At 62.3% G+C, this 56,330-nt stretch carries 57 protein-coding genes (1 of these 57 cut by a window edge); 19 read left to right on the top strand and 38 right to left on the bottom strand.

The features are described from left to right. Positions 1–647: 647 nt before the first annotated feature. From LVD11_RS13655 to LVD11_RS13640, 4 genes are read right to left on the bottom strand one after another with little or no spacing between them, the layout of a single operon-like run. A complete protein-coding gene (locus tag LVD11_RS13655) occupies positions 648–2,489 on the bottom strand; it encodes an adenosylcobalamin-dependent ribonucleoside-diphosphate reductase (protein WP_237059929.1) in 1,842 nt (613 codons plus the stop codon). A gap of 1 nt (position 2,490) precedes the next feature. Then, positions 2,491–3,468 carry a ribose-phosphate diphosphokinase gene (locus tag LVD11_RS13650; protein WP_237059928.1) on the bottom strand — a complete coding sequence of 326 codons (978 nt, stop codon included), beginning with the start codon at positions 3,466–3,468 and terminating at the stop codon, positions 2,491–2,493. Further along, a complete protein-coding gene (locus tag LVD11_RS13645; RefSeq protein WP_237059926.1) occupies positions 3,455–4,123 on the bottom strand; it encodes a dienelactone hydrolase family protein in 669 nt (222 codons plus the stop codon). Before LVD11_RS13645 ends, LVD11_RS13650 begins: the two co-directional genes overlap by 14 nt. Then, a complete protein-coding gene (locus LVD11_RS13640; RefSeq protein ID WP_237059924.1) occupies positions 4,120–4,797 on the bottom strand; it encodes a phosphoribosyltransferase in 678 nt (225 codons plus the stop codon). The genes LVD11_RS13645 and LVD11_RS13640 overlap by 4 nt, the downstream gene beginning before the upstream one ends. Positions 4,798–4,862: 65 nt before the next feature. Here LVD11_RS13640 and LVD11_RS13635 point away from each other — a divergent pair, with 65 nt between their 5' ends. After that, a complete protein-coding gene (locus LVD11_RS13635; protein WP_237059922.1) occupies positions 4,863–5,912 on the top strand; it encodes a hypothetical protein in 1,050 nt (349 codons plus the stop codon). Between the two features lie 175 nt (positions 5,913–6,087). Here LVD11_RS13635 and LVD11_RS13630 read toward each other — a convergent pair whose 3' ends face one another. Continuing rightward, on the bottom strand, positions 6,088–6,333 hold the full coding sequence (locus LVD11_RS13630; protein WP_237059920.1) for a hypothetical protein: 246 nt from the start codon (positions 6,331–6,333) through the stop codon (positions 6,088–6,090). 48 nt (positions 6,334–6,381) lie between these two features. Beyond that, entirely contained in the window at positions 6,382–9,123 is a 2,742-nt protein-coding gene (gene polA / locus LVD11_RS13625; RefSeq protein ID WP_237059918.1) for a DNA polymerase I, read from the bottom strand. A gap of 219 nt (positions 9,124–9,342) precedes the next feature. Here polA and LVD11_RS13620 point away from each other — a divergent pair, with 219 nt between their 5' ends. Next, positions 9,343–9,726, top strand: a complete 384-nt coding sequence (locus LVD11_RS13620; RefSeq protein ID WP_237059916.1) for a hypothetical protein — start codon at positions 9,343–9,345, stop codon at positions 9,724–9,726. Between the two features lie 10 nt (positions 9,727–9,736). Here LVD11_RS13620 and LVD11_RS13615 read toward each other — a convergent pair whose 3' ends face one another. Beyond that, complete coding sequence (locus LVD11_RS13615; RefSeq protein WP_237059914.1) at positions 9,737–10,687, bottom strand: metal ABC transporter solute-binding protein, Zn/Mn family; 951 nt, start codon at positions 10,685–10,687, stop codon at positions 9,737–9,739. Positions 10,688–10,850: 163 nt separating this feature from the next. On the opposite strand from LVD11_RS13615, the gene LVD11_RS13610 reads away from it, so the two are divergent. Continuing rightward, positions 10,851–11,585 carry an ATP-binding cassette domain-containing protein gene (locus LVD11_RS13610; protein ID WP_237059912.1) on the top strand — a complete coding sequence of 245 codons (735 nt, stop codon included), beginning with the start codon at positions 10,851–10,853 and terminating at the stop codon, positions 11,583–11,585. After that, a complete protein-coding gene (locus LVD11_RS13605) occupies positions 11,585–12,391 on the top strand; it encodes an iron chelate uptake ABC transporter family permease subunit (RefSeq protein ID WP_237059910.1) in 807 nt (268 codons plus the stop codon). Before LVD11_RS13610 ends, LVD11_RS13605 begins: the two co-directional genes overlap by 1 nt. Here the strand turns inward: LVD11_RS13605 and LVD11_RS13600 are convergent, their stop codons facing one another. The 5 genes from LVD11_RS13600 to LVD11_RS13580 all read right to left on the bottom strand — a co-directional run bounded on the left by LVD11_RS13600 (position 12,392) and on the right by LVD11_RS13580 (position 14,935). After that, a complete protein-coding gene (locus LVD11_RS13600; RefSeq protein WP_237059908.1) occupies positions 12,392–12,535 on the bottom strand; it encodes a hypothetical protein in 144 nt (47 codons plus the stop codon). 2 nt (positions 12,536–12,537) lie between these two features. Further along, entirely contained in the window at positions 12,538–12,717 is a 180-nt protein-coding gene (locus LVD11_RS13595) for a hypothetical protein (RefSeq protein ID WP_237059906.1), read from the bottom strand. 38 nt (positions 12,718–12,755) lie between these two features. Then, positions 12,756–12,983: a hypothetical protein gene (locus LVD11_RS13590; protein WP_237059904.1), complete on the bottom strand. Its 228-nt coding sequence runs from the start codon at positions 12,981–12,983 to the stop codon at positions 12,756–12,758. 133 nt (positions 12,984–13,116) lie between these two features. Further along, positions 13,117–13,482 carry an EamA family transporter gene (locus LVD11_RS13585; RefSeq protein ID WP_237059902.1) on the bottom strand — a complete coding sequence of 122 codons (366 nt, stop codon included), beginning with the start codon at positions 13,480–13,482 and terminating at the stop codon, positions 13,117–13,119. Positions 13,483–13,492: 10 nt separating this feature from the next. Next, positions 13,493–14,935, bottom strand: a complete 1,443-nt coding sequence (locus tag LVD11_RS13580) for a UbiA family prenyltransferase (RefSeq protein ID WP_237059900.1) — start codon at positions 14,933–14,935, stop codon at positions 13,493–13,495. Between the two features lie 380 nt (positions 14,936–15,315). Between LVD11_RS13580 and LVD11_RS13575 the strand changes: the two genes are divergently transcribed. After that, positions 15,316–16,593 carry an ArnT family glycosyltransferase gene (locus LVD11_RS13575; protein ID WP_237059898.1) on the top strand — a complete coding sequence of 426 codons (1,278 nt, stop codon included), beginning with the start codon at positions 15,316–15,318 and terminating at the stop codon, positions 16,591–16,593. Between the two features lie 4 nt (positions 16,594–16,597). On the opposite strand, the gene LVD11_RS13570 is transcribed toward LVD11_RS13575, so the two are convergent. The 8 genes from LVD11_RS13570 to LVD11_RS13535 form a co-directional block, all read right to left on the bottom strand. Next, the gene (locus LVD11_RS13570) at positions 16,598–16,927 is read right to left on the bottom strand and encodes a hypothetical protein (protein ID WP_237059896.1); all 330 of its coding nucleotides are present in this window, start codon (positions 16,925–16,927) and stop codon (positions 16,598–16,600) included. A gap of 29 nt (positions 16,928–16,956) precedes the next feature. Beyond that, entirely contained in the window at positions 16,957–17,961 is a 1,005-nt protein-coding gene (locus LVD11_RS13565; protein WP_237059894.1) for a hypothetical protein, read from the bottom strand. Positions 17,962–18,003: 42 nt separating this feature from the next. Next, complete coding sequence (locus LVD11_RS13560; protein WP_237059892.1) at positions 18,004–18,795, bottom strand: CPBP family intramembrane glutamic endopeptidase; 792 nt, start codon at positions 18,793–18,795, stop codon at positions 18,004–18,006. 61 nt (positions 18,796–18,856) lie between these two features. Then, complete coding sequence (locus LVD11_RS13555) at positions 18,857–19,564, bottom strand: SCO family protein (protein ID WP_237059890.1); 708 nt, start codon at positions 19,562–19,564, stop codon at positions 18,857–18,859. An 18-nt stretch (positions 19,565–19,582) separates the two neighbouring features. Beyond that, complete coding sequence (gene cyoE / locus LVD11_RS13550) at positions 19,583–20,476, bottom strand: heme o synthase (protein ID WP_237059888.1); 894 nt, start codon at positions 20,474–20,476, stop codon at positions 19,583–19,585. A 25-nt stretch (positions 20,477–20,501) separates the two neighbouring features. Further along, entirely contained in the window at positions 20,502–21,542 is a 1,041-nt protein-coding gene (locus tag LVD11_RS13545; protein ID WP_237059886.1) for a COX15/CtaA family protein, read from the bottom strand. Between the two features lie 14 nt (positions 21,543–21,556). After that, positions 21,557–22,195 carry an SCO family protein gene (locus tag LVD11_RS13540; protein WP_237059885.1) on the bottom strand — a complete coding sequence of 213 codons (639 nt, stop codon included), beginning with the start codon at positions 22,193–22,195 and terminating at the stop codon, positions 21,557–21,559. Positions 22,196–22,237: 42 nt separating this feature from the next. Further along, positions 22,238–23,011 carry an SURF1 family protein gene (locus tag LVD11_RS13535; protein WP_237059884.1) on the bottom strand — a complete coding sequence of 258 codons (774 nt, stop codon included), beginning with the start codon at positions 23,009–23,011 and terminating at the stop codon, positions 22,238–22,240. Positions 23,012–23,060: 49 nt separating this feature from the next. On the opposite strand from LVD11_RS13535, the gene LVD11_RS13530 reads away from it, so the two are divergent. After that, positions 23,061–23,285: a DUF2909 domain-containing protein gene (locus tag LVD11_RS13530; RefSeq protein ID WP_237059883.1), complete on the top strand. Its 225-nt coding sequence runs from the start codon at positions 23,061–23,063 to the stop codon at positions 23,283–23,285. A gap of 37 nt (positions 23,286–23,322) precedes the next feature. Here the strand turns inward: LVD11_RS13530 and LVD11_RS13525 are convergent, their stop codons facing one another. The 4 genes from LVD11_RS13525 to coxB are packed head-to-tail and all read right to left on the bottom strand — an operon-like array spanning position 23,323 to position 27,531. Next, positions 23,323–24,213 (bottom strand): cytochrome c oxidase subunit 3, encoded by an 891-nt coding sequence (locus tag LVD11_RS13525; RefSeq protein WP_237059882.1) that lies wholly within the window; start codon positions 24,211–24,213, stop codon positions 23,323–23,325. 5 nt (positions 24,214–24,218) lie between these two features. Further along, positions 24,219–24,791: a cytochrome c oxidase assembly protein gene (locus tag LVD11_RS13520; RefSeq protein WP_237059881.1), complete on the bottom strand. Its 573-nt coding sequence runs from the start codon at positions 24,789–24,791 to the stop codon at positions 24,219–24,221. 19 nt (positions 24,792–24,810) lie between these two features. Continuing rightward, the gene (gene ctaD, locus LVD11_RS13515; RefSeq protein ID WP_237059880.1) at positions 24,811–26,361 is read right to left on the bottom strand and encodes a cytochrome c oxidase subunit I; all 1,551 of its coding nucleotides are present in this window, start codon (positions 26,359–26,361) and stop codon (positions 24,811–24,813) included. A gap of 24 nt (positions 26,362–26,385) precedes the next feature. Then, on the bottom strand, positions 26,386–27,531 hold the full coding sequence (gene coxB / locus LVD11_RS13510) for a cytochrome c oxidase subunit II (protein WP_237059879.1): 1,146 nt from the start codon (positions 27,529–27,531) through the stop codon (positions 26,386–26,388). Between the two features lie 507 nt (positions 27,532–28,038). Between coxB and LVD11_RS13505 the strand changes: the two genes are divergently transcribed. Then, positions 28,039–29,337: an MATE family efflux transporter gene (locus LVD11_RS13505; protein ID WP_237059877.1), complete on the top strand. Its 1,299-nt coding sequence runs from the start codon at positions 28,039–28,041 to the stop codon at positions 29,335–29,337. Between the two features lie 85 nt (positions 29,338–29,422). Beyond that, positions 29,423–30,082 carry a hypothetical protein gene (locus LVD11_RS13500; RefSeq protein ID WP_237059875.1) on the top strand — a complete coding sequence of 220 codons (660 nt, stop codon included), beginning with the start codon at positions 29,423–29,425 and terminating at the stop codon, positions 30,080–30,082. Positions 30,083–30,189: 107 nt separating this feature from the next. On the opposite strand, the gene LVD11_RS13495 is transcribed toward LVD11_RS13500, so the two are convergent. From LVD11_RS13495 to LVD11_RS13485, 3 genes are read right to left on the bottom strand one after another with little or no spacing between them, the layout of a single operon-like run. Then, the gene (locus LVD11_RS13495; protein ID WP_237059873.1) at positions 30,190–30,969 is read right to left on the bottom strand and encodes a hypothetical protein; all 780 of its coding nucleotides are present in this window, start codon (positions 30,967–30,969) and stop codon (positions 30,190–30,192) included. Positions 30,970–31,020: 51 nt separating this feature from the next. Further along, a complete protein-coding gene (locus LVD11_RS13490) occupies positions 31,021–31,281 on the bottom strand; it encodes a YheV family putative zinc ribbon protein (protein ID WP_237059871.1) in 261 nt (86 codons plus the stop codon). A 54-nt stretch (positions 31,282–31,335) separates the two neighbouring features. Continuing rightward, complete coding sequence (locus tag LVD11_RS13485) at positions 31,336–33,375, bottom strand: M3 family metallopeptidase (protein ID WP_237059869.1); 2,040 nt, start codon at positions 33,373–33,375, stop codon at positions 31,336–31,338. 124 nt (positions 33,376–33,499) lie between these two features. On the opposite strand from LVD11_RS13485, the gene LVD11_RS13480 reads away from it, so the two are divergent. Further along, entirely contained in the window at positions 33,500–34,057 is a 558-nt protein-coding gene (locus LVD11_RS13480; protein ID WP_237059868.1) for a gamma carbonic anhydrase family protein, read from the top strand. Positions 34,058–34,402: 345 nt separating this feature from the next. On the opposite strand, the gene LVD11_RS13475 is transcribed toward LVD11_RS13480, so the two are convergent. Next, positions 34,403–35,374 carry a LysR substrate-binding domain-containing protein gene (locus LVD11_RS13475; protein ID WP_237059867.1) on the bottom strand — a complete coding sequence of 324 codons (972 nt, stop codon included), beginning with the start codon at positions 35,372–35,374 and terminating at the stop codon, positions 34,403–34,405. A gap of 184 nt (positions 35,375–35,558) precedes the next feature. Here LVD11_RS13475 and LVD11_RS13470 point away from each other — a divergent pair, with 184 nt between their 5' ends. Together LVD11_RS13470 and LVD11_RS13465 are read left to right on the top strand one after the other, a co-directional pair. Beyond that, positions 35,559–36,800 (top strand): Zn-dependent hydrolase, encoded by a 1,242-nt coding sequence (locus LVD11_RS13470; RefSeq protein WP_237059866.1) that lies wholly within the window; start codon positions 35,559–35,561, stop codon positions 36,798–36,800. Positions 36,801–36,946: 146 nt separating this feature from the next. After that, on the top strand, positions 36,947–37,858 hold the full coding sequence (locus tag LVD11_RS13465) for a dimethylarginine dimethylaminohydrolase family protein (protein ID WP_237059865.1): 912 nt from the start codon (positions 36,947–36,949) through the stop codon (positions 37,856–37,858). Between the two features lie 69 nt (positions 37,859–37,927). Here LVD11_RS13465 and LVD11_RS13460 read toward each other — a convergent pair whose 3' ends face one another. The 8 genes from LVD11_RS13460 to LVD11_RS13425 form a co-directional block, all read right to left on the bottom strand. Then, positions 37,928–38,329 (bottom strand): hypothetical protein, encoded by a 402-nt coding sequence (locus tag LVD11_RS13460; protein WP_237059864.1) that lies wholly within the window; start codon positions 38,327–38,329, stop codon positions 37,928–37,930. A 53-nt stretch (positions 38,330–38,382) separates the two neighbouring features. Then, the gene (aroE, locus tag LVD11_RS13455; RefSeq protein ID WP_237059965.1) at positions 38,383–39,201 is read right to left on the bottom strand and encodes a shikimate dehydrogenase; all 819 of its coding nucleotides are present in this window, start codon (positions 39,199–39,201) and stop codon (positions 38,383–38,385) included. A gap of 40 nt (positions 39,202–39,241) precedes the next feature. Next, positions 39,242–39,673 (bottom strand): DUF6841 family protein, encoded by a 432-nt coding sequence (locus LVD11_RS13450; protein WP_237059863.1) that lies wholly within the window; start codon positions 39,671–39,673, stop codon positions 39,242–39,244. Between the two features lie 36 nt (positions 39,674–39,709). Further along, a complete protein-coding gene (gene hemF, locus LVD11_RS13445; RefSeq protein ID WP_237059862.1) occupies positions 39,710–40,630 on the bottom strand; it encodes an oxygen-dependent coproporphyrinogen oxidase in 921 nt (306 codons plus the stop codon). 29 nt (positions 40,631–40,659) lie between these two features. Next, positions 40,660–41,226 carry an L-threonylcarbamoyladenylate synthase type 1 TsaC gene (gene tsaC / locus LVD11_RS13440; RefSeq protein ID WP_237059861.1) on the bottom strand — a complete coding sequence of 189 codons (567 nt, stop codon included), beginning with the start codon at positions 41,224–41,226 and terminating at the stop codon, positions 40,660–40,662. 11 nt (positions 41,227–41,237) lie between these two features. Next, complete coding sequence (gene purE, locus LVD11_RS13435; protein WP_237059859.1) at positions 41,238–41,753, bottom strand: 5-(carboxyamino)imidazole ribonucleotide mutase; 516 nt, start codon at positions 41,751–41,753, stop codon at positions 41,238–41,240. 231 nt (positions 41,754–41,984) lie between these two features. Continuing rightward, complete coding sequence (dprA, locus tag LVD11_RS13430; RefSeq protein WP_237059857.1) at positions 41,985–43,127, bottom strand: DNA-processing protein DprA; 1,143 nt, start codon at positions 43,125–43,127, stop codon at positions 41,985–41,987. 102 nt (positions 43,128–43,229) lie between these two features. Further along, complete coding sequence (locus tag LVD11_RS13425; RefSeq protein WP_237059855.1) at positions 43,230–44,291, bottom strand: LysM peptidoglycan-binding domain-containing protein; 1,062 nt, start codon at positions 44,289–44,291, stop codon at positions 43,230–43,232. Positions 44,292–44,475: 184 nt separating this feature from the next. Between LVD11_RS13425 and def the strand changes: the two genes are divergently transcribed. The 5 genes from def (at position 44,476) to LVD11_RS13400 (ending at position 50,361) form a co-directional block, all read left to right on the top strand. Continuing rightward, positions 44,476–44,982: a peptide deformylase gene (def, locus tag LVD11_RS13420; RefSeq protein WP_237059853.1), complete on the top strand. Its 507-nt coding sequence runs from the start codon at positions 44,476–44,478 to the stop codon at positions 44,980–44,982. 110 nt (positions 44,983–45,092) lie between these two features. Next, a complete protein-coding gene (gene fmt / locus LVD11_RS13415; RefSeq protein ID WP_237059851.1) occupies positions 45,093–46,067 on the top strand; it encodes a methionyl-tRNA formyltransferase in 975 nt (324 codons plus the stop codon). After that, the gene (gene rsmB, locus LVD11_RS13410) at positions 46,057–47,367 is read left to right on the top strand and encodes a 16S rRNA (cytosine(967)-C(5))-methyltransferase RsmB (RefSeq protein ID WP_237059849.1); all 1,311 of its coding nucleotides are present in this window, start codon (positions 46,057–46,059) and stop codon (positions 47,365–47,367) included. The genes fmt and rsmB overlap by 11 nt, the downstream gene beginning before the upstream one ends. Positions 47,368–47,442: 75 nt before the next feature. After that, positions 47,443–48,828, top strand: coding sequence for a Trk system potassium transporter TrkA (gene trkA, locus LVD11_RS13405; RefSeq protein WP_237059847.1), 1,386 nt, complete (start codon positions 47,443–47,445; stop codon positions 48,826–48,828). Between the two features lie 81 nt (positions 48,829–48,909). Further along, positions 48,910–50,361, top strand: coding sequence for a TrkH family potassium uptake protein (locus LVD11_RS13400; protein ID WP_237059845.1), 1,452 nt, complete (start codon positions 48,910–48,912; stop codon positions 50,359–50,361). A gap of 60 nt (positions 50,362–50,421) precedes the next feature. Here LVD11_RS13400 and LVD11_RS13395 read toward each other — a convergent pair whose 3' ends face one another. Continuing rightward, complete coding sequence (locus LVD11_RS13395) at positions 50,422–51,030, bottom strand: CDP-alcohol phosphatidyltransferase family protein (RefSeq protein WP_237059843.1); 609 nt, start codon at positions 51,028–51,030, stop codon at positions 50,422–50,424. Between the two features lie 43 nt (positions 51,031–51,073). Between LVD11_RS13395 and LVD11_RS13390 the strand changes: the two genes are divergently transcribed. Beyond that, positions 51,074–52,309: a NupC/NupG family nucleoside CNT transporter gene (locus LVD11_RS13390; RefSeq protein WP_237059841.1), complete on the top strand. Its 1,236-nt coding sequence runs from the start codon at positions 51,074–51,076 to the stop codon at positions 52,307–52,309. A 133-nt stretch (positions 52,310–52,442) separates the two neighbouring features. On the opposite strand, the gene LVD11_RS13385 is transcribed toward LVD11_RS13390, so the two are convergent. Beyond that, positions 52,443–53,327 (bottom strand): lysophospholipid acyltransferase family protein, encoded by an 885-nt coding sequence (locus LVD11_RS13385; protein ID WP_237059839.1) that lies wholly within the window; start codon positions 53,325–53,327, stop codon positions 52,443–52,445. Between the two features lie 224 nt (positions 53,328–53,551). Between LVD11_RS13385 and glyQ the strand changes: the two genes are divergently transcribed. Together glyQ and glyS are read left to right on the top strand one after the other, a co-directional pair. Next, a complete protein-coding gene (gene glyQ / locus LVD11_RS13380; RefSeq protein ID WP_237059837.1) occupies positions 53,552–54,520 on the top strand; it encodes a glycine--tRNA ligase subunit alpha in 969 nt (322 codons plus the stop codon). Next, a protein-coding gene (gene glyS, locus LVD11_RS13375; protein ID WP_237059835.1) for a glycine--tRNA ligase subunit beta crosses the window boundary here: on the top strand, positions 54,520–56,330 show its 5' portion. It continues 271 nt past the right edge of the window; the window shows 1,811 of its 2,082 coding nt (coding positions 1–1,811); it begins with the start codon at positions 54,520–54,522; its stop codon lies beyond the right edge, outside the window. Before glyQ ends, glyS begins: the two co-directional genes overlap by 1 nt.

Raw genomic sequence — 56,330 nt, 5'->3', positions numbered from 1 at the left:
CCATTGCCCGCGGCATTCCCGCCGCCGGGTGCGTATCCGGACAACCACAACACCACTGTCACAGAATTCACGTTGGCCCGTCATGGAGACTCCCCGGCCCGGGGATGACATTGCCCAACCAGGGGGCAAGAGTTACCACCCTCAGGCAGTTGGCCGGGATTCCGCTAGAATCAATAGGGACGGCCCTGTCAGGCAGGCAAAAAAAAGCCGGCAGATGGGGACTGCCGGCCAGGGGTCGATGCCCTTGGGGATGGGCATCTTGCTAGACGCACCCAGGGGGACGGGCACGCCTATGGGTTCTCACCCTGCGTCTGTCTGATGGGGGTCTCAGACGCTGTTCGCTTTACGCTCACCTTCATTCCTACGATAAGCTCGCGCAAGTGGATTTCCCACATTCTTCTGCGGATACAAAATATCCAGACGCCCGCCTATTCTATTTCCCTGAGACCCAATTGTCAGGAAACCGTTCCTCCTTGTGCCATATGTGAGACCACATGCACAAAGATGCAAAAAAAAAGCCCCGACCTTGGGGGAGGTATCGGGGCACAGGGAAGATTGCTCAACCTCACGGGGGGGAACAATACTGCCTTTTGAGACGTTCCTGCCTGGCACAAGTTCCGCCTGGATTTGAAAAAACCTGCTGCCCGCTACTCCCCCTCGCGCTCGATATCACAGCAATGAGAGCCGGGACTGTTGCCGCTCGCGATGGTCAGGACTCCGCCGGTGATTTCATTGGGACGGTAAGTGGTACACCCCTTGAGCCCCAGCCGGAAGGCCTCCCGATAGAGGGACTGGAAATCCGCGAACGGGTAGCTGGCGGGGACATTGACCGTCTTGGAAATGGCATTGTCCACGAAGGGCTGCAGTGCCGCCTCCATGGCCAGGTGCGCGGTTGGGGACAACCCCCGGGCAGCGACAAATTCGGGCGGCACCGCCGCGGCTTCGCCATGGATACCCAGCCACCGGCGCCAGACCGGGTCGCAGATCCCGAACTCACGGTACTCACCGCTGGCAGTCAGCACGCGGCGCCGGTGACGGAAATCAAAGACCGGCTCCACGCCACTGGAGACGCCGTTGGCCAGCAGGCTGATTGTTCCCGTGGGTGCTATCGCCAGCAGATGACTGTTCCGTACTCCCTTTTCACCGATAGCCCGCTGCAGCGCCCCGGGCAGCTGGCGGATAAAGCCGGCCCGGCGATAGTCCGCGGCAAAAAAGGGAAACGGCCCCTTCTCCTCTGCCAGGGCTACCGAGGCACGGTAGGCGCTGTCCCGCAACAGCCGCATGATGCGTGCCGCCAGTGTGCGGCCGGCATCACTGTCGTAACGCAGACCGAGCGCGATCAGGGCATCGGCCAGCCCGGTGATCCCCAGCCCGATACGGCGACTGCCATGGGCCTGCCGGGCCTGCGCCGGCAGGGGGTATCGGGAGAGGTCGATCACATTGTCGAGCATGCGCACCCCCAGGGCCGCGCAGCCCGCAATGCCCTGCCAGTCCAGCGCAGCGTCCGGCGTCAGGGGGTTGCGCACAAAGGGCAGCAGGTTTACCGAGCCCAGGTCACAGGCCCCATAGGCGGGTAGCGGGATCTCACCGCAGGGATTGGTGGCGTTGATCTGTTCGCGGTAAAAGAGGTTGTTGTCCGTATTGATCCGGTCGGCAAACAGCACCCCCGGTTCAGCACAGTCGTAGGTAGCGCGCATGATCCGCTGCCACAGCGCGCGGGCGCCCACGGTCTTCAGAACGCGGCAGGGAACCGGACCGGCAGTACCGCTCCAGCGGCGCATCACCGTCTCGCCAGCCCGGTCATCCAGTTGCGCGGAGGGAAACACCAGCGGCCAGTCGCGGTCACGATCCACCGCCTGCATGAAGGCGTCGCTGACCAGCACCGACACATTGAAATGGCGCAACTCGCGGGGATCGCGCTTGGCGTCCACGAACCGCTCGATATCCGGGTGATCGCAACGCAGGGTGGCCATCATGGCGCCGCGGCGGCTGCCGGTAGACAGCAGCGTCGCGCACATGCTGTCCCAGATACGCATGAAAGAGACCGGTCCCGAGGCGATGGTCCCGGTATGGGTGGCACGGGTCCCCGCGGGGCGCAGGGTGGAAAAATCACAGCCGATGCCGCCCCCCTGCTGCATCGTCAGGGCAGACTCTTTCAGGCGCTCGAAAATGGCTTCGATGGAATCGTCGATGGCGCCCATCACAAAGCAGTTGAACAGGGTCACGTCCCGTCCGGTGCCGGCGCCAGCCAGGATGCGGCCACCGGGCAGGAAACGGAACCCCTCCAGGTTGCGGTAGAAGCGCGCAGCCCAGCTGTCGGGGTCCGCCGGCTCAACACTGGCCAGGGCCCTGGCCACCCGGTGCCAGGTGTCCTCGATGGAGTTTTCAACCGCCCGGTCCCCGTCGCGGAGCCGGTACTTGGTGTCCCAGACGAAACGGGAGATGTCCGCGGTGAACGGGTCCCGGCGTGCCTGTTTGCCGGCAGACATGTCAGAGGCCCAGCTCGGTGGCCGGCCCGCCCTCATGGAGCCTGCGGATAGCCTCGGCCAGCAGCGGTGCGCACTCGATTACCCGCAGCTTGCCGTCGCCGCCCTGGGGCAGGGTGTCGGTCACCGCGACCAGTTCCAGGGGCGAATCCCCCAGCTGCTGCAGGGCGTCGCCGGCGAACTGGCCATGGCTGGCGAGGGCAATGATTCTCGCAGCCCCGGCCCGTGCCAGTGCCGCTCCCGCCCTGCCGGTGGTGCCCCCACCGGCGATCAGGTCGTCGATGACCAGGGCGCAGCAATCCCCGACCTGCCCCACCAGCGTGCCGCCACTGAGCTGGCCGCCGCTGCGGTATTTCTCGACAAACGCCTGCCCCACGTCCCGTCCCAGCCGCTCGGCCAGCTCTGCGCGAAACGCCTCGGCGCGCTTGACCCCGCCGACATCGGGTGACACCACCACCAGCTGCCGGGATTCACCGGCCAATACCTCGAGCGCAAAGTCGACAAACAGCGGGCGCGCCGGCAGGTGCAATGTCCTGCAGCGAAAGGCGTTCTCGAAAGCGGCCTGGTTATGCGCGTCGATCGTCACCACACAGTCGCATCCCATGGCTTCCAGCAGGCAGGCGAGGTAGCGGCTCGACAGGGGGTCGCGGAGCTTGGTGCGGCGGTCCTTGCGCGCATAGCAGAGGTAGGGAATCACCGCGGTGATGCGCGCGGCGCCGGCATCCCTGAGGGCGGCGACAAAGAACAGGAAGCGCACCAGCTTGTCATCCACGCTGCCCCCCGGGGACCCGGGAGGATCGGTGTAGAGCGACTGCACCAGGTAGACATCCGCCCCCTCTACATCCTCCAGGGGGCGCAGCTTGTGCTCGCCGTCGGTGAAATCGCGCTCTTCGTGGGCTCCCAGCGGTTCACCCAGTGCACCTGCCACCCGCTGCGCCAGCTCCCTGCCCGCCTCGAGGCTGAACAGCTTAATCGGGCTCATGGCCAGCCGCGCCCGCCAGGTGCCCCCGGAACCAGTCGATTGCCAGCTGGATCACCATTTCCAGTGTGCCGGGCTCCTCGAACAGGTGGGTCGCACCGGGAACAATTTCCAGTGCCGGGTCGTTGGTCATGCGCGCCGCCGCCTCGCGATTCAGCTCGATCACCACATCGTCCTCACCACCGACAATCAACAGCGTGGGCGCATGGACCAGCGGCAGCATCTCACCGGCGAGGTCCGGGCGGCCGCCGCGGGACACCACTGCCGCAGCCAGCGACGGGCGTTCGGCGGCGGCTATCAGTGCCGCCGCGGCACCGGTGCTGGACCCGAACAGGCCCAGCCGCAGGTCGCGGGTCGCCGCGTTCCCGTGCACCCAGTCGAGCGCGGCGATCAGGCGGTCGGACAGCAGGGCGATATCGAAGCGGTACTCGCGGGTGATTTCATCCTCGCGATGCTCCTCAGCCGTGAGCAGATCGAACAACAGCGTGCCGATGCCAGCGCGATTGAGTTCCCCGGCCACCATCTGGTTGCGGGGGCTGAACCGGCTGCTGCCACTGCCATGGGCGAACAACACCAGGCCACAGGGATCCGCCGGCAGGTGCAGAATCCCCTCCAGCCGGGCGCCAGCCGCGTCGATCAGCACATCGCGCCCGCTCATCGGCCACTGCCCCGGAGACGATCTGCCTCGCGCATCATATCGATGACCTCGTCGTCGGTGAGCTGGGAAAAATCCTCGTACCAGGCACCGATGGCCCAGAAGGAAGCCGGCATCGCCAGGCACTCGAAGCGATCCACCAGCGGCTCGAAGCGGCGCGGAGCGTCCACCGGCGCCACCGGCACCGCCAGCACGATCTCGGCCGGGTGCTGGGCACGCACCGCGCGTACCGCCGCCTCCATGGTAGCCCCGGTGGCAATGCCATCATCCACCAGGATCACGCAATGATCCCGCAGTTCCGGCCAGGGCCGGTCACCGCGGTAGCGCCGGGCACGGCGTTCCAGCTCGCGCCGCTCGGCCTCGGTCTCCCGTTCCAGCATTTCGTCGGTAATGCCGGCCCCGAGGATGACATCTTCATTCAGCACACGGGCCTGCGCGGTGATCGCTCCCATGGCCAGCTCCTCGTGACCGGGCACGCCCAGCTTGCGCACCAGCATCAGGTCCAGGGGCGCCTCCAGGGCACGCGCCAGCTCCAGCCCTACCGGCACTCCGCCGCGGGGCAGTGCGAGGATGATGATGTCATCGCGGCCCGCGCGGCGCCGCCGATCGACGTAGTCCCGCAGGCTGGCGGCCAGTTCCTGGCCCGCCGACACTCGGTCCTTGAAGGGGGTTACCACAGGGATCTCCGCAGGTAATGCCGTTAAAACTAGACTAGCAAACAGGCCCTCCCGGCAATCCGACTATGAGTGACCACCGCGACACCAGACCGGCCCAGCCGGACCTGGACACCAAGACCCGCTTCCTGCTGGCGACAGACAGCTATAGCGAGCCCACATCGGGAGTGGACCTGGTGGAAACCCATATGGCGCGGGTATTCCTGACCGACCACCATGTTTACAAGATGAAAAAACCGGTGAGCGGTGACTACCTGGACTTCAGCAGTCTCTCGCTGCGCGAGGCCGACTGCCGGGAGGAGCTGCGACTCAACCGACGCCTGACCACCGGGGTATACCTCGCCGTTGTCCCGCTCTGCCAGCGGGCGGATGGCCAGCTATTGCCGCTTGACGGTGACTGCAACGGTCAGGTGGTGGAATGGCTGGTGAAAATGAGACGCCTGCCGGAGGCACAGAACCTGGTGGTGCGCAGCGGCGCAGTCACCGGAGATGAACTGGCGCCACTGGTGCAGCGCCTGTGTGATTTTTACCGCTCCGCGCGACCGCTGGCAGTAGATCCGGCGGCCTACGTCACCGGCCTGCGCGAGCACGTGGAGCAGCGACGCTCAGCGCTGCTGGCACCGGAACTGGGGCTCAATGCGGCCGGGATCCATGCGGTGGCGGACTTCCTCGTCACCTTTAGCCAGCGCGAGGCCACGCTGCTGGCGCAGAGGGCGGTCGACGGCCGCATCGTGGAAGGACACGGCGACCTGCGGCCGGAGCACTGCTTCCTGACCGACCCGCCGCAGATCATCGACTGCCTGGAGTTCAACCGGGAACTTCGCTGTATAGACCCACTGGATGAACTGGGTTACCTGGCGCTGGAGTGTGAGTTACTGGGTCGCCGCGACCTGGGTGAAGGGATCCTGGCCACCTACCGGCGCGCCTGCGCGGACCCCGCCCCGGCCCCGCTGGAGTACTTCTACAAGGCCTACCGGGCCCTGGTCAGGGCGCAACTGGCGGCGGCGCACCTGCAGGATGGCGAGGTGGCCGAGCCACAGAAATGGCGCGACCGCGCAGGTCGCTACCTGGACGCCGCACGCCACTATGGCCGTCGCGCCGGGACACACGCGGCCTGACCACTTTTCCTGCGCGCAAAAAAATCCCCGGGCTTGGGGAGCACCGGGGCGAGCAACATCTGACTTCCTTGGGGGGGATGACGCATTCCAACGATCTTGCCTGTTTAGAGCCGCCGTTTTTGCGACGGTTCCCGCAGACAGGTTAAAAAGTGTTAATCATTGGCGCCGTTTCCCCTCAGCCCTGCCGCTCCTGTGAGGCGCCCTGCATCGCCCTCTCCATGTATGCGCGCTCGCGCCGGTGCCGATAGGCCAGTACCAGGCAATAGACCAGGCTGCTGGCCCCAGCCCAGAACAGGCCGTGGCGCATGGCCTCCGCCAGTACCGCGCCCTTGAACAGTTCCACCGGCACCAATACCACCAGCACAATCCCATACATCCGGCCGAACCGGAGCAGCCACTCCTTGGCCATGATTCCTTTCATTCGCCCTGTCCTCCCTGGCATGTCGCTTTCATTACCGTGTTGGCCGACTCAGTGGGCCTCTTCCCAGCTGGCGCCCTGGCCCACATCCACGATCAACGGCACATCCAGTTCCGCTGCCCCCTGCATCAGCCGGGTCAGGTTGTCCCGCACCTGGTCCACTTCCGCTGCGGGCACCTCCAGGATCAGTTCATCGTGCACCTGCATGATCAGGCGGCTGGTTAGCTGCTCGCGGGACAGCCAGGCATCCACCTGGACCATGGCCCGCTTGATGATATCGGCCGCGGTCCCCTGCATCGGGGCATTGATCGCCGTGCGCTCTGCGGCCTGGCGGCGCGCACCGTTGCGGGAGTTGATTTCCGGCAGGTACAGGCGCCGGCCGAACAGGGTTTCCACATAGCCCTTCTCGGCCGCGTGCTTGCGGGTGTTCTCCATGTAGGCCAGCACCCCCGGGTAGCGCTCGAAGTAGCGGTCGATATATGTCTGGGCATCGCCGCGGGGAATGCCCAGCTGGCGCGCCAGGCCGAAGGCGGACATGCCGTAGATGAGGCCAAAGTTGATCGCCTTGGCCCGGCGACGCTGCTCGTCATCCACATCCTCGGCGCTCACCTCAAAGACCTCCGCGGCAGTGGCGCGGTGGATATCCTCGCCGTTGGCAAAGGCCTGCACCAGGCCCTTGTCACCGGACAGGTGCGCCATGATCCGCAACTCGATCTGGGAGTAGTCCGCGGCGATGAGCACGCTGCCGCCATCGATACGCGGGTCGGCCACGAATGCCTTGCGGATGCGCCGTCCCTCCTCGCTGCGGATGGGGATGTTTTGCAGGTTGGGGTCGCTGGAGGACAGGCGCCCGGTGGCGGCCACCGCCTGATGGTAAGACGTGTGCACGCGGCCGGTGCAGGGATCGATCATCTGCGGCAGCTTGTCGGTGTAGGTGTTTTTCAGCTTGGCCAGGCCGCGGTACTGCATAATCAGCGCCGGCAGCTCATGGCTGTGGGCCAGCTCCTGCAGCACCGGCTCGGCGGTGGACGGTGCCCCCTTGGGGGTCTTCTTGATCACCGGGATCTGCAGTTTGTCGAAGAGGATAGCGCCAAGCTGCTTGGTGGAGCCCAGGTTGAACTCCTCGCCGGCCGCTTCGTACGCTTTCTGCTCGGTATCGCGCATCTTCTTCTCCAGCTCGGCACCCTGCCGGGCCAGCATCTCGGCGTCGATATAGGCACCGTTGCGCTCCATATGGACGAGCACCGGCAACAACGGCATCTCGATCTCGTCGAGCACCTTCTCCAGCGACGGGATCTGCGCCAGGCGCCCGGCCAGTTCACGGTGCAGGCGCAGGGTGATGTCGGCATCCTCGGCGGCATAGGGGCCGGCCTGCTCCAGCTCGATCTGGTTGAAAGTCAGCTGCTTGGCGCCCTTGCCGGCGATGTCCTCGTAGTGCACCGTCTGCTCGCCCAGGTATTTCTGCGCCAGGCTGTCCATGTCGTGGCGGCTCGCGGTGCTGTCCAGTACGTAGGATTCCAGCATGGTATCGCGGGCGATGCCGCGCAGCTCGATTCCGCAGTTGGCGAGGATATGACTGTCGTATTTCAGGTTCTGGCCCACTTTCTTCTGGTCCGGATCCTCCAGCAGCGGTTTCAGGGCCGCCAGCACCTCGTCGTACGGCAGCTGCTCCGGGGCCCCCATGTAGTCGTGGGCCAGGGGCACATAAGCGGCCTCACCGGGTTCCACGGCAAACGAAACCCCCACCAGCTTCGCCTGCATATAGTTGAGGCTGGTGGTTTCGGTATCGAACGCAAAAATGTCGGAAGCTTTCAGTTTTTCCAGCCAGGCATCGAATTCACTGCGATCAGTGATCACCCGGTAATCCCGCTCGATGGCCTCGGCCATCGCCTCCCGGGCCTCCTCGTCACCACTCAGCTCCTCCACCCAGCTGCGGAATTCCAGCGCACTGAACAACTCCACCAGTTTCTGCCTGTCCTGTTCACCATGGTGGAGGTCGGCGGGCTTGTACGGCATATCCACGTCGGTCTTGATGGTGGCGAGCTTGTAGGAAAGCTCCGCCGCCTCGCGGTGCTCGGCCATCTTCTTGCCCAGGGTCTTGCTGCCACGAAAACCCAGCGGCGCGATGGCATCCAGGTCGGCGTAGATATCATCCAGGCCGCCGAGGTTTTGCAGCAAGGCCAATGCTGTCTTCTGGCCCACGCCGGGAACACCGGGGATATTGTCTGACTTGTCGCCCATCAGGGCGAGAAAATCGATGATCAGCTCGGGCCCGACGCCAAACTTCTCGCGCACACCATCGCTGTCCATTTCCGTGTTGCTCATGGTGTTGACCAGGGTGATGCCGGGGCGCACCAGCTGGGCCATATCCTTGTCGCCGGTGGAAATAATCACCGGCTGACCCTGCTCCTGGGCCTGTAATGCCAGGGTGCCGATGACGTCGTCCGCCTCCACGCCATCGATCACCAGCCGCGGCAGTCCCATGGCGTCGATGATGTCGTGAATCGGCTGAATCTGTTCGCGCAGGTCATCGGGCATGGGTGGCCGGTGTGACTTGTAGTCCGCAAACAGCTCGTCGCGGAAGGTCTTGCCCTTGGCATCGAAGACAACAGCCACTGTGCTGTCCGGGTGCTCCTTCAGGTGGCGGCGCAGCATGCTGATGACACCGCGCACGGCACCGGTGGGCTGGCCATCGCTGGTGGCGAGCGGCGGCAGCGCATGGAAGGCGCGGTAAAGATAAGAGGAACCGTCCACCAGGATCAGCGGGGCGGCAGTGGATTTGTTGTTACTCATAGATATCCGGGAAGCTGCAAATTCATCGTGGATGTTTGGGATTGCGCGACAGGATAACCGCGATCGTTTTTTTTCGCTCGCCCCGGCGCCGCATCCGTGGCGGTCATCGCAGTGTCACCGACAGATCTGCCCCGGGCTTCTAGGCTTTAGTTGAACGGCAGTGCCCATATTGCTGCGGCCTGCCGGTAGCGGCGAGACGCTCCAGAGAGGGATGTGACCATGAGATACGCGTTTGTTTCCAGTGCCTTCCTTGCTGCCGCCCTGGCGACGGCGCCCGTCAACGGGGACTCGCTGGGCCGGCCGCTGCAAAAGCCTGGCCCAATGGAATACCTGGAAGTCACCGGCGAGCCGGATGCAACAGGCACCGCCCGGGGAGCAGCACACCGGCGCGCGGTACAGGCGCTAAAACACCATGGCAAGCGCGAGCAGCTCGGCTCCCTGATGGAAAGGCAGCGCCGGCAGCTGGAACTGTTCCGCCTGCGGACGGAAAGATTGCAGGCAGAACAGCGCCATGAACACGTCGAGGAGGAAGCGTCGCGACAGCGGCAACTACAGGAGCGTGAGGCGGCCCAATCGCGGAAACAGGGTGGGGAGGCGAGCTGACAACCCCGGATCAGCTTCCGGTCCCGCGATCGGGTACTTCCGCCAGGCAGCTGCGCGCCTGGTCCAGCCAGGCCCGGACCAGATGCTCGTAATCACTGCCTGCCGACAGTTGGGTTCCCAGCGGGTCGAGCGCAGCATAGCGCAGCCCCAGGTTTTCCGCCGTCTGCCGATCACGTGCATTTTCCGGCACTTCACCGAACAGGCAGCCCCGGCCCGCCCCCGCCTTGTCGAGGACATCTCGCAATTCGAGCATCGCCCGGGCCCCGTGCCCTGCCCGGGCAGAGTCGCTCAGTGCCTGCGTCTCGACGCCGGCGGGACCAAAAAAGTGGCCGTAGGCATCGTGAGTCACCACGATGGGTACATCGCGATAGGCCCACAGGGCGCGGTCGAGCACCTTCTGCAGGTTCGCCATGCGACGGGAGAAATCCCGGGCGCGCTGCCGGTATGCACCGGCCTGCTCCGGGTCCATCTCCGCCAGGCGACCGGCGATATGCGCAGCCATTACGGCGGCGTTGCGCGGACGCAGCCACAGGTGGAAATCCGTCTCTGATGCCCCCTCGAACTCATAGCCACCCTGCTCCAGCAACTGCAGCTGGCGTTCCGCAGGCAGGAGCGCCAACTGCCTTGCCAGTGCACTTTCCATTTGCGGGCCCAGCCAGACCACCAGCTGCGCCGACTCGAGGGCAGCCCGGTCCGACACCCCGGGCGCGTAGTGATGGGGGTCGCCATTCGCGACCAGTACCCGCACCCGCTTTTCCGCACCAGCCACCTCACGGGCAATCAGGGCCAGTGGGCGCATACTCACAACCAGGTCGTTCTTTTCCGGCGCCGCATCCGGCGTACCGCGATCACAGGCGGCGAGCAGGGAAATCAGGGAGCACAGTAGGAGGTACTTCGGGAAATTCATCAGGATCCGGGATTCACGGGTCATCGGGTCGGGCTTAAACTGCGATATAATCACAGCCGGCGCGCACCCGCCAGTCCGGGTGCCCGGTTATCACTTGCCTGCCCGGACAACCTCACTCGGCGGCCGCGGCAGAGCCCACACACCCCCACGCAGTCGCGGAGACGTCATCCTGAACCATACAGACCCTCTCATCACGGCAAGCGGGCTGGGCCTGGAGGTGGCCGGTCGCCAGCTGCTGCACGACATCACGCTGGAACTGCGGCGCGGTGAGATCGTCACCGTGATCGGACCCAATGGCGCCGGCAAGACCACCCTGCTGCGGCTGCTGCTGGGCCTGACCCGACCCACTCATGGCGAGGTGTGGCGCAGCCCCGGATTGCGCATGGGCTATATGCCGCAGCGTATGCAGGTGGATCCCTCGATGCCGATGTCCGTGCTGCGATTCCTGCAGCTGGGTAACGACAGGGTCGACGCCACCGCGGCGCGCGGCGCCCTGGCGCGGGTGGGCGCGGCACACCTGGAACGGGCCGGCCTTGCAGACCTTTCCGGGGGCGAGATGCAGCGGGTGCTACTGGCACGGGCGGCAGCACGCCGACCCCAACTGCTGGTACTCGACGAGCCCACCCAGGGGGTTGATGTAGGCGGCCAGGGCGAGGTCTACCAGCTGATTGCCAGCCTCCGGGACGAACTGCACTGCGGCGTGCTGCTGGTCTCCCATGACCTTCACGTGGTCATGGCCGCCACCGACCGGGTGCTGTGTATCAACCAGCATATCTGCTGCCACGGCCACCCCGAGCAGGTCAGCCGCGACCCGGCCTTTATTGAACTCTTTGGGGACAAGGTGGCGCCCTACACCCACCAGCACAATCACGAACACGACCTGGGTGGCGGTATCCTGCACGACCATGGCTGTGACCACGGGAGCGGGGAAAACAGGAGCCAAACCCGGTAATGGATTTCAGTGCACTTTTCAGCAGCCAGTTTCTCTGGTTTGCCCTGGCGGCCGGCCTGCTGGTGGCCCTGGTCAGCGGGCCTCTGGGCTGCTTTGCAGTTTGGCGGCGTATGGCCTATTTCGGCGACACCCTGGCCCACTCGGCGCTGCTCGGCGTTACCCTGGGTTTCCTGCTGCAGTTGCAGCCCACGCTGGCCGTGGGCGCCACCTGTTGTGTGCTCGCCGTCCTGCTGGTTTACCTGCAGCGACGCCAGACCCTGTCTGTGGACACGTTGCTGGGAATCCTGTCCCACTCCATGCTGGCCCTGGGTATCGTCACCGTCAGCCTGTTCGGGATCCGTGTCGACCTGCTGGCCCTGCTCCTCGGTGACCTGCTGGCGGTCAGCGGCCAGGATGTGATGCTGATGGCAGCGGCGGTGGCTGGTATCGGCGGGCTGCTGCTTTTCCTGTGGGAAAAGCTGCTTGCATTCACGCTGAATGAAGAACTGGCCGCCGTGGAGGGGGTTCCGGTGGAACGGGTCAGGCTCGCATTGATGCTGATGCTGGCACTCCTGATCGCCATTGCGATGAAAGTGGTGGGCATTCTGCTGATAACCGCGCTGCTGATCATTCCGGCGGCTGGTGCCCGGCGGCTGACGGATACGCCGGAACGCATGGCAATGTGTGCTTCCCTGATTGGCGCCCTGGCAGTTGTGCTGGGCCTGTTGGCATCCATCCTGTGGGACACCCCGGCCGGGCCGTCCATCGTGCTGGCGGCCGCGTTGCTGTTCGTGCTTACCCAGCTGCGGAGCGGCCGCCCGGCCTGATCAGCGTTTTGGCTGATCGTCAGGCCCGGGTCTCTCCACCGGCTCTTCGCCTGCCCGGTGGAATTCATAGATCGTCAGCACAATGCCGATCACCAGCATCACGAAGACGCCAATGGCAACGGCCAGCAGCATGGTACGTGACATGATTACCTCCCCCGGGCCAGCAGCGCAGATACTTTGAAGTAAATGCCGAATGCCAGGATGCTGGGTACCCACAACGCGGTGAAAATTCCCTGCTCCCGGTAGCCGTTAAACCAGAGGTATCCCGACAGGAAAAACGAGATCGCCACCGCGATCAGGATAAACAGGTCGGATAACTTGAACATGACCACCTCCATTTAAACCGGGGTACACCCGGCGCTTGTCAGTCGTATTCCCAGAAGCCCACCGCAGCCATCAGGAGCCCGCTGATGACGACTGTAGCCGGAATCCTCAAACCTGGCACACCGAATACATCGGCCAGTGAAGGTGTCACCCCCGCCCATCCCAGGACCGCCCACACGACAAAAGGCAATACAAGGCACAGCCCCAACCAGCCCAGGGCACGGCAGGCCTTACGGGAGTGGGAAAACTTGTCGAACAGGTTTTTCAATGCCGACACCCCTGTCGCACGGATTATCCCTTTTGCGTCAATCTTACCCTGAGCCTATACGATGAAATTCACACTGCAAGGCACAAGGCAGTGAATCGGCTCAACGCGGGCTTACCGTTCATCAACGAAAGGATCAGGAGCGCGCCACGAATAGACAGCCCGCGGCAATCAGCATGGAGCCCGCGACGCGCATGGTATTGACTGGCTCGCCGAGAAAGGCATAACCAAACAACAATGTGAAAATGAAACTCAAGCCGACAAAGGGATAAGCGATACTGAGGTCGACTCGTGAGAGCACCCACAGCCACACCAGTACACTGATGGCATAGACAAAGATCCCGGAAAACACATGCGGACTGAACAGCACTCGCACCATGCCGCCGATACCATCGGCCAGGTAGTCCTCCCCCGCCCGTTGCATCCCGAGCTTCAACAAGAGTTGCGCGCAGGCGGACAGGAAAACTGTGAGCAATATGATGGAGAGATTCAGCACATTCATGGTTTTCCCCTCAAACTGACACTGTCGATGCCGCCAGCAGTACCAGGCCCAGCACGGCGCCGGTTATCCAGCTGCGTTTGTCCTTGATCGCAAACGCAATCGGGTCCTCATCGATTTCGCCGCGGGACGCCATGATCTGCATGCGGATAATCCAGTACGCGAAAAGAGGACAGGCCAACCACAGGATCATCGGTGAGCTGTACATAGCCACGACTTCTGTACTGTTGACATACATGGCAAATACGAGGATTGAGACCATGCCTGCGGCCGAAGCCAGGCTGGTCAACACGGGCAAGTCCGAAGTGAAATATCCGCGGCCACGGATTCGCGCCGGCTCACCCTCCTCATCCTGCTTGCGATAAATCTCCGCAATACGCTTGACGAGCGCCAGGCACAAAAACACAAACATGGAGAAAGCCAACAACCAGTAGGATGGATACACACCAATCGCTGCGGCACCGGCAAGGATCCTCGTGGTGTAAAGACCGGCAAGCACGACGGTATCCACAGTTTGCAGGCGCTTGAACAGGAAGCTGTAGCCCAGGGTGGTGACAACATACAGCAGCAGCACGGCGCCAAACCACAATGGCAGGAGCGTCGCCAGTACCGCCGATGCGAGGAAAAGGCCAGAACAGAGCAACAGTCCCACGGGGATCGACAGGGCCCCGGAGGCCAGCGGCCGCCTTTTCTTCTTCCAGTGCGCCCGGTCGGAATCGAGGTCAGCGATGTCGTTGATGATATAGGTCGCCGAGGCACAGAAGCCGAAACACACAAATGCCAGTAACGCTGCCGTCAGCGCCTGGCTGTCAAGAAACTGGTGGGAAGTCACCAGTGGCACAAACAGCAACAGGTTTTTCACCCACTGGTGGATGCGGACCTGCCGAAGATATATCGACAATGTCGGGCCAGCGGTGGGAAAGCTGGTTTCTAGCTGGCAAACCCGCGCCGCATTTTCCGCCAGTGCCCGGGAAGACCCCACCACCACCGCCGATCGGGCAAAACGCCAGACACGCAGGTCCTTGTGCTCATTGCCCACATAGGAGAAACCGCGCTCTCCAAAACGCTCGCGGAGAAACTGCGCCTTGCGTTCGCCGGTCAGGTTGTGGGTATTACCGGTGGCATAAATCTCGTCAAAGATGCCCAGGTGATCTGTTACTTCGCGGGCCAACCGTTCGTTGGCACCGGTACAGAGAATAAGCCGGCGACCCTGCGTTTTTTGCTCCTGCAGAAATTCGAGGAGATTTCGATTGTAAGGCAACGCGCCCACATCAATTTCAATCGCCTGCGCCAGCCGGCACTTCAGGTAGGCGATGCCGCGACAGAGCCACAGTGGCAGGAAAGCAAGCACCCATGGGCGTGCAAACAGTGTCCGCACAAATGATTCGTATAACAGGTCGGTGCGAATCAGGCTACCGTCGAGATCAACGATCAAAGGGGACTGATGGTGGGACACAACGCTCACTCCTTGGGCGAATTCAGCCCCGCTTCCCTGGGGCTTTCTGGCAATGGCTGAAGGTGATCCGTACGGCGACCACCTGGTACAAGAGCCTATTCAGCCACGGCAAACTACACGCAAATGTACCAATTGTGGTGGCACGCCAGCACCGGCGCACATCCTGCAATCAATCCCGGATGGTTCCGCTATTTCGCATCGAATGCAAGCCCCGGAATATTACATGGGTACACAGGCACAGGCCTTGCAAGCATCGAACCACCCTGCCCATCCGACAGCTTACCGGCAACCCGGGATACAGGCCGGCACACGGGCTGTCGCGATGGTCAGCCTGACCGTATACTCTCTTTCGCTTTGCAAGAGCTTATGGAGCAATAATCATGGATCGATTACTGCGCCTGCTGGTAACCGCGCCCGGCGTTTACCTGCTGGCGATTGGCCTGCGGCTGCTGTGGGCGCTGCTGGTGCCAGTCATACCGGTATCAGACAGTGTCGCGTACGATGCCTTCGCACTGAATATCTGGCAGCACGGCACCTATGGCTGGGAAGCTGATCAACCCGGCAGTTACTGGGCCGTTGGCACTTCGGGGATTTATGCGGGCCTTTACCTGATCTTCGGCCATCACTACTGGCCGGTAGTCGCACTGAACATCGCCCTGTCAGTGGGCATCCTGTTTTTTACCGGGCGACTGTGCCGGATATTCTTCAGCGACAGGCGCGTATCGCAGTGGTGCATGGTCCTGCTGGCACTCTGGCCCACGGGCATACTTTTCGTGACGGTGCTCGCCAGTGAGCTGCTGTTTATGTTTTTCTCGCTGGCCGGATTTTATTTCTTTGTAACTACTGGTGTGCGGCAACCAATGCGTCTGTTGTTCGCCGGAATTTTGCTGGCGGCCGCCTATTATGTGCGACCATTGATCACGGTTGGCATAATCATCTTTGCCGTCGCCTGCGCTGTCCAACTGCAACAACGCCCGCTTGCGGTCCTCGTGCGCACTCTCTGCTGTTTCCTCGTGCTCACCCTGTTGGTGGCGCCCTGGGCTTACCGTAACTATCAGCTCTATGATGATTTTGTTCCCATGTCCTCCAATGGCGGCGCAGTATTCTGGATGGGTAATTCACCGGGCAGCAATGGCGGCTATGCAGAAATCCCCCCTGAGGTAACCGCACAGGCTGATTCCACTTATGAAATGAGCCAGATACTGAAAACCCGCGCCCTGGACTACATCAAGGCAGAACCCCAGGCCTTTATACAGCGAACCCTCTACAAACTTGTTCGTTTTCACAGCTATGAAACCATTGGGGTAAACTGGAATGCCGAGGGCATAAAGGCACGTTTTGGTGAAGGCGCGGTCCTGCCGATGAAGGTTGCCACACAGGCCTACTGGCTGTTGCTGGTTTGCAGCGGCATTGCCGGGCTCATGGTCTATCTTTACCAGGCCGGGTGGGCCCGGGTTGCCACCCACCCTTTCCTGTTAAGCTGGGGGGCCAATGCGGGTATTCACGCGCTGATCGCCTCCCAGGATCGGTATCACCTCCCCAGCGTACCGTTCATTGCGGCGTTCGCGGCCTTCGCCCTGGTGGCCGTGCTTGAGCGTATGCGCCGGCGTCGGGCCCTGCACTCCGCGGGGGAGGATGCGCTGGCACAGACCCATTGAAGGTTCAGGGTCCGGGGGTGGCGGCCAGGTCGCTGTCCCCCTCCTCGGCGATCTTCACGACGTTTGTCCCACCCTGGCTGTACTCCTCAAACTCCAGGCCTTTATAAAGGGTCACCGCCACGATCAGAGCACCGCATAGTGCAAAGAAGGTCCCGGGAGCGGCCTCTTTCAGGACGACTCGATTGTCACGAAAGCCCGCCTCCAGTTCCCCGGCCCCACCCCAGATACCCGACATGAAAAGTCGGTAGCCCAGAAAGGCAAACAGGCTGCCGACAAATAGCGAGATAATCTTGTAGGTAACCAGTGACAGGATGACTTCGGAGCTGATAGGCATGGCAATGATTCCCAGGTGATAGCGCCAGGCTAGTGTGTGGAAGCGACCGGTGGTACGAATCGACCAAGCGCCGCAGGCAACAATACCAACAGCCCTGCCCTGGCCTGGTGCCAATAGGCGGAAAGTAACAGCAGACTCGCCCCCACCAGCACGCCGGTTACCGCAAAGCTCTGTCCCGGGCCACCATATGTGGCGATCAGGGTTGACAGGGCATACAGGACATACCCCAGGGAGGAAACCATAAGGGCGCGGCGATCAATCAGTAACGAGACGGCAGTCATAACCAGGTACAGAAGCACTACGGCGATCATATTTAGTGGACTGTCGTCGCCCTGCAGTATACCGAGCCCGGAAAATATTGGGTGGATAACCAACGGTGCCGAGAGTAAATGCAGCCAGAACGCCACATCAGAGCGGTGGGAAACTCTTTTTATGTCGGACGCATCCCAGTGCATTGCCAGCAGGAAAACCAGTAAGCCACAGAAAACAATAAAAACCTGCAGCCATTTACCTGGGTCGGGGAAAACGGAGATAAAAAGAGAAACGAGCAATCCCGTGGCTGCGGCAGCGCCCGCGGCGACGGTAATTGGCACGCGAAACCGGCGCCAATGTAACAGCGCAGCGAGCGTGGCAGTGAGGTAAGCCCAGTAGCTGACCGAACCCATGGTGTCCGCAAGCAACTCCTGAACAAGGAAAAAGACACCGCCGATGAATGTCAGCAATAATATGATGGCTGGGAAGGCCATTTTACGTTTGCGAACAAAGTATTCGGCCAATCCCCATGACAGCAATGCAAAGGCCAGGGCGCTCGCACTGCTGCTTGCAAGCGTCATGAACCAGGCGACCGAGATCAGTGATAACAGACAGGCGATGACCACGAAGATGTCATTGAAACCTGTAATCAGCCGGAAGTTCTCTTCATCCCCCAGGGGAGTTTCCCTGCTTTCAGCCATCAGTTGCCGGAACTGGTTGACCGATGAGGCCGTAAGGACGTCTTTTTCAATTGCATAGTCCAGATCTTCATCTGTGTACATGGTAATCGTCGCACCCTTTTTCGAATTTTTCAGTTTACTCGATCAGCCCAGGGGATAAGTCAGCAGTAGCATATGCAGGCTGTTGACTCCCCAGTGCGCGAGGACGCAGAGCCAAAATTTTCGGCGAAGGTACCAGAGCGTCGCATATGCGAATCCCGCCAACGCAACCAGCGCAAGGACCGGCGGACTTGCCGCCCAGCCGGTGTGGAGCAGTGTGAATATTGCCACCACCGGCGGCACTGCCAACCAGCGCCACTGCCCCAGCAACTCCTCTGCTCCCCGTTGCAGGACCCAGCGAAAAAACGCCTCCTCACTGATGCAGACCACCGCCAGATTGACAAGCATAGCGAGCAGAATGGTGGCCGAAAGCTTGGGGGAAAATCCGGAAAACGGTATCGCCACGACTATCGGTAGCAGGACAAGCAGCAGCAATAGGGGCAGATCCTGCCGCAGCGGCCGCTGTTTGCGACCGGCCATAAATACCATTACAGCGACGGCAATGGCGGCCTTGCCCGGGTTAAAGGCGTTACCGATGCTGTTACCAGCGCTATCGCTATAGGGCGGCAATAACTCTATTCGGGGAGCGGAGGGAATCGTCCCGAGTGCCGCCAAAAGCATGATCGCGGCCGCAGCAACGAAGAGCAGGGCCCGCGACCAGCCTGTGCTGCGCTCTATCCCGTTCAGGGCCAGCCAGGCCAGTGGTGCGGCTACGCCGACCCAGCCAAAGGGCAGGATGCAAAGGGTAAGTGCCGCGGGGATGAAGAATGCCCGTACCCGTGGTGGCAGGAGCGGGGCCAGGCCCTGCCGCTCGATTTCCATATCGGTAACTTCCATTTGTGGCCCTGTGGTGTGCACGCACGGCGCCTGTCCCAGGGAATGGCCGACAGTGGCAGTATTAGCCGTTGTAGGTCGCCCTCAGGGATCGGTAGGTAAGCTTCATCTTTGCCGGATCCAGCGGTGCCTTGAAAAAAGCGTGGTAATGTCCGCGGGGGTTTATCAGGACTACCTGGGAACCGTGATCAACGGTGTACTCACCGTCGCCCAGCGGGACCTTGTTGAACGGTACATTCAACTGGTTGGCAAAGCGCTTGAGACTCAGGAATTCGCCCGTTACACCGGCGAAAGCCGGATTGAAGTAATCGACGTACTGGCGCAGTTTGTCCGGCGTATCCCGTTTCGGGTCCACGGATACCAGCAGAATATCCGTTTCTGCCTGTATCTCGGGGTCCAGCATCTGGTAAAAACTGTTGAGGGTTGCCATGGTGGTGGGGCAAATATCCGGACAGTGTGTGAAACCGAAAAATACGAGCGTCCAGCGACCGGCCAGTGCACTGGTCTGCCAGTCTTCACCACTGTCGGACTGCAGCGTAAAGTTGTCCAGGATACGCGGGCGCTCGAGTTCAACCGTGCCATTGGCCCGCATTTCAGCTCCGGTCAGCACACGTGGCTGTCCCATTTTGTTGATAAAGCCGGCCAGCACAGCGAACATAAACAGGACGCACACCACCACCGTAACGAGCACACCCCGCTTTTGTTCTGGACTCTTGTCACCGTTTTTATTGGCAGCGGTGGTTCCGGGATAGTCTTGTTTCGCCGCACTCATAGTTTCTTTCCCCATCACTTATACCGCTACGAGGTAATGATCCAGCAACATGATGCAGAACAGGGCCATCAGGTAGATAATGGAATACTTGAAGGTTTCCATGCCCGCATCGGGGTTGCGGTCCCGCAGCATTTCCACTGCCCAGTAGACAAATCCCAGCCCCAGCACCACAGCGCCCAGCAGGTAGAGCCAGCCCAGCATCGCGGTCGCAAACGGCAACAGGCTTACGGCAAACAGGATAAAGGTGTACAGCAGAATATGCAGTCTGGTGTAACCCACACCGTGGGTGACCGGCAACATGGGTATATCGGCCTTTGCGTAATCATCCCGGCGGTGCACAGCCAGCGCCCAGAAATGTGGCGGAGTCCAGGCGAAGATGATCAGGACCAGCAGCAGTGCATGGCCGTCTATTTCCCCGGTTACCGCAGTCCAACCAAGCAGCGGCGGCGCCGCCCCGGCAATGCCGCCGATGACGATATTCTGCGGTGTCGCCCGCTTCAGGAACATTGTGTAGACGACCGCGTAGCCGAGCAGTGAGAACAGGGTCAGCCACGCCGTAAGTGCATTCACAAATGCGAGTAGCACGGTCATTCCAGCCACGCCCAGTACCAGGGCAAATGCCAGTGCCCGACGGGGGTCGACGCGACCACGGGCAATCGGGCGGTTGTTGGTGCGTGCCATTTTGATATCGATATGACGGTCCACCAGGTGATTGACCGCGGCGGCGCTGCCGGCACAGAGGGCTATGCCCAGGTTACCGAGTAACAGCACGTCCACCGGGACCATTCCGGGCACCGCCAACAGCATGCCGATTACGGAGGTGAGGATCATCAGCATGACAACCCGCGGCTTGGTCAACTCATAGTAGTCGCGCCAGCTGGCGTGCCTCAGGGCGGCGGTTTGGGTGCTCATGGTTTCACCTCTCTGGACTGCGTTATTATTTTTTCATTCGCGGCTGGGCCGTCTGGATACGGTAACAGAAGGTCAGCAGGCCGAGTACCAGTAATGCGGCACCGGCGTTGTGGGCCACGGCCACAGGTAACGGCAGGGACATCACCACGTTGGCGATGCCCAGCGACACCTGTAACAGCAGGGCGCAGGCCAGGCCAATGGCCCAGCGCCGTGAGCCGGCCCGCCATGCCAATGCCGCCAGCAGCAGCACTATGGCGCTAACGACCAGCGCCCCAAGGCGGTGTGTGACATGGATTGCCGTCCTGGCATCATTTTCAAGCGCTCCACCCAGGTAATTGGGGCCGATGTGCTGGGCTACATTAAAGCCCTGCTGAAAGTCCATCGCTGGCCACCACTCGCCATGGCAGGTGGGGAAGTCGGCACACGCCAGGGCAGCGTAATTCGAACTGGTCCAGCCACCCAGCGCAATCTGCAAGGACACCAGTACCACAGCAACAATCGCCAGCGGCCGTATCTTTTGCAGTCGCCGGAACTCGTGCACCGGTATCAGGCGCTTGCGGTAACGCAATCGTTCCACCAGCAACCAGAGTAGCGACAGCGTCGCCATCCCGCCGAGCAGGTGGGCGGTGACCACCTGGGGCCAGAGCTTCAATGTCACCGTCCACATCCCGAAAGCCGCCTGCAGGATAATCAAGCCCAGCAGGAAATGGGTATGGAGGAATCCTCGCTGCCCGCGCCGTCGCCAGGCCATGACCGTCAGGCCGGCAACCAGCAGCAGCAACGCGCCGGCAAAATAGCGGTGGACCATTTCCGGCCAGGTCTTGTCGGTGGCCACTGGCGCGTGTGGGAAGGCGGCATTGGCACTTTCGATTTCGTGCGCCTCATCCGGCCAGGTCAGGTGGCCGTAGCAACCGGGCCAGTCGGGACAGCCGAGCCCGGCGTCTGCCAGTCGGGTAAAGGCACCCAGGACCACAACCACCACCGCCAGCAGGGTGCCGGCCATGGCCACCCGCAGTCGCCAGTCATTGCGGGGGTTATAGTCAGGATCGGGTTGGTATTGGCGCATGCAAATCTCCGGGATTACTGCTCGTAGGAGTACTTCAGCAGCCGCTTGATGTCCTTAAGAAGCTGGTTACCGCTGTGTTCGTTGTTGTAAACCATCATGGCGTAGCCCTGCTGGTCCACAAGCAGGGCGCTGGGGTATTCGAGGTCGGTGTGGCTGGTGCCCTCAAGCAGGCCCTCCAGTTTTGCCGGTGGCAGCGTCACAAAGCGCAGGCGCGGATGCTTCGCTGCGAGCTCCTCGCGGCGCTCCGGGCTGAGCGGTGCCGGGCTCACTAGCAGGCGCTCTACCCGGCGCGCCTTTTCCCCCAGCCGGATATGTACCTGGCGGCTTGTGTATAACAGCTGCTCGCAGGCGCTATCGCAATCGCGGCCGGGCACAATCAGGTAACGCCACTTCGGCGCTTCCGATCCGAGCTTCAGCGGGGCAAGCCCCTGCTCCAGCAGGGGCAGCTTCTGGATATTTTGCGGGGGCTCCAGCAGGCTGCCCTCGTTCACCGTATCCTCGGGCATACCCACGCCGGTGTGGAATACGGTGTAGGCGGCGACAATAGGTAGCACAACCGAGGCCACCACCGACAAGGCCTGCACCCGCCTGGTGGTGGGCCTGGCGGGATTATTGTCGACTGTTTCGCTGCGTAGTTCGTTGCTCTGGGTCACGGCTAACCTACCTCTGGTCTGTTCTCATTGTTCTGATACCGGTCACTTGGCTGTCCATGCACGGGCACGCTGGCGCAGAGCGGCTGGCAGGCGGGTGGCAGCCAGCAGCCACAGGATTACCAGTGCCAGTGCCATGGCAAACCACTGCCACGCATAAGCCTGGTGGCGGGCGGGGGAGCTGTTGACCATTCGCCAGTCTGTGACCAGCGCGGTATCCGAATCCGCGCTCAGTCGTATCGTCCAGTCCGGCTTTGCAAGGCGCAGGCTCCCGGTCAACCCTGCATCCACCGCCTGGATACGCACGGGACCGTCGCCGGTTATCGGGTTCCCCCCACCATCCCCGTGGCCCTGTGTAACCGGATAGAGAAAGCCGGTAATCACCTTGGCCGCCCGCGGCCAGGAAACCTCCGGCAGTTTCGACCGACTGACTGAGGCAGGCATCCAGCCGCGGTTGACGAGCCAGCGGCGTTCGCCCGAGACAAAGACCTGGAGAATTTCGTAACCCACCCGGCCATTGCGCGTACGGTTATCCAGGTAAAAGTATTCGTCGGTGAAGTAACCGGGCAAGCGCACCGGCGAGTAGCGCTGCAGGTGCTCAAGGGTATTGGGATCTTGCGGCTGGGCGGACAAACGCCCGTCAACGGCTGCGATCAGGCTCCGCTTCTCATCGGCACGGTCCAGTTGCCAGAACCCGAGCGACACCAGTGCCGGCAACAGCAGGATGCTGAACACCGTCAGGGGCCAATTGGAAATCAGTGCTACACTGGCCCTCTCGGAGGTTTCCCGGGATCGCACTGGATGGGTCTCTACAGTCATGCCGATTCCAGCCTGCGAACAGGCCCCTACAACAAATGGCGAATACAAAATGTGGCTGAAAGTCGTTATTGTGCTTCTTTTCCTGGCGGTGCTGGCCAGCCTGTCCAGCGCGCTGTTCTTCCTTCTGCGTGATATGGGCGCCCCCGAATCAAAGCGGACCCTCTATGCACTGGGTATCCGCGTTTCGCTGGCGGCCCTGCTTCTGATTGCCATCTGGTATGGCTTTGACAGTGGCATCCTTTCCAATACGGCCCCCTGGGCCAATAAGTACTGAGCAGGCCAGTGGCCTCGGTGGCCACTGGCAGCAATCCTCAGGAGCCCAGTACGTAAACAAATATAAAGAGGCCCACCCAGACCACATCGACAAAATGCCAGTACCAGCTGGAGGCCTCGAACCCGAAGTGGTCATCCGGCTTGAAGTGGTGGGCAATTACCGATCGCAACAGCATGATCAGTAACATGATGGTGCCAAGGGTCACGTGTGCGCCATGGAAGCCTGTGAGCATGAAGAAGGTAGTACCGTAAATCCCGGATTCCAGTGTCAGGCCCAGGTGAGTATACGCCTCGTAGTACTCCTCGACCTGGAAGAACAGGAACAGCGCACCCAGCACCACCGTCAGGCCCAGCCACAGGTTGAAGGCAGTGCGCTTGCCCTTCTTCAGGAATACGTGGGCCATATGTACAGTGACACTTGAAGTAAGCAGGATAAACGTGTTCAGAAGCGGCAGGTGCCAGGGGTCAATAATGGCGTTCGGGCCGGTTATCTTGGCAGCATCACCATGGGCGGCGGCATCCGGCGTAACCATCAGGGGCCAGGTGCTCTCGAATCCCTGCCAGAGCATATTCGACTCGCCGCGCTCGCCCTCACCGCCGAGCCATGGCACGGCAAAGGTACGGATGTAATAGAGCGCGCCGAAAAAGGCTGCAAAAAACATCACCTCTGAAAAAATAAACCAGCCCATTCCCCACACATAGGAGCGTTTGAGCTGGTCACTGTTGAGTCCGGCCATGTTCTCGCGGATCACCGCAGCAAACCAGAACCACAGCACGCCGGCCATCGCGAGTGCGCCAGTAAAAAAGATGTATGAGGAACCGCCATTGATCCAGTTGGCGGCACCAAACGCAGTCAGGAACAGACCGATGGTCGCAAAGATTGGCAGCCGGGACTGCTCGGGCACATAGTAGCTGCTTTCAGTGGCCATAATTTTTATCCCTCTCGCTCGGAGTCGGCATTTTTGTTATTCAGGTTCCGGGTGAATTTTTCCGTGACATCGAACAGCGTGTAGGAAAGTGTGATGGTGTTGACGCCGGGTGGCAGATCCGGGTCGACGATGAAGCGCAGGGGCAACTCGGCGCTCTCCCCCGCTTTCAGTGTCTGCTGGTTGAAGCAGAAACACTCTGTCTTGTGAAAATAGTTGGCAGCCTTGAACGGCACCAGGCTGGGGATAGCCTGGCCGACCATATCGCGAGTAGTCGGATTGCGGGCCAGGAATACCGTGTCCACCGGCTCACCCGGGTGCACCGTCATGGACACCACTGACGGGCGAAAGTCCCATGGCATGCTCTCGTTCTGGCTGGCCACAAACTGCACCTTTACCTTGCGGTGGCTATCGACCGCTGCAGGCACTGCCTCGTAGCGGTCCCCGGTTTTCCCGTTCAGGCCTGTGATGTCACAAAAGGCGTCGTAGAGTGGGGGCATGATGAACACCGCAAACACCAGCATGCTGCCGGCGAGGGCCAGCAGCTTGGCAGTGAGTTTTGCGTTTTCGCTCAGTTGCATGACCGCACCATCCCGGCTATCAGCGTACGGCCGGAGGCGTGCTGAAGGTGTGGTAGGGCGCCGGCGAGGGCACGGTCCACTCCAGGCCTTCCGGGTTGTCCCATACCTCATCGGTCGCCTTCTTGCCGCCCATTACCGTGCGTATCACGTTGAACAGGAAGACGATCTGCGCCGCACCGAACAGGAAGGCTCCCATGCTGGCAATCTGGTTAAAGTCGGCAAACTGCAGCGAGTAATCCGGAATCCGGCGCGGCATACCCGCCAGGCCAACAAAGTGCATCGGGAAGAAGGTCACGTTCAGGCCAATGAATGCCAGCCAGAAATGCACCTTGCCCATGGTCTCGTTGTACATATTGCCGGTCCACTTCGGCAGCCAGTAGTAGACACCTGCGGTGATCGAGAAGATCGCGCCCGGTACCAGTACATAGTGGAAGTGGGCAACCACAAAGTAGGTATCGTGGTACTGGAAATCCGCCGGCGCGATGGCCAGCATCAGACCGGAGAAACCGCCGATGGTAAACAGTATGACGAAGGCTATCGCAAACAGCATCGGGGTCTCGAAGGTCATCGAACCCCGGAACATGGTGGTGACCCAGTTAAAAACCTTCACGCCGGTGGGAACCGCAATCAGCATGGTGGCGTACATAAAGAACAGCTCACCGGCAACCGGCATTCCCACTGTGAACATATGATGGGCCCAGACGATGAAGCTCAGGAAGGCGATGGACGCGGTCGCGTACACCATGGAGCTGTAACCGAACAGGGGCTTGCGCGCGAAGGTGGGGATGATTGCCGAGATGATACCGAATGCCGGCAGGATCATGATGTACACCTCGGGGTGGCCGAAGAACCAGAATACATGCTGGAACAGCACCGGGTCACCGCCACCGGCAGCGCTAAAGAAGCTGGTGCCGAAATGAATATCCATCAGCATCATGGTGACCACACCTGCGAGCACCGGCATGACCGCAATCAGCAGGTAGGCGGTAATCAACCAGGTCCACACAAACAAGGGCATCTTCATCAGGGTCATACCCGGCGCACGCATGTTCAGGATGGTCGCAATGATATTGATCGCGCCCATAATTGAGGATGCGCCCATGATATGGATCGAGAAGATGAAGAAGGTTGTGCTGGGCGGGGCATACTCGGTGGACAGGGGGGCATAGAACGTCCAGCCGAAATTGGGTGCACCGCCATCCATGAACAGAGTAGAGGCCAGCATCGCGAAGGCGAATGGCAGAATCCAGAAGCTCCAGTTATTCATGCGCGGTAACGCCATGTCCGGAGCACCGATCATCATCGGTATCATCCAGTTGGCCAGGCCGACGAAGGCCGGCATCACCGCACCGAAGACCATGATCAGGCCATGCATGGTGGTCATCTGGTTGAAGAATTCCGGCTGCACGATTTGCAGACCGGGTTCGAACAGCTCGGCGCGGATGACCAGCGCCATGCAGCCGCCCAGCAGGAACATGGTAAAGCTGAACCAGAGGTACATGCTGCCGATGTCTTTATGGTTGGTGGTATAGAGCCACCGGGAGAATCCGGGTTTAGGACCGTGTGCCATACTTATGCTCCTTTCGGCTCCCGCTTACTGTTTATTCTTAAAATTGAGGATGTCGACGGGCTGCACGGTATCGCCCATGTCGTTGCCAAACGCATTGCGCTGGTAGGTGATCACCGCGGCAATATCCACCTCGGAGAGCTGCGGACCAAAGGCCTGCATGGCCGGATTTCTGGGCGACCCATTCACGACCATACTCATGTGCTTCTCCAGCGGCCCCGTGGCAACCTGTGACCCGGCGATGGCCGGGAAGGTACCCGGCACGCCCTGGCCGTTGGGCTGGTGACAGGCGGCGCAATTCCGGTTGTAGACTTTCTCACCCATGGCGAAGAGTTCGTCGAAGTCGAAGGTCTTCTCGGTCAGCTCGCGCATCTTGGCTGCCTGCGCGGCCCGCTCGGCCAGCCAGGTATCGTATTCCTGCTGGGGTACCGCCTTGACCACGATAGGCATGAAGCCGTGGTCCTTGCCACAGAGCTCGGCACACTGGCCGCGGTAGATTCCGGGCTTGTCGATACGGGTCCAGGAGTCATTGATAAAGCCGGGGATCGCATCTTTCTTGACCGCCAGATCGGGGACCCACCAGGAGTGGATCACATCGTTGGCGGTAAACAGGAAGCGGATCTTCTTGCCCACCGGCACCACCAGGGGCTCGTCTACCTCGAGCAGGTAGTTCTCCCCCTTGGGTAACTGGTTGTCGACCTGGGAGCGCGGCGTGGACAGATTGGAGAAAAAGGAGACGTCGCTACCCAGGTAGTCGTATTTCCACTTCCACTGGTAGCCGGTGACCATGATGTCGAGGTCGGCTTCGCCGGTGTCGTAGATATCGTAGAGGGTCTTGGTGGCGGGAATTGCCATCAGCACCAGGATCAGGGTTGGGATAATGGTCCAGACCAGTTCCACCGCAGTGCTTTCATGGAACTGTGCCGCCCGGTAGCCCTTGCTCTTGCGGTGACGCCACATGCTGTAGAACATCACCCCGAAGACAACCACGCCGATTGCCACGCAGATCCAGAAGATCAGCATGTGCAGGTCGTAAGTGGTACGGGAAACTTCGGTTACGCCCTGGGTCATGTTGACCCCCCAGCGCTCCGCCCCCTCGACTTCCGCAAAAGCGGAGTACGCCGGCAGCGAAGTTGCCAGCAAGGCGAACAGCCGATCGAAGCCTTTCAACATCGCCTACAGATCTCCGTGTGTTTGTTTTTATATCAGCCATCGGCTGCGTTCACGGATAACTGGACTCCCCACCAGCCGGGACTTTCACCAGGCACAGCGGCGGGGCAATTCCACACAAAAATTGTGGACATCGCGTAGTAACACAAGACTACATACACTGGGCGGAACAGGAAAACCTGCTTCGCGATACTGCTTCAGTGCAACTTGTTATTCTTTTCTCAAAGATTTTTTACTTCAGATGTCGTCGTCCGGAAGGTACAACCAACAACCTGCGTCTCTTTTGTTGCAATTACTGTCTCAGTACATATTTTCTGGCTTCCCGGGACAGGCCGGCGGGCCCGCCCCTGCGGAGACCGTGCGGCCTCTTCACAGACGGGCAGCACCACAACAAAAGGAACACATCGCCGGCAAAAAGTCAATGAATCCGCCAACTTAAGTCTCGAGGTAATGAAGCAGTCACGACCCCCGCAATCTCCCGGCCGGCGCGTATGGAAGCTGGCGTGGCCGATGATACTCAGCAATATTTCTGTGCCCCTGCTGGGCGCGGTGGATACCGCCATACTCGGGCACCTGCCCTCCGCCACCTACCTGTCCGGGGTGGCCGTGGGTGCGAGCGTGATGTCGATGCTCCTGTGGGCCTTTGGGTTCCTGCGCATGGGAACAACCGGACTGGTGGCCAGGGCGGCTGGCAGCGCCGATGGCGGGGTCGGCTGGCTGCTGCGGGCGCTATGGATGGCGGCGATTCTCGGCATCGCCCTGCTGACACTGGCCTCGCCCTTGCTTGGCATCATTGTGCAGTGGATGAATGCCAGCGCTGCGGCGGCACCACAGGCACAGGCCTACCTGCAGATCCGCCTGTTCAGCGCCCCCCTGGCACTGGCCAACTTCGCCCTGCTGGGATTCTTCATCGGCCGCCAGAACAGCCGCGCGCCCCTGCTGATCCTGCTCGCCGCCAACCTGCTCAACATAATGCTGGATGTGATTTTTATCATCGGCCTCGGGTGGGGGGCCCGCGGTGCCGCACTGGCGACAGTTTGTGCCGACTTCTGTGCATTTTGCTTCGGGATTTTTCTCCTGCGCGGCCTGGGGAATGATGTTTACCGGCAAATTGCCCGACGGCTCCGGGATGCGCACCTGTATCCCTGGAAGGATCGCGGTCCCTGGGGCGAGCTGCTGCGGATCAACGGCGACCTGTTTGTACGCACCTGCCTGCTGTTGCTGACACTGACCTTTTTTACCGCCCAGGGCGCAGCCCAGGGCGACGCCGTGCTGGCAGCCAATGCCATCCTGCTGCAATTGCTGATGATGACCTCCTACGCCCTGGATGGGTTTGCCCATGCGACAGAATCCCTGGTGGGGGATGCGATTGGCCGTCGCTCACAATCCATGTTGCAGGGCACGGTCCGTAGCGCTGGCCTATGGGCACTGGGAAGCGCCCTGCTGATCACTGCCATCCTGGTACCCGGACGGGAATGGATCCTGCCGCTGTTTACTGATCTGGAGGCAGTGTTGGCCGAGGCGCGTGATGTTTATCCCTGGCTCTGTACGCTGCCGCTGCTGGCGGTCTGGTGCTATTTGCTCGATGGGGTCTTTATCGGGGCGGGCCGCAGCCGGGAGATGCGCAATACGATGTTTGTGGCCACCGTACTCATTTTCTTTCCGGCGTGGTGGCTGACACGGTCCTGGGGCAACCATGGCGTATGGTTCAGCCTTTTTTTGTGGATCAGTGCTCGCTCTGTGAGTCTGCTGGCCTACTACCGCTACTACACTCAAAACAATTCGTGGATCACTGAGGGCAACCGATAGCAGATCTTTTTTGCACTACACCTTGTCAGTTGCTATATAACAGGCAAATTAAAAAATATTTAACTACACAGCAAAGCGGGTTCCGATGTACAACCAATACCGCCAGATGCAGCGGACTATCGACCTGGCCGTTATGCGCGAACGCGAGCAGGGTGAATTCCGCCGCAGCGTGTACCAGCAGTTGCCCGGTTTGCACCGCAGCGTCCAGTTGCCCGAAGGGGACAGCGCCCTGCATTTAACCTGCTTTGCGATACGCTATGTGAGGAGTGTGCCGCCGTGGTTGCACCAGCTACAGCACCAGCTGGTTGCCGCAGATATTGATTTCTCGCCCGTTCAGGCGATGATTGACCGCTGCCTGGCGCGGATGAGCGGGGAATCCGGTGAGCGCCCGCGACTCCAGGCCCTGGTCCCCGAAGCTTACCTGTCTCACCGGGTTATGGAGGAGATAAACGACAGGTTGCAGCCGTTATGCGGAACACCGCTGCTGCCTATGGACCCGATGCTGGCAAATCTTGTCATACGCGGGCTGCTGGACGAAAAAGACTGTGAAAGCATGGATTCCGCGAGTAATCGCCTGGGCCATGCCTTTATGGATCTTGAACTCGACAGTGAGAAAATGGTTGCGCTGATCCTGTGTCGCCAGCGCCTTTTGAATAACCCCGGTGAGTGGCCGGATTTCGCGCGCAGCCTGCAGTTCAGCCTTCTGGCTCCCGACAGCGTGATAAGTAACGATACCGTTCACTAGAACGGATCCTGTACTTTTCAGGAAATTGGATTTTCAAAAACAATAATTCTCCAGGATGGAAGCATCGAGCAGGTAGAAGAATAATCGCTGTGCCTGCTCACTATTTTTTATTGCTGCCGCTGTAACACCTGTTTCCAATTTGCGTAGAATTCGCCCTCGCCCTGGAATACAGCATTGTTCAACTGGTCTACTTCACTGCGCAACCCGCGATCGTAAAAAAAGAGGCCGCCCGCGCGCAATGACCACCCCCTGGGGTTATCTGCAAGCAGTTCGTAGTAGCTTCTCACCCGCTCGATATGTGCCAGCACCTGCTTCAGGGAAAAGTTTCCACCTCGATAGTAATCGAGTACCTCCGTGTTTATCTGTTCCTCTGCAAGGCGCTGCATGTCTGCAGACAACCCGGAATCCCCGGCCAGCTGGGCGATATCCCGTTGCATATCCGCCAGATAACGGTCTGCGGCCCTGGCCGCGACCTCCAGCGATGCCAGGTTACGACGAAGAACCCGCATAGCCCGCCGGTTACCCAGCAGGCGATTATCCCCGACCGGTAGCTCGGCAAAGCCCCCCAGAGGCCGGAAGATGGTGCGATGCTGGTTATTGCTATGCTCGGTGAATTTTTCACAGATGGCGATTGCCGCGTGCCACTCTGGATAATTCTCTATGTTCCCCAGCTGCTGGGGTAAGGCGGCGACGTTTTCGCGGAGGCGTTCCGCCTCTTGCAGGTAAAACGCCGGTTTGCGCCGCCAGTCGTTTACCTGCAGGCGAAACAGTGACAACAGGCTTTCATTGACGCAACGTGACAGCAATTGTGCTGTCTGCTGTCGATGCTCTTCGCGCACTTCGCGGTAATGGCCAATAACGTTAAAGGCAATAATGCCGGCGAGCAAAAGCCCACCGCAAGCAACGGTTTTTTTCACAAGTATTATTATCAGTGATGATTATTTTTTCTTTGGTGGCTGGATGATTTTTACCGGCGCCTCGCGCTCTGCATCGGGAGCCCGATGCACCCGTGTGTCCGGGATACGCGGTGTGGACTGCAGGCGAATTTCGTCTTTGAATCCGCACTCTACACATTCGCGGTAATTGCGATCCCCCTCGCGAAAGTTGACGATCCTGTCCATAGCGCTACAGCGCGGGCAGACCGCACCGGCAATAAAACGTTTTTTGCCGGGCTGCTTCCCGCCGTCTTCTGTACTCATATTACTTTTCCCGATACTGCCTTTGCTTCGGTTGAATTTTGACTGGCGGCGATATCACGCGGTTTCAGCGGTGGAATCGATGCCGGAGTGGCGCAGCAGCGCATCTATCCTGGGCTCGCGTCCACGGAATTCCGTGAACAGGTCAAGTGCATCACGGCTACCGCCTTGCTCCAGGATACTACGCAGGAAGTGTTGCCCGGTATCGCGGTCGAAGATGCCGTTCTCCTCAAACAGGGAAAACGCATCCGCCGACAGCACCTCAGCCCACTTGTAGCTGTAGTAGCCCGCAGCGTAGCCGCCAGCAAAAATATGGCTGAAGCTGTGTTGGAAACGATTGTCGGTGATCACGGGCACCACCGCCACCCGTGCACGCACTTCATCCAGCAACCTCTGTATTTCCTGTGCAGTAGAACCGTCAGGGCGGCTGTGAAGCAGGAAATCAAACAATGCAAATTCCAGCTGACGTACAGTAAACATGGCAGACTGAAAGTTTCTTGCTGCCAGCATTTTATCCTGCAGCGCCTGCGGCAGGGCTGCGCCGGTTTTGTAGTGGCCGGAAATCATGGGAATCGCCTCGGGCTCCCAGCACCAGTTTTCCAGGAACTGGCTGGGCAACTCGACCGCATCCCACGCGACGCCATTGATACCGGAGACCGCCGCCACATCCACCTGGGTCAACATATGGTGCAGACCATGCCCGAATTCGTGGAACAGGGTAGTGACCTCGTTATGGGTCAACAGGGAGGGCGTGTCGCCGGTGGCGGGGCTGAAGTTGCATACCAGGTAGGCCACCGGTAGCTGCAGCCCCTTCGCGCCCTGCCGGCGAGTGGTGACCGTATCCATCCAGGCACCACCGCGTTTGCGCTCGCGCGCAAATGGGTCCAGGTAAAAGCCGGCAATACGCTCGCCGTCCCGCAACAGCCAGAAGAACTGGACGTCGCGGTGCCATACCGGCACGGATGTGTCCTCTTCCACGGAAACAGCAAACAGTTTTTCCACTACCGCGAACAGCCCCTCCAGCACCCGGGGGAACGGGAAGTAGGGCCGCAGGGCCTCCTGGCTGACGGCGTACCTGCTCTGCTTCAGTTTTTCCGCCGCCCAGGGGACATCCCAGGGATGCAGGTGCTCGAGGTCCAGGTTTTTGCGCGCGTATTCCTGCAATTCGGAAAATTCCCGCTCAGCGGCAGGCCGGGCGCGGGCGGCCAGATCCTCGAGGAAACGGGTGACGGTTTCCACATCCGGTGCCATCTTACGGGCTATGGACAGCTCAGCATAATTGTTGAAGCCGAGTAATTGCGCCTGTTCCGCACGCAGCGCCAGGATTTCTTCCATCACCGCGGAATTGTCGAATGTGCCACCCTGAGGGCCGACGTCGGAGGCGCGGCTCACGAAGGCGCGATAGACGCGCTCACGCAGGTCGCGATTGTCGGCATGGGTCATTACGGCCAGGTAACAGGGGCCATCGAGGGTAATGGTCCAGCCCTCCTGGTCGCGGTTGCGGGCTGCCTCTTCCGCCGCAGCGATCGCGGTGGCGGGCAGGCCGGCCAGCTCTTCGACATCGCCGGTGTGATAGGTCCAGGCGTTGGTGGCATCGAGTACGTTGTTGGCGAAGCGGCTGGACAGTTCTGCCAGCCGCCGCTTGTCGGCAGCGAAGCGCTCGCGCTCCTCGCCATCCAGGGCAACGCCACCCAGGCGGAAGTCCCGCAGGCCCAGCCGGATCATCTGCCGACGGGCCGGGGGCCACTGCTCAAATTCGGTGCTGTCGGCGATATCCCGATAGACCTCGTACAGCTCCCGGTTCTGGCCCTGCTCGGTGGAGTAAGCGGTCACTTCTGCCAGGGCCGCCTCGTAGGGGGCACGCCAGTCGCCGCTCAACACGCTGTTGAGGTGGCTGACCGGGGAAAAGGCCCGGCTCAGGCGGTCCTCGGCCTCCTCCAGCGGGGCCAGGGTCGTGTCCCAGCCCGGCTGGCGCAGGCCAGCGCGCAGGGTTTTCCGGCAGTCATCGATGAGCTCCCGGACCGCGGGCTCCGCGTGCTCCGGCTGAAGACGGTCAAAGGGCGGCAGGAAGGCGTTTTCTGACAGCGGATTGGACATGAAGAACCCTGTTTTCTTACATCGGTGCAACAATTGGTTGGGCAGGACCACGGCTGCAGCGCCGGCAGGTCCGCGGTTGCCCCAGCCTGCTATGATAGCGGACCCATTGTACAGGAGGAGAGGTATGTCCCCATTGCGCGCCCATGGTGACGGCGAGACGGAAAAGTCACCACAGCTCGGCAACGGCGTTTTCATCGACCCGCAATCGGCGGTGATTGGCGACGTCACACTCGGGGATGACTGCTCCGTCTGGCCCATGGCCGTGGTCCGTGGTGATATGCACCGGATCCGCATCGGCGCACGCACCAGCGTGCAGGACGGCGCGGTACTGCATATCACCCATGCCGGTCCCTTCAATGAGGCCGGCTGGCCGCTGGACATCGGCGAGGATGTCACCATTGGCCACAAGGCCTGCCTGCATGGTTGTACCGTGGGTAACCGCGTGCTGATTGGTATCGGGGCGATCGTCCTCGATGGCGCCGTGATCGAAGACGAGGTGGTACTGGCTGCGGGCGCGCTCGTGCCCCCGGGGAAAAAGCTCGAGAGCGGCTACCTCTACGTCGGCGCTCCCTGTAAGCAGGCCCGGCCCCTGACCGACAGCGAGCGGGAGTTCTTCCGCTATTCGGCGGGCAATTACGTCAAGTTGAAAAACCAGTACCTGACCGAGCACGCGCAGCCCTGAATCCCACGCATACACACGCGCAGCGACGCCGGTGGCGGGACCGATGACGTCCAGCCAGTCGGTGGATGGGGTTCCACCCACCGGCCACCGACACGGTTTTTTTATGGTTGCCCTCCTGCCCGGCTGTTTACCGCGGCCCGGGCCGCAACCGCGGGTAGCCCGGGGGGCGGGCGGGGCGCCAAAGTCAATCAGAGTCTCAGCAGCACAGTCACCTGACAAGCGGACAATTTGCGCAAATCCCAACCCTTTTCGAATTGTTATTCAGTCTGTGGGCTTGCCGTGCGGGTCACCATCACCCATTCAGGTGATCAATCCGGGCGGAACGGGCGATGCCGCAGGGTCCGGTCAACTGGCGCCGGGAGCCCCCGCTCCCACTGCCATCAGTTCGTGCTGCAGGGCCCGGGCGTCGGTGGACAGCGCTGCACCGCGACTCTCCAGCCAACGGAAAATCAGGCCCAATACCAGGCGCGTGCGGGCATTCAATACGCTGCTATGGTCGCTCACCAGATAGAGTGACTGGCCGATGGTGAAGGGGCGCTCGATCACCGTGGCCAGGCGTCCGCTTTTCAGGTCCTCACTGACCTCGAGCCGGTCTGCCAGTGCTGCCCCCATCCCCAGTCGTGCCGCCTCAATCGCCTGGTAGGCATAATCCACCGCCATGCCGCCGGCGGTGGGCACATAGTCCACACCCTGGGCGGTAAACCAGTCGGGCCACTGCTGCTGTCGATCGTGCAGCAGTGGCAGTGCAAGGAGATCCCGCGGCCGCGCCAGTTTCGCTGCCCGGGCCTGCAGTAACTGCGGGCTGGCCACCGGCAGGTAGTGTTCCTGGTACAGGGGGCATATCTCCCGCCCCGCCGCTTCCGGCTCCCCCAGGCAGATGGCGATATCCGCCTCGCCCGGCAGACGCCGCTGGCGCGGCTCGATCGTCGTCAGCCGCAGGCGGATCTCCGGATAGCGCGCCTGTACGTCGCGGAGGATTCGCAACAGCCAGCGCACGGCGATGGTGGCGGTGGTGGCGATTACCACCTCGCCGGAGAGGCTCTGTGGATCCAGGTACAACAGGCCCTTCTCCAGCCGGCCGAAAGCCTCACTGACCACCCGGTGCAGTCGCCGGCCCGCAGCGGTCAGCTCCAGCCGGTTGCCCGTGCGCAGGAACAACGGCGTACCGAGGCGCTCCTCGAGGTCCCGGATCTGCCGGCTGAGGGCCGGGTGGGAAACGTGCAGTTCCTCGGCCGCGCGACGCATATGGCAGTGGCGGCCCACCGCGTGGAAGCTGCGCAGGGAGGTGAGGGAGAGGTTTCTGAGTGCGGTGGCCATGGAGTTTTCCGGTGAAAGTCTGAGGGGCGGCTCACTTACTCCGGTGCTTTTAGGGCACCAGGCTGGCAATTTAAAGTTAATTGTACTAACGAATGCAAACCATACACTGGCATAAAACCGCCGGGGCGCGGACCGGCTCCCTGCCCCGGAGCCCAGACAATAAATCCACCAACGGGATATCCCCATGACAGAGACCAGCAAGATCCGCGTGGACGGGCAGCGGCTGTGGGATTCGCTGATGGCCATGGCCGCCATCGGCGCCACCAAAAAGGGCGGCTGCAACCGGCAGGCCCTCACCGACCTGGACCGCCAGGGCCGCGACCTGTTCGTGCAATGGTGCCAGGACGCCGGCTGCTCGATTGATATCGACACCATGGGCAATATTTTCGCCCGCCGTCCCGGGCGCAACCCGGACCTGCCGCCGGTGCTTACCGGTTCCCACCTGGACACCCAGCCCACCGGGGGCAAGTTCGATGGTGTCTACGGCGTGCTTGCCGGCCTCGAGGTGGTGCGCGCACTGAACGATGCCGGCGTTGAGACCGAAGCCCCGCTGGAAGTGGCGGTATGGACCAACGAGGAAGGTGCGCGCTTTTCCCCGGCGATGATCGGTTCCGGGGTCTGGAGCGGCAATTTCGAGCAGGACTATGCCTACGCCCGCACCGACAAGGAAGGAAAGACCTTCGGCGCCGAGCTGGAGCGTATCGGCTACCGCGGCGAAACCCCGGCCCGTGCGCGTCCACTCACCGCCGCGTTCGAAGTCCATATCGAACAGGGCCCGATCCTCGAGGCCGAGGAAAAGCAGGTGGGCGTACTGTCCGGGGTGCAGGGCATGTACTGGTATGACCTGACCCTCACGGGCCAGCCCTGCCACGCCGGCCCCAGCCCGATGGAGGGGCGCCGCGACCCGTTTATGGCACTGCACCGCATCCTCGACCGCCTGTACCGCCTGGCGGAAGAGTATGGACCCTGGGCCCGCGCCACTTTTGGCGATATCCGCGCCGAACCCGGCAGCCGCAACACCGTGCCGGAGCGGCTGGTTCTGGCGGTGGACCTGCGCCACCCGGAGCAGGAGGTACTCGACACCATCGATCGCCGCTTTCGCGAAATTGCCGCCGAGATCGCTGCCGATACCGGCGTTGAAGCGGACATTCGTGATGAATGGCGCTCCCCGGCCGTGGCCTTCGATGCCCGCTGTGTGGAGGCCGTGCGCGCCTCGGTGACGGAACTCGGCTACAGCAACAAGGAGATGGTATCCGGTGCCGGCCACGACTCGGTGTATATCTCCCGGGTGGCCCCCACCGGCATGATCTTCGTGCCCTGCGAGAAAGGCCTGTCCCACAATGAGGCGGAGAACGCCGAACCGGCAGACCTGGAAGCCGGCGCCAATGTACTGCTGCACGCCATGCTGAAAATGGCGAACGGCTGATCAGCGGTAAGAACAAGGTCTCTTCACGTGCAGTGAAGACCCCAATGGAGGGCACCGCTCGCGAGGGGTGCCTGGAATAAGGCCGCCGGGAGGGGCATCAAGACCACCCGGGCCCAGCCCAAAGTTTTTAAGAGTCCGAGACAACAATGACCGAATTCACCTACAAACACCGCAACGACAACGGCAATACCACGCCCCTGGGCCGCTGGGGTATCGACTCCGAGTACGGACTACTCACCGACCTGCTCGTCGGGCCCATCGACCACTACACCTGGCAGACCGGCAACGCCGCGTCGCGCCGCTCCCTGCGCCTGGGTCGCAAGTTTGACGCCTCTGTGGCCAGGCACCAGTACCAGGAAATGCTCGATGCCTACCGGCACGCCGGTGTGAGCACTCACCTGCTGCCTGCAGATGAAAACCTGCCGTACCAGCTGTATGCCCGCGACTCCTCCGTGATGACCCCCTGGGGCCCGATCGTGACGCAGATGTACAGTCCCTGGCGTCGCGGTGAATGGGTCGACGTGGTCAAGACCTACCAGCAGCTGGACATCCCCATCTACGACATCATCACCGCCGGCAGCCTCGAGGGTGGCGACTTTATGGTGCTGGAACCCGGGGTCATCCTGTGCGGCTACAGCGGCGAGCGCACCTCCCCACAGGGCTTCAACCAGATGAAAAGCTGGATCGAGAAGGAAGGCTGGGAAGTGAAGGGCTACGAGTTTGACCCCTACTTCCTGCATATCGACGTCCTTGTAGCCGCGCTGGCGGAGAAGCTGGTGGCGGTATGTGTGGACGCGGTGGAGCCGGAACTGGTGCAGTGGTTCAAGTCGCGTAACTTCGAGATCATCGATATCTCCTATCCGCAGGTGATGGAACTGGGCGTGAATGTGGTCGCACTGGGCAACGACCGGGTGATGCTGCCGGCCGACAACACCGAGCTGAAGGAAAAGTGCCGTGCCCGCGGCCTGGAAGTGATCGACCCGGACATCTCCATGATCACTGCCGGCGGCGGTGGCGTGCACTGCATGTGCCAGCCACTGGCGCGCAAGCCGGGATAACAGCACCCGCGGCGCACAACAAAAAAGGCGGCCAGTGGCCGCCTTTTTTGCTTGTTTCTTCCCTGTCGCTTACTTGCCCTGGGCCCGCATCAGGCCCGAGGCACCGATGCCGCCCAGGGCACAGGCGATAATGATCACCAGCGGTGTCAGCGCCCCCAGGTGCATGGCACCGAAGCCATAGCCGCGCATGGGCAACAGCAGGAACAGCAGGATGCCGGCGGGAATCAGCGACAGGAAGAATCCCCGTGCCATCCAGGACCGCTGCCAGGGCAGCAGGAAAATCAGGCCGCAGATGCCACCCCAGACAATGCGCTGGTAGAGGTAGGCATTGGACAGGTAGGGGGCGATGTCGACGCCGACCCAGCGGGTGAAACCGTGGTAACCCATGGCCCACAGGCCCAGGGCATAGCACAGGCCGCCGAAAGCACCGGCAGCAAAACAGAAAGACAGGTTTCTCAGGAATTCGCGCACGTTTACCTCACACTGACGCTGTTTATTGTTCTTCCAATCCTGAAGCGCCGTGTTCAAAGCCCGCCGCGCAGGCGCGCCAACACCGGTTCCACTTCGGGATACACGCCCCGCCACAGCCAGAATGACTCCGCCGCCTGGCCCACCAGCATCCCCAGGCCGTCGGCGGTCTCGGCGCCCCGCTCCGCCGCCCAGCGCATAAAGGCCGTCGGCTCCGGGCCGTAAACCATGTCGTAGGCCCGGCAACCCGGAGCCAGGATACTGGCGGGGATAGCGGGCGCCTCGTCACTGAGACTGGCGGAGCTGGCGTTGATCACCAGGTCATACTGGCCGGGGATATCCTCCAGGCCTCCGCCACTTACAGGTCCCATACCGGCAAAGGACTCCGCCAGCTGCAGGGCCTTCCCCGGGGTGCGGTTGGCAATATGCAGCGCGGCCGGCGCTTCCTGCAGCAGTGGCAGTATCGCTCCCCGCCCCGCGCCGCCGGCACCCAGCAACAGGATTCGTTGCCCGCGGGGCGGCCAGCCCAGCCGCAGCAGGTCCGCCACGAGGCCGGCGCCGTCGGTATTGTCGCCGAGAATCGAGCCATCGCTCTCGCGCTTGAGCGTATTGACCGCCCCGGCGGCCCGCGCCCGCTCCGTCAGCCGGTCGGCAAAGTCGCAGGCAGCCAGCTTGAAGGGCACGGTGACATTCAGGCCGCAGCCGCCAGCGGCAAAGAAGTGCCGGGCAAAGTCCACAAAACCACCGGGTTCAGCCAGCTCCCGGCGGTAATCGATATCCTGGCCGGTCTGGGCAGCGAAGGCGGTATGGATTTCCGGCGAGCGGGAATGCCCGATGGGATTGCCGACAACGGCGTATCTATCTGTCACGACCATTTCCATTGATTTTGCCCGGTCCAGCACCGGGCGCCGGCGCTCAGGGCTGGCGCAGCGCCGCGCGAATCTTGCGGGTTTCATCCACGGCGATCAGGCCATCGATCCGGAGGAAGCCGTCGCACTCGCCCACCAGGTAACGGGTGGTGGCGCTGTACACCGGCTGGCGCTCGCCATTGCCCGCCCGCAGCAGGATCCAGTTCAGCGAAACCTGTGCACTGTTCTCGTTCAGTTCGTTGATCCCGGCAATGGTGCCGACAATCTGCTCGACACCCAGCCGCCGGTAGATCGCCAGCAGGCGCGCCACCAGCCGCTCAAACTGGGGCCGGTCCACCGCCGCCTTGCCGCCGCTCTCGCTGTAATAGTGCAATGGAAAACGGTAAAAATCCGCGACCTGCTCGGCATCACCGCTTTCGAAGGTCCGGCGGTACTCCAGAAACAGTCTGTTGATCTCCTGTTCGCGCGCCTTATCCAATGCCGGTTACTCCGCTATTGCCATGCCACACATCGATCAGACCCAGTCCCGCGCCGGCAGGAAGTCCGTGTACAGCCGCGCCTCCGCGGAACCGGGCTCCGGCTGCCAGTCATACTGCCAGCGCACCAACGGCGGCAGGGACATCAGGATTGACTCGGTACGGCCGCCACTCTGCAACCCGAACAGGGTGCCCCGGTCAAACACCAGGTTGAATTCCACATAGCGACCGCGCCGGTAGAGCTGGAAATCCCGCTCCTGCTCGCCGTAGCTGGTGTCCTTGCGCCGTTGCAGGATGGGCAGGTAGGCGTCCAGATAACTGTCGCCCACCGCCCGCATCAGCGCAAAGCTGTTGTCGAAGCCGCCCTCATTGAAATCGTCGAAAAACAGGCCGCCCACCCCGCGCGCCTCATCCCGGTGCTTGAGGTAGAAGTAGTCATCACACCACTTCTTGAAGCGCGGATAGATGTCCTCGCCGAAAGGCTGACAGGCGTTCTTTGCCGTCTGATGCCAGTGCACTACATCCTGTTCGACCCCGTAATAGGGGGTCAGGTCGTAACCGCCACCAAACCACCATACCGGCTCGGCCCCGGGCTTCTCGGCGACAAACAGGCGCACATTCGCATGGCTGGTGGGTACATGGGGGTTGCGGGGATGGATCACCAGCGAGACGCCCATCGCCTCGAACGAGCGGCCGGCCAGTTCCGGCCGGTTGGCCGTGGCCGAGGGCGGCAGGCCATCGCCGAACACATGGGAAAAATTGACACCACCCTTCTCGATCACGGCACCCTCCTCGAGTACACGGGTACGGCCACCGCCGCCACCGGGTCGCTCCCAGCTGTCCTCGCGGAAGTCGCTGCCGTCCTCGGCCGCCAGTGCAGTACAGATGCGCTCCTGCAATTCGAGCAGGTAGTTTTTCACCGCCGCGATATCCGGTGCGGTGGAAGGGGTATTGCTCATGTTCGGAAATTCGCTGTGTGGAATTTGGTTCAGGTGGCCGGCCGCACGATGTCACCGCTGACCAGGTCGCGGATTTCACTGGGGCTGCTGCGCCCGCCGGTGGTACCGCCGCCGACAAAGTCCAGCGCCCCGCCGAAATAGCGCAACACCTGGTACCGGTGCCGGGCCGGCTGGGCACCTGCCGGATTGGCCGAGGTGGACACGATAGCACCGCCGAAGGCACGGCATAAAGCCGCGGTAAACGGGTGGTCGGTACAGCGCAGTGCCACGGAGTGATGGGCCCCGCTGATCCAGGGAGGCACGCGCCCGAAATGCGGAACCAGCCAGGTGACCGGGCCCGGCCACGTGCGGTGTAGCTGCTGCAGCTGGTTGCCGGTCAGGTTATCCAGCAGCGGGGAAAAGTCGCCCTCATCGCCGGAAACCAGGATCAGGCCCTTGGCCAGCGGGCGGTCTTTCAGGCGCAGCAGTCGCTCGACCGCATCCCGGTTGTTCGGGTCACAGGCAAGTCCCCACACCGATTCGGTGGGATGCGCGATAACGCCGCCCGCGGCGAGTGCGCGGGCGGCGAAGCGGACATCGAGCGGAGACACGGCCATCTGGCGGCCGCTTACTTGGTCTTGCGCTGCTCGAGGTCTTTCTGCAGCTGCTCGTCCTTGGCGATGATGGCATCGGCGTTGGCGCGACGCTCATCCACCAGCTTCTGGTGCATTTCCTTGTCGGCAGAGCCGATGATCTGCGCGGCCAGGTAAGCAGCGTTCTTGGCGCCGGCCTTGCCAATCGCCACGGTGGCCACCGGGATACCGCCGGGCATCTGTACGGTGGACAGCAGAGCGTCCAGGCCGTCGAGGGAAGCATTGATCGGCACACCAATTACCGGCTTCAGGGTGGTTGCGGACACGGCACCGGCCAGGTGGGCAGCCATGCCGGCGGCACAGATAAAGGCCGCGCAACCGCGCTGGTCGGCGTCGGTCACATACTTGTGGGTGTTTTCCGGGGTGCGGTGGGCGGAAGTTACCTTCACCTCGAAGGGAATATCGAACTTCTCCAGCACGCCGAAGGCGGCTTCCATTACCGGAAGGTCTGAATCAGAACCCATCAGGATGGCGACAAAAGGCTTGCTCATTTCAGCTCTCTCTAACACGGTCGATGCGGTAAAGACGCGGCAATCTAGCGGATTGCCCTGCGCAAAACAAGTTCTGCCCCCGCGACCGCCCTGCCCGCGGATGTCAGCTGGGGCAAGCCGGTGTTCCCATCACCACCTTGAGGGGCCACTACCAACAATAAAGCGCAACTTCAGCGATTGCGGGCGCCAATGGCGGCGGCTGGCACCCCTGCATACCCGCCCGGCGCCGCCTCAGTCCGCTCCCTGCAGGTGGGCAGTCATGTGCGCCTCGCCCTGCCCCGTCAGCTGGTAACCACCGGGTACCTGCTCGACCAGGCCGGCCAGTTCCATCCGCACCAGGGTTGCCATCAGTTCGCTGGTGCCCTGACCGGTATCAATCGCCAGCTGTTCCAGGCTTCGCAGATCCCCACCCAGCGCCAGCACCAGGCGTCTCTCCGCCTCGGGCAATTCAACCCCGGAGGGTCGCTCCGTCGCTGGCGGCAGGTAGACACCTCCCAGCTGGGCGACGATTTCAGCTGCGGTTTCCACCAGGGCGGCGCCCTGCTTGATCATCTCGTGGCAGCCACGTGCCAGCGGGTTGTGGATGGAACCGGGAATGGCAAATACCTCCCGGTTCTGCTCCAGTGCCAGGCGCGCGGTGATCAGGGAACCGGAACGCACCGCCGCCTCCACCAGCAATACGCCGCGGGCCAGGCCGCTGATGATGCGGTTGCGCCGGGGGAAATTGGCGGCTTCCGCCGCGCTGCCGAGCGTCTGTTCACTGAGCAGGGCACCGCCGCGCTCGGCAATCTTCGCGGCCAGTGCATCGTGGCGGCGCGGATAGATACGGTCGATACCGCTGCCCAGCACCGCAATCGTGGCGCCGTCACTGTCGAGTGCGCCGCGGTGCGCGGCTCCATCGACGCCCAGCGCCAGTCCGGAGCTGATGGCGAAGCCGCCGGCAGCCAGGTCGCGGGCGAAGGCGCGGGCGTTGTCCAGGCCCACCCGGGAGGCACGCCTCGCTCCCACCACGGCAATCTGCGGCAGGTGCAGCACGGCGGGGTTACCGCGCAGATAGAGGACCGGCGGTGGCCGGGAGATCTCACGTAACAGGGCCGGGTAGTCATCGTCGCGGTGGTGGATGGTGTGGATGCCGCTGTCGCTGCAGCGCTCCAGCTCTTCCCGCACCCAGCGCACGAGGGCACTGTCTTCACCGCGTTCGCGGTATTCGCGCCACTGCTGGCGGGCCCGCGGGGGCAGCTTGTCGAGCAGGGATTCCGGCAGGGAACGGAGGGCCGCCGCCGGGTCGCCATAGTGTTCCAGCAGCTGCCAGTAGCGGGCGGGGCCCAGGCCTTCCAGGCGCAGCAGGGCCATCGTGTGGGTCAGCGCGTCCATGCGTCTTCCGGGGTGTCGGTGGGGTTCCTGCCTGCTGCGGCCGGCTTCCGGCGGGCTGTCTGCAGGGGCAGTGGTGCGGGGCGACGAGTGCCCCGCGCCGGGTTACGGGTTGCGGACCAGGTCCAGGACTTCCAGTGCCCGGTCGGCCTCGAGCACCAGGCCCAGGCTCATCTTATCGAAGGTGCGGAACACCATCAGCAGGCCGGCACGCTCGTCGGGCAGTTTCACGTTTTCGCGCTCAATACGGTCGTGCACCACGGCACCGCGCTTGTAAATCGCCAGTACGTGGCCCGGCTGCAGGCCCTCGCGCTCGCCCTGGTTGATGGCAACCACATCGTACTTGCCGATCTGGGTCACGCCCTCTTCAACCCCCAGGATCACGCCCTCCACCGGAGTGGCCGGCGCGCCCGGCTGGAACAGCGCGGCAATGGAGCGCTCCTCCACCGGCAGCAGGCGATCCTCCAGGCGGATTTCGCGGGAAGTGCGGGTCACCTCCATGGTCGCCACGGCGAAGTCCTGGCGCTCGTCAGGATCCAGCTGGTAGAGGTCAACATCGCCGACATCCAGTGCCTGCATACCCAGGATCTCACCGGTGTAGGGGTCGGCGTAAACCTCGCCCGGGCGATAGATGCCATAAGAGGCGAGGGGCGCGCGAAAGTCACCGCGGGCGTAGATACGCTCGCCGGCGCCCATCAAAATCCGCTGGTCCTGTCCGGAAATCACGTAGGGGGTGCCCTCGAAGGCGTTGGGCTCGACGATTCGGGTGCGGGACAGGAAGGCATTGATGGCGTCCAGCGGGATTGCGGGAATGGCTTCAGTCACTGCCTCGCGGCGCACCTGCGGCGCCAGGCGGTCGGCCCCCGGCGACAGGCGATAGGGGCGCGGTGCGCGCTCGAGCTGCAGCCGCGGCTGGCCCTCGACGTAGACCAGGCGCAGGCGGTCACCGGGATAAATCAGGTGGGGGTTTTCGACCTGGGGGTTAACCTGCCATATTTCGGGCCAGTACCAGGGCTGGGCGAGAAAGGTACCGGAAATGTCCCAGAGGGTGTCGCCCTTCTGGACCACATACTCGTCCGGGTGGTCCGGATTGAGGCGCACGTCGGCCGCCTGGATGCCGAACGCCGCGGCCAGCAGGACGCCGGCGGCCAGAATAATTTTTTTCATGGAAGCATTCCTATGCTCTTTATCGCTATAATTCTCAGCGCCGGGCCACAGCCTCGGTGGCGGGAGCCTTGTTAACAGCATCCGGCAGGCACGGCCTGCAGCGGCTCCTTGCGGCAAATATCGAGCGCGATCATTATGTTATCAGCGCAAGTTCCATGTTTACTAGAAGTTTGTCACAGGTGATATGGCCAAGCTCGAGATCCTAGAATTCCCCGATCCCCGCCTCCGTCAGGTGGCCAAGCCCGTCGAAAAGGTCACCGATGAGCTGCGAACGCTCTTGGACGACATGTTCGAGACCATGTACGAGGCACCCGGGGTGGGCCTGGCGGCGACCCAGGTCAATGTGCACCAGCGTATCGTTGTAATCGATGTCTCCGAGGACCAGAGCGAGCCGCTGGTCTTTATCAACCCGGAAGTAGAAGTGCTGGATCCGGAGATCCACCAGTACGACGAGGGCTGCCTGTCAGTGCCCGGCTTCTACGAAACCGTGGAGCGGCCGCGCCTTGTGCGCGTGAAGGCGCTGGACCGCAATGGCGAAGCGTTTGCCATGGAGGCCGAGGGCCTGCTGGCCGTGTGTATCCAGCACGAGCTGGACCACCTGGACGGCAAGCTGTTCGTCGATTACATCTCGCCGCTGAAGCGCAATCGTATCCGCTCCAAGCTGGAAAAGGCCCAGCGCAAGCGCGCCTGACACGGCCCCACAGTCCCTGGCCGGTGCCCGTGCACCGGCAACCCGCTCGCTACACTGTGAAACATCCGGTCACTACCAACATCCCCGCCATACCAGAACAACGACGTTATATGAGCCTGAACATTATTTTCGCCGGCACGCCGGACTTTGCCGCCGTGCACCTGCAGGCGCTGCTCGACAGCGAACACAATGTGGTCGCTGTCTATAGCCAGCCGGACCGCCCCGCCGGGCGTGGCAAGAAACTGCTCGCCAGCCCGGTCAAGCAACTGGCACTGCGGCACGATATCCCTGTCTACCAGCCGCCAAGCCTCCGCGATGAAGCCGCACAGGCTGAACTGGCGGCGCTTGGCGCCGACATCATGGTCGTGGTGGCCTACGGCCTGATCCTGCCCCGGGCGGTACTGGATACCCCGCGCCTGGGCTGCGTCAACGTGCACGCATCACTGCTGCCCCGCTGGCGCGGGGCCGCACCGATCCAGCGCGCCATCGAGGCCGGGGATGCAGAAAGCGGCGTCGCCATCATGCAGATGGAAGAGGGCCTGGACACCGGCCCCGTGCTGGTAGAGAGCCGCTGCACTATCACCCCCGCCGACACTGGCGGCAGCCTGCATGACAAACTCGCCGGCCTCGGTGGCCCGGCGCTGCTGGAGGCCCTGGCGCAGCTGGCCGCGGGCACGGCAGAACCGCGACCACAGGACGACGGCCGGGCCAACTATGCGGGCAAGATCAGCAAGGAGGAGGCGCGCATCGACTGGCTGCGCCCTGCAGTCGAGATCGAGCGCCAGATTCGCGCCTTCAACCCATTCCCTGTGTGCTGGACCACCTATTCCGACAACCGGGGCGAACAGCGACTGCGGGTGTATCGCGCGCAGCTGGAGCGCGGCTGCCACAGCGACATCCCCGGTACCGTCATCGCTGCAGATGCAGAGGGCATCCTGGTCGCCTGCGGGCGCGAGGCACTGCGATTGCAGTTACTGCAGCTACCGGGCAAGAAAGCACTGGAAGCGGCGGAGATACTGCGGGGTTACCCGGACCTGTTCGTACCGGGCCAGCGACTCGACGGAGTAACTGCCAATGACCACTGACACCCGCGCTGCGGCGGCCGAAGTCGTCGCCACGCTGCTCCAGGGCCAGGGGTCGCTGGCGCGCCTGTTACCGCGCGCAGAGCAATCCGTGGCCGAGCGCGATCGCAGCCTGCTGCGAGAGCTGTGTTATGGCTGTGCCCGCACGGCACCGCGCCTGCAACTGCTGGCGGACAAGCTGGTGCGGCGCCCGCCGGGGGACAACCGGGTACAGGCGCTGCTACTGCTGGGCCTGTACCAGCTCGAGTACACCCGCATCCCCGATCACGCCGCTATTTCCGCCACCGTGGAGGCCGCCCGGGCATTGAAGCTGGAGCGGTCGACGGGATTGATCAACGGTGTGCTGCGCAATGCCCAGCGCAATCGCGAGCAACTGCAACGCAAGCTGTCCGGCAACCCGCAATTCAGCTCCATGCACCCCGCGTGGCTGCAGCAGCACATCAAGGCCGCCTGGGGCCCCCGGGCGGCGGACATTTTCCGCGCCAACAACACCCCGCCGCCGATGACGCTGCGGGTAAACGCCGCACGAACCTCCCGCGACGCCTACCTGGCGCGGCTGGCCGAGGCTGGCATCGCCGCCAGTGCCACGCTGGTTTCGCCGGTTGGGGTGACACTCGAGGAGGCACAGGCGGTTGCCGACCTGCCGGGCTTCGCCGACGGCGATGTCAGTGTCCAGGATGAATCGGCCCAGTTGGCGGCCCTGCTGCTGCAACCGGCGGCCGGCGAGCGAGTGCTGGATGCCTGCGCCGCCCCCGGCGGAAAGAGCTGCCACCTGCTGGAACTGCAGCCCGACACCCACCTGGCCTGCCTGGATATCGACGAAGAACGGCTCGACCGCGTGGCAGAGAACCTCGAGCGCATGGGTGCCACCGCCGAACTGCTGTGTGCCGACGCGGCGGAAACCCGCGACTGGTGGGATGGCGAGCCCTACGACCGTATCCTGCTGGATGCCCCCTGCTCTGCCACCGGCGTCATACGGCGCAACCCGGACATCAAGCTGTTGCGCCGGGAGGAGGATATTCCCGCGCTGGCAGAGCTGCAGGGCCGCATACTGCACGCCCAGTGGCAGTTGTTGCGCCCCGGCGGCAGCCTGCTTTACGCCACCTGCTCCGTCCTGCCGACTGAAAACAGCGATGTCGTCGCCCGCTTCATTGCGGAGACCGGGGATGCGAGCGACAATACGCCACAATTGCTGAACGGGGTTGCCTGGGGTGAACCGCAGGCAGCGGGGATGCAGCTATTTCCCGACGCCGCAGGCGGCGACGGCTTTTTCTACGCGCTGCTGCGCAAGGCCCCGCAGTAAAGCCGGCAGAAGGACCGGCGCGGGACCGGACAATAACAGCTAGGGCGGCTGCGGCCGTGAGCCAAACATAATCCTATGAAAATTGTCATTCTCGGCGCCGGCCAGGTGGGTGGTTCACTGGCGGAAAGCCTGGCATCCGAACGCAACGACATTGTGCTGGTGGACAGCGACGAGAAAACCCTGCGCGAGCTTCGTGACCGCATCGATATCGGCATCGTCGCCGGCCATGCCTCGCACCCCGACATCCTGCAGGAAGCGGGAATCGAGGACGCCGACATCCTGGTGGCGGTGACCAACAACGACGAGACCAATATGGCCGCGTGCCAGATTGCCCACTCGTTGTTTCGCGTACCCACCAAGATCGCCAGGGTGCGGGCCGCCGCCTACCTTCAATACCCACAACTTTTCGATCCCCAGTCGATTCCCATCGACGTGTTGATCAGCCCCGAGCAGCTGGTATCCGAGTATATCGCCCGCCTGATGGAACACCCGGGCGCCCTGCAGGTACTGGATTTCGCCAACGGGCGGGTCCAGCTGGTTGCGGTGCGCGCGATCCAGGGTGGCCCGCTGGTGGGCCACCAGCTGCGCTACCTGCGCCAGCACATGCCCAAGGTGGATACCCGGGTGGCGGCCATCTACCGCCGTAACAGCCCCATCATCCCCCAGGGTGATACGGTGATCGAGGCAGGCGACGAGGTATTCTTTATCGCCGCCCGCGCCGACATCCGTGCGGTAATGAGTGAGCTGCGCCGCCTGGAGCACGGTTACAAGCGGGTGACCATTGCCGGCGGCGGCAATATCGGCCTGCGTCTGGCCCACAAGCTGGAAAACCGTTACACGGTGAAGATCATCGAGCAGAGTCACGAGCGCTGCATCTTCCTGTCGGAGGAGCTCTCCAATAGCATCATCCTGCACGGCAGTGCCTCCGACCAGGACCTGCTGCTGGAGGAAAGCATCGAGGACACGGACGTGTTCCTGGCGCTGACCAATGACGACGAGGCCAATATCATGTCGTCGCTGCTGGCCAAGCGGCTCGGGGCACGCAAGGTGATGACGCTGATCAACAACCGTGCCTACGTGGAACTGGTGCAGGGCGGGGAGATCGATATCGCCATCTCGCCCCAGCAGAACACCATCGGCAGCCTGCTCACCCATGTTCGCCGCGGTGACATGGTCAATGTGCACTCCCTGCGTCGCGGTGCCGCCGAAGCTATCGAGGTGATCGCCCACGGTGACAAGCGCACCTCCAAGGTGGTGGGCCGCAAGATCGAGGATATCGACCTGCCGGAGGGAGCGGCCATCGGTGCCATCGTCCGCGAGACCAACCACGGCAGCGAAGTGTTGATCGCCCACGACGACGTGGTGGTGCAGAGCGATGATCACGTGATCGTGTTCCTGGTGGACCGCCGCCACACCCGCCACGTGGAGCGGCTGTTCCAGGTTGGGTTCAGTTTTTTCTGAACCATTTTTATTCACGTTTCGCAGGGGCGGTCGCTGCTGCATGAAGCGTACAAAGGACAAACCACAGGCTGAAATGCGCCGATGCGAATTGCTGTAATTGCGCGAGTTTTCGGGATCCTGCTGACGGTATTCAGCCTCACGCTGCTGCCGCCCATCGGCGTGTCCCTGTGGTACGACGACGGCACCCACACTGCCTTCAGCATCGCCTTCGCCATTACCCTGCTCACCGGCCTGTTCATGTGGCTACCGGTGCACGACCTGCGCCAGGAAATGCGCACCCGGGACGGCTTCGTGGTGACCTCACTGTTCTGGCTGGTACTGGGTAGTTTCGGCTCCCTGCCACTGATCATCAGCCCGCAACCCAACCTCGGCATCACCGACTCGATTTTCGAATCCCTGTCCGGGCTGACCACCACCGGGGCCACGGTGATCACCGGCCTGGACAGCCTGCCGCCGGCAATCCTGTACTACCGCCAGCAACTGCAGTGGTTCGGCGGTATCGGCGTCATTGTGATCGCGCTGGCGATCCTGCCCATGCTGGGTATCGGTGGCATGCAGCTGTACAAGGCCGAAACCCCGGGGCCAATCAAGGACACCAAACTGACCCCGCGGATCGCCGAGACGGCGCGCGCCCTGTTCGTTATCTACATTATTCTGACCCTGCTCTGTGGCCTGGGCTACTGGTGGGCCGGCATGTCCATATTTGATGCCGTCGGGCACGCATTTTCCACCGTCGCCAACGGCGGCTTCTCCACCCACGACGCCAGCATGGGCTTCTATGCCAACAACCATGCAATCATGGCGATCTGCATCTTTTTCATGTTTACGGCAGCGATCAACTTCGGGCTGCACTTCTTCGCCTTCCGCAACCGCACCCTGTCACACTACTGGCGCGATTCGGAATTCCGTTTCTGGGTCACGCTGACACTGTGCTCCGCGTTGCTGATCAGTGCCTACCTGTGGTGGCTGGGAATCTTCTCCCCCGGCAGCAGTTTCCTGCACGGTTTTTTCCAGGTGGTTTCCATCGGCACCACCGCGGGCTTTGCCTCGGAGAATTTCTCCGCATGGCCGGCGTTCCTGCCCTATGTACTGCTGATGCTGGGCATCCTGGGCGCCTGTGCCGGTTCCACCTGTGGCGGGATCAAGGCGGTGCGCGGCATGCTGATCATGAAATCGGGCATGCGCGAATTAAACCGGCTGGTACATGCCAATGCGGTGGTACCGATCAAGGTGAACGGCAAGATCGTGCCGGAGCGGGTCACTGACGCGGTGTGGGGGTTCTTCGCGGTCTACATCCTGTCATTTTTCGTGCTGACCATTATCGTTATGGCGACCGGGGAAAACTTTGTCACGTCGTTTTCCACCGTGGCCTCGTGCCTGAGTAATATCGGTCCGGCGCTGGGCGACGCCGCAGCGCACTACGGTACGGTCAATGAAGTGGCCAAGTGGTTCCTGATCCTGGCAATGCTGATGGGCCGCCTGGAGATCTTCACCCTGCTGGTGCTACTGACCCCGGCATTCTGGCGTCACTGAATACTCTTGCGGCGGCCGCTGGCGGCGTGGCCGCAAGCGGTAACAAAGTGCGCAGTGGCACTACTCAAACGTGTCGTGCTTACCGCGAATGATCTGCCAGTAACGGGGCACGAAGGTTACCAGCACATAGATTTCCAGGAGGCTGCCGAGCAGGCTGATGGCGCCGATGGTTTTGGCCAGCGGGCTGCCGGAGAAATAATAATCGGGGGATATTTCCAGCAGCACGTTCTGCAACAGCCCCAGTCCCAGCACCAGGAAGGCCACCGCGGTGGCCAGTTTGGGCAGGAAGCGCGGTGCCACCTTGAAGGGTCGCTTGAGCCAGCCCATCAGCACCGGGAACACCGTCAGCTGGATGGCATAGCGGACGATCACCAGCACCGCAAACACCGCCACCACCGGGCCGAAGTTCCACATCAGCGGCATCAGGCAGAGCACAAACAGCTTGTCTGCCACCGGGTCCATCAATGCCCCGACATGGGAATGCCAGCCGCACCGTCGCGCCAGCTGGCCGTCGAGGAAATCGGTGAGGGCCCCAATGGCAAAGGCGATCAGCGCCGGCACCGCCTTGTTGTCGAGCACCAGCCAGATCACCACCGGGATCAGCAGGATGCGCAGCACCGACAGGCAGTTGGGAATGTAGCGAAATACGGAAGGCTGGCTTCTGTCCATTGTCGATAATAACCGCGCCCAAGGCGCTTAGGATCTCCAGTTTATGTGGCAAGCCCTGTTGGGAATTCTGGTCTTTACCGCCATCCCCGTCCTGCTGAGCGAAAACCGCCGGGCAATCTCGCCGCGCATGGTCCTGGCCTGCCTGGGGCTGCAGTTTGCCATTGCCTGGCTGATGCTGCGGGTCACCTGGGTACAGGACCTGCTGCTGGGGCTGAACAGCGCGGTAAAGGTGCTCGAGCAGGCTGCGCTGGCGGGCAGCAGTTATATGTTCGGTTACCTGGGCGGTGCGGATCTCCCGTTCGAGGCTGACGGGCCCGGCTCCCCGTTTATCATCGCCTTCCAGGTCCTGCCCATCGTCCTGGTGATGAGCGCCCTCTCCGCGATCCTGTTCTACTGGGGCATTCTACAGAAAATCATCGGCGGCCTCGGCTTCCTGCTGCAAAAGGCCCTGCGCCTGGACGGCCTGCAGACCTTCAGCGTGGCATCCAGCGTGTTCTTCGGCATTGTCGAGGCGCCGCTGCTGGTACGGCCCTACTTCGAGTCCATGTCCCGCTCGACCCTGTTCCTGCTGATTACCGCCGCCATGTCCACGGTGGCGGGCACGGTCATGGTCTTATACGCCAGCCAGCTGGAGGGGATCATTGCCAACCCGGCGGGGCATATCCTGGTGGCCTCCCTGATCAGCATGCCGGCGGCAGTACTGTTCGCACAGCTGTGGGTGCCGCCCGCGGACCGCGAGCCACACCAGATCCCACCGGTGCGCAGCGAGGCCCAGAGCACCCTCGACGCACTGGTGCGTGGCACCGAGGACGGCGTCAAGCTGCTGCTCAATATCATCGGCATGATCGTGGTGCTGTTTGCACTGATTTACCTGGTCAACGCCCTGCTGGGGGCCCTGTTCGGCGAGCGCATCACCATCGAGTACCTGGCCTCTTTCCTCTTCCACCCCATCGTGTGGCTGATGGGCGTGGACGGCGCGGACCTGGGGCAGGCGGCGGAGCTGATGAGTATCAAGCTGATATTCAATGAGTTTGTCGCCTACCAGCGGATCGCCGAACTGGGCCCCGATGCCCTCTCGCCCCACAGTTACCTGATCCTGGTCTATGCCATCTGCGGCTTTGCCAACTTTGCCAGCCTGGGCCTGGTGGTGGGGACTATTTCCACGATCGTGCCCGGCCGCACCGCCGAGGTGGCCTACCTTGCCACCCGTGCCCTGTTTGCCGGGCTGCTGGCGACCTGCATGACGGGGACGGTGGTGGGGCTGCTGCACGGCGGTTGAGGAGGTGCCAACTGCTGGAGCGTGTGCACTGGGAGCAGTTTGCGTGAAGTGCGTTCAGGTATGATCGCCGGGCGCCGGAGCCCGGGGAGACCCCGGCATCATTGGTGAGGCAATCGGTGCGGGGCCCTGCGCCTCACGGCCTGCGATAGATACCGCTCTTTCCCTCAGGCTGGCGGCGAAACCGCTTGTATTCCCACTGGTACTGCTCCGGCGCCTCACCGATACAGGCCTCCACCCCCCGGTTCATGGCCGCCAGCGACACCTTCTGCTCGTCGCTGTAGATGGCCTGCTCTGCCGGCAGCAACACCAGCTCGAAGCCGTCGTCGACCCGCTTGCCAAAACCGAATACGCAGCGGCAGCCGGTGCGCTGCAGCAGGTTGTGGGCCAGGGTCATGGTGAGTGCCGGGCGGCCGAAGAAGGGGGCGAAATCGCCACCGCTGTCGGGCTCCTGGTCCGGCAGCACCATCACGATTTCGCCGCCTTTCAGGGCCTTGAGCAGGGCCCGCACCCCGCGCATGTCGGTAGGTACCAGGTTTGCGCCGGTGGCCTCGCGGGCCCCGCGGATCACCGGGTCAAGGGCGGCGAGCTTGGGCGGTGCGTACATGGCGGTGGACGGGCCCAGGGTTGCCAGGTACATGCCGAAGATCTCCCAGTTGCCGATGTGGGGTATCAGCACCAGGACACCCCGCTCGTCATCCACCTCGTCGGTGAGCAGTTGCTGGTTGCGCACCCGCACAATCTGGTCCTCGCTGCGACTCCATGGTTGCTGCCAGATGGTAGCCACCTCGAAGCCGGTCATGGCAGTGTGCACCACGCTCTGGCGCGCCAGCCGCTCGCGCTCCCCCGTCTCCATAGCCGGGTAGCAGCGCGCCAGGTTGATGCGGGTCAGGCGCAGGGTTTCGCCGCGTACCAGCACCGCGAGCCAACCCACGACACGGCCCAGCCGGCGCGACCAGCGCAACGGCAGCCGGCCCACCAGCTTCAGGGTGAATAGCGCCAACCGGCCCTTGATATCCAAGACAACAACTTCCTCTGCCAGTTACACAAATACGGAACCGCGGGCCCGCGGCCCTGTCCCTCCAATATGGTGATTGATTGCGGCGCCTGGGCCACGCACCGTGCCCCACGGCTTTAGTGCGTCCCCTGCTGCCGCTATAATTGCGACCCTTTGCCCGCGCTCGCGGCCGGGATCGATTCCGGGCCGCCGTACGGGCCGCACACAACAGATATCCGGAGATAGCGGTGTCCAAGCAATACGACCTAAGCACTTTCCAGGGGCTGATCTTTGCCCTGCAGGACTACTGGGCGCGCCAGGGGTGCGTCATTCTACAGCCTCTGGATATGGAAGTGGGTGCCGGCACCTTCCACCCGGCTACTTTCCTGCGTGCGATCGGCCCGGAAACCTGGAACGCCGCCTATGTGCAGCCCTGCCGCCGCCCCACCGACGGCCGCTACGGCGACAACCCCAACCGCCTGCAGCATTACTACCAGTACCAGGTGGTGATGAAGCCGTCGCCGGACAATATCCAGGATCTCTACCTGGACAGCCTGCGCGCCATGGGCGTGGACCCGGCCATTCACGATATCCGCTTTGTTGAGGATAACTGGGAATCCCCCACGCTGGGCGCCTGGGGCCTGGGCTGGGAGGTGTGGCTAAACGGCATGGAGGTGACCCAGTTCACTTATTTCCAGCAGGTGGGCGGTCTCGAGTGTTACCCGGTGACCGGCGAGATCACTTACGGCCTCGAGCGGATCGCCATGTACCTGCAGAACGTCGAATCCATCTATGACCTGGTCTGGACCCGCAACCCGGATGGCAGCCCGGTAACCTATGGTGACGTCTTCCACCAGAACGAGGTGGAGATGTCCCATTACAACTTCGAACACGCGGATGTGGAGTTCCTGTTCAATACCTTCGATCACAGTGAGCGGGAAAGCCAGCGCCTGATCGAGCTGGGCCTGCCGCTGCCCGCCTATGAGCAGGTAATGAAAGCCTCCCACGCCTTCAACCTGCTGGACGCCCGTCACGCGATTTCCGTCACCGAGCGCCAGCGTTACATCCTGCGGGTGCGCACCCTGGCCCGGGCCGTGGCCCAGGCCTATTACGATGCGCGGCGCGCACTGGGCTTCCCCCTGGCGGCGGAAGAGATTCGCAAAGAGATTCTGGCGGAACAACCGGAACAGCAGTCCGAACAAGAGGAGAAGCAGTAATGGCGCAGGATTTTCTGGTAGAGCTGGGCACCGAGGAACTGCCGCCAACCGCACTGCACACATTGATGCAGGCATTCGCCGACGGAATCGAGCAGGGCCTCCGGGGCGCAGAGCTGGAGTTCGGCGAGGTAAAAGCCTACGCCGCACCCCGGCGCCTGGCAGTCGCCGTGTCCGGCCTGGCGGAGCGCCAGCAGGACAAGCAGATTGAGAAGCTGGGTCCGGCCGTAAAGGCCGCGTTCGACAAGGAAGGTAACCCCAGTAAGGCAGCCGAGGGCTTTGCCCGCAGCAACGGTGTCACCGTGGACCAGCTGTCACGGAAGGAAACCGACAAGGGCGAACGCCTGGCGTTTGTCAGTGAGCAAAAAGGGGCTGACACCGTCAGCCTGCTGCCCGGCATTGTGGAGAAATCCCTGGCCCAGCTGCCGATCCCCAAGCGCATGCGCTGGGGTGCCCGGCGCGAGGAGTTCGTGCGCCCGGTGCACTGGCTGCTGATGCTGTTCGGCAACGAAGTGGTCAACGGTGAGGTGCTGGGCCTGCAGGCGGGCAATACCAGTCGCGGCCATCGCTTCCACTGTAACCGCGAGCTGGAAGTGCATTCCGCCAAGGATTACGTGCAACAGTTGCGCGATCCCGGCTACGTGGTGGTGGATTTCGCCGAGCGCCGCGAGATGATCCGCGACCAGGTTACCGCCGAGGCCCACAACGTCAACGGCGAGGCGGTCATCGACGACGACCTGCTGGATGAAGTCACCGCGCTGGTTGAATGGCCGGTGGCGCTCACCGGCCGCTTCGAGCAGCGCTTCCTGGACGTCCCTGCGGAAGCCCTGATTTCCTCCATGAAGGAACACCAGAAATATTTCCACGTAGTGGACGGCGACGGCCAGTTGCTGCCGTTCTTCGTCACCGTGGCCAATATCGAGAGCCGGGACCCGAAGCAGGTCATCGAGGGCAACGAGCGGGTGATCCGCCCGCGCCTGTCCGATGCCGCTTTCTTCTTCGACACTGACAAGAAGACCAGCCTCGAGGCCCGGCGCGAGAAGCTCAAGCAGGTAATCTTCCAGCAGAAGCTGGGCACCATCTATGACAAGACCGAGCGCCTGGCCGTTCTGGCACCGAAGATTGCCGCCGCCATCGGCGCCGACGAGAGCCAGGCCGAGCGCGCCGCCAAGCTGTGCAAGTCGGACCTGGTGACCGAGATGGTATTCGAATTCGCCGACCTGCAGGGTGTGGCCGGCTACTACTACGCCGAGAACGACGGTGAGCCACTGGACGTGGCCAAGTCCATGTACGAACAGTACATGCCCAAGTTCGCCGGTGACGAGCTGCCCAAGAGCGAGACCGGCACCGTGCTGGCACTGGCGGACCGGCTGGATACCCTGGTGGGGATTTTCGGAATCGGCCAGCCGCCCAGCGGCTCCCGCGATCCCTTCGCCCTGCGCCGCGCCAGCCTCGGGGTAATTCGCCTGCTGGTGGAAAAGAAACTGGACCTGGACCTGCGCACGCTACTGGAACTGGCCCGCGACAACTATCCTCGCACCGCACTGGGAGAATATAACACCGTCGTCGAGCAGGCCCTCGCCTACATGCTCGAGCGCTTCCGTGCCCGCTACGAGGACCAGGGTATTCCCGCCGAGGTGTTTATGGCAGTGGCCGCGCGCAAACTGTCACGCCCGCTGGACATCGATAACCGGGTACATGCCGTACATACCTTCAGCCAGCTGCCGGAAGCGTCGGCACTGGCAGCGGCAAACAAGCGTGTATCGAACATCCTCGCGAAGCTGGATGGCCCGGTGCCTTCGTCCGTGGATGA

It is taken from the genome of Microbulbifer sediminum, assembly GCF_021729035.1.
Lineage (GTDB): Bacteria > Pseudomonadota > Gammaproteobacteria > Pseudomonadales > Cellvibrionaceae > Microbulbifer > Microbulbifer sediminum.
Note: the sequence above shows the minus strand (reverse complement) of the source record. Positions and strands in the feature narration are given on the sequence as shown.

What these genes read in the sequence shown, in the direction of transcription:
- LVD11_RS13655 (WP_237059929.1), bottom strand. Translation starts at nt 2,489, where the DNA reads ATGTCTGCCGGCAAACAGGCACGCCGGGACCCGTTCACCGCGGACATC.
- LVD11_RS13650 (WP_237059928.1), bottom strand. Translation starts at nt 3,468, where the DNA reads ATGAGCCCGATTAAGCTGTTCAGCCTCGAGGCGGGCAGGGAGCTGGCG.
- LVD11_RS13645 (WP_237059926.1), bottom strand. Translation starts at nt 4,123, where the DNA reads ATGAGCGGGCGCGATGTGCTGATCGACGCGGCTGGCGCCCGGCTGGAG.
- LVD11_RS13635 (WP_237059922.1), top strand. Translation starts at nt 4,863, where the DNA reads ATGAGTGACCACCGCGACACCAGACCGGCCCAGCCGGACCTGGACACC.
- LVD11_RS13630 (WP_237059920.1), bottom strand. Translation starts at nt 6,333, where the DNA reads ATGAAAGGAATCATGGCCAAGGAGTGGCTGCTCCGGTTCGGCCGGATG.
- polA (WP_237059918.1), bottom strand. Translation starts at nt 9,123, where the DNA reads ATGAGTAACAACAAATCCACTGCCGCCCCGCTGATCCTGGTGGACGGT.
- LVD11_RS13620 (WP_237059916.1), top strand. Translation starts at nt 9,343, where the DNA reads ATGAGATACGCGTTTGTTTCCAGTGCCTTCCTTGCTGCCGCCCTGGCG.
- LVD11_RS13605 (WP_237059910.1), top strand. Translation starts at nt 11,585, where the DNA reads ATGGATTTCAGTGCACTTTTCAGCAGCCAGTTTCTCTGGTTTGCCCTG.
- LVD11_RS13600 (WP_237059908.1), bottom strand. Translation starts at nt 12,535, where the DNA reads ATGTCACGTACCATGCTGCTGGCCGTTGCCATTGGCGTCTTCGTGATG.
- LVD11_RS13595 (WP_237059906.1), bottom strand. Translation starts at nt 12,717, where the DNA reads ATGTTCAAGTTATCCGACCTGTTTATCCTGATCGCGGTGGCGATCTCG.
- LVD11_RS13585 (WP_237059902.1), bottom strand. Translation starts at nt 13,482, where the DNA reads ATGAATGTGCTGAATCTCTCCATCATATTGCTCACAGTTTTCCTGTCC.
- LVD11_RS13575 (WP_237059898.1), top strand. Translation starts at nt 15,316, where the DNA reads ATGGATCGATTACTGCGCCTGCTGGTAACCGCGCCCGGCGTTTACCTG.
- LVD11_RS13570 (WP_237059896.1), bottom strand. Translation starts at nt 16,927, where the DNA reads ATGCCTATCAGCTCCGAAGTCATCCTGTCACTGGTTACCTACAAGATT.
- LVD11_RS13565 (WP_237059894.1), bottom strand. Translation starts at nt 17,961, where the DNA reads ATGTACACAGATGAAGATCTGGACTATGCAATTGAAAAAGACGTCCTT.
- LVD11_RS13560 (WP_237059892.1), bottom strand. Translation starts at nt 18,795, where the DNA reads ATGGAAGTTACCGATATGGAAATCGAGCGGCAGGGCCTGGCCCCGCTC.
- LVD11_RS13555 (WP_237059890.1), bottom strand. Translation starts at nt 19,564, where the DNA reads ATGAGTGCGGCGAAACAAGACTATCCCGGAACCACCGCTGCCAATAAA.
- cyoE (WP_237059888.1), bottom strand. Translation starts at nt 20,476, where the DNA reads ATGAGCACCCAAACCGCCGCCCTGAGGCACGCCAGCTGGCGCGACTAC.
- LVD11_RS13545 (WP_237059886.1), bottom strand. Translation starts at nt 21,542, where the DNA reads ATGCGCCAATACCAACCCGATCCTGACTATAACCCCCGCAATGACTGG.
- LVD11_RS13535 (WP_237059884.1), bottom strand. Translation starts at nt 23,011, where the DNA reads ATGACTGTAGAGACCCATCCAGTGCGATCCCGGGAAACCTCCGAGAGG.
- LVD11_RS13530 (WP_237059883.1), top strand. Translation starts at nt 23,061, where the DNA reads ATGTGGCTGAAAGTCGTTATTGTGCTTCTTTTCCTGGCGGTGCTGGCC.
- LVD11_RS13525 (WP_237059882.1), bottom strand. Translation starts at nt 24,213, where the DNA reads ATGGCCACTGAAAGCAGCTACTATGTGCCCGAGCAGTCCCGGCTGCCA.
- LVD11_RS13520 (WP_237059881.1), bottom strand. Translation starts at nt 24,791, where the DNA reads ATGCAACTGAGCGAAAACGCAAAACTCACTGCCAAGCTGCTGGCCCTC.
- ctaD (WP_237059880.1), bottom strand. Translation starts at nt 26,361, where the DNA reads ATGGCACACGGTCCTAAACCCGGATTCTCCCGGTGGCTCTATACCACC.
- coxB (WP_237059879.1), bottom strand. Translation starts at nt 27,531, where the DNA reads ATGTTGAAAGGCTTCGATCGGCTGTTCGCCTTGCTGGCAACTTCGCTG.
- LVD11_RS13505 (WP_237059877.1), top strand. Translation starts at nt 28,039, where the DNA reads ATGATACTCAGCAATATTTCTGTGCCCCTGCTGGGCGCGGTGGATACC.
- LVD11_RS13500 (WP_237059875.1), top strand. Translation starts at nt 29,423, where the DNA reads ATGTACAACCAATACCGCCAGATGCAGCGGACTATCGACCTGGCCGTT.
- LVD11_RS13490 (WP_237059871.1), bottom strand. Translation starts at nt 31,281, where the DNA reads ATGAGTACAGAAGACGGCGGGAAGCAGCCCGGCAAAAAACGTTTTATT.
- LVD11_RS13485 (WP_237059869.1), bottom strand. Translation starts at nt 33,375, where the DNA reads ATGTCCAATCCGCTGTCAGAAAACGCCTTCCTGCCGCCCTTTGACCGT.
- LVD11_RS13480 (WP_237059868.1), top strand. Translation starts at nt 33,500, where the DNA reads ATGTCCCCATTGCGCGCCCATGGTGACGGCGAGACGGAAAAGTCACCA.
- LVD11_RS13475 (WP_237059867.1), bottom strand. Translation starts at nt 35,374, where the DNA reads ATGGCCACCGCACTCAGAAACCTCTCCCTCACCTCCCTGCGCAGCTTC.
- LVD11_RS13470 (WP_237059866.1), top strand. Translation starts at nt 35,559, where the DNA reads ATGACAGAGACCAGCAAGATCCGCGTGGACGGGCAGCGGCTGTGGGAT.
- LVD11_RS13465 (WP_237059865.1), top strand. Translation starts at nt 36,947, where the DNA reads ATGACCGAATTCACCTACAAACACCGCAACGACAACGGCAATACCACG.
- aroE (WP_237059965.1), bottom strand. Translation starts at nt 39,201, where the DNA reads ATGGTCGTGACAGATAGATACGCCGTTGTCGGCAATCCCATCGGGCAT.
- hemF (WP_237059862.1), bottom strand. Translation starts at nt 40,630, where the DNA reads ATGAGCAATACCCCTTCCACCGCACCGGATATCGCGGCGGTGAAAAAC.
- tsaC (WP_237059861.1), bottom strand. Translation starts at nt 41,226, where the DNA reads ATGGCCGTGTCTCCGCTCGATGTCCGCTTCGCCGCCCGCGCACTCGCC.
- purE (WP_237059859.1), bottom strand. Translation starts at nt 41,753, where the DNA reads ATGAGCAAGCCTTTTGTCGCCATCCTGATGGGTTCTGATTCAGACCTT.
- dprA (WP_237059857.1), bottom strand. Translation starts at nt 43,127, where the DNA reads ATGGACGCGCTGACCCACACGATGGCCCTGCTGCGCCTGGAAGGCCTG.
- LVD11_RS13425 (WP_237059855.1), bottom strand. Translation starts at nt 44,291, where the DNA reads ATGAAAAAAATTATTCTGGCCGCCGGCGTCCTGCTGGCCGCGGCGTTC.
- def (WP_237059853.1), top strand. Translation starts at nt 44,476, where the DNA reads ATGGCCAAGCTCGAGATCCTAGAATTCCCCGATCCCCGCCTCCGTCAG.
- fmt (WP_237059851.1), top strand. Translation starts at nt 45,093, where the DNA reads ATGAGCCTGAACATTATTTTCGCCGGCACGCCGGACTTTGCCGCCGTG.
- rsmB (WP_237059849.1), top strand. Translation starts at nt 46,057, where the DNA reads ATGACCACTGACACCCGCGCTGCGGCGGCCGAAGTCGTCGCCACGCTG.
- trkA (WP_237059847.1), top strand. Translation starts at nt 47,443, where the DNA reads ATGAAAATTGTCATTCTCGGCGCCGGCCAGGTGGGTGGTTCACTGGCG.
- LVD11_RS13400 (WP_237059845.1), top strand. Translation starts at nt 48,910, where the DNA reads ATGCGAATTGCTGTAATTGCGCGAGTTTTCGGGATCCTGCTGACGGTA.
- LVD11_RS13395 (WP_237059843.1), bottom strand. Translation starts at nt 51,030, where the DNA reads ATGGACAGAAGCCAGCCTTCCGTATTTCGCTACATTCCCAACTGCCTG.
- LVD11_RS13390 (WP_237059841.1), top strand. Translation starts at nt 51,074, where the DNA reads ATGTGGCAAGCCCTGTTGGGAATTCTGGTCTTTACCGCCATCCCCGTC.